Source organism: Streptomyces sp. NPDC002055, from assembly GCF_040296705.1.
Taxonomy (GTDB): domain Bacteria; phylum Actinomycetota; class Actinomycetes; order Streptomycetales; family Streptomycetaceae; genus Streptomyces.
In genome coordinates this window covers 168998-224240 of sequence record NZ_JBEOXS010000001.1, presented here as the reverse complement: position 1 = coordinate 224240, position 55243 = coordinate 168998, and the positions used below count along the sequence as shown (strand labels likewise).

Sequence of the window (55243 nt, the reverse complement as noted above, 5' to 3'; positions counted from 1 at the left end):
CTCGTTGCCGGGATCCGTTCCCGGGCGGACGGCAGGCGGACGACGACAGGACCCAGGGCAGAATGGGCCGCATGAAGAAGCCGTCCGCAGCTCCCGCCGTCACGGATCGCCACCCGTCGCCGGAGCGTCCCCGGGTGCCGGAGCGTCCCCAAGCAGCGGAGCGTCCCCAGGCGCCGGACGAAAGGGCCGCCCCGGGGCATCCTTCGGCGGCGGACTGGGAGATCGCTCCGGTGGCGCCGGATCACCCGGACGCCGTCGCCGTTCTGCACCGGTACTACGCCGACATCGTCAGCCGGTACCACGGGCGGACCGCGACCGAGGAGGAGACCGGGGCCGCGGTCGCCGAGGACGCACGGGACGGTCTCGTGCCGCCGACGGGTGTGCTGCTGCTGGCGCGGTGCGGCGGCGTGACCGTCGGCTCGGTCGGCGTGCGGCTGCTCACCCCGGACACCGCAGAGCTCACCCGGGTGTTCGTGCTCGCCGAGGCCCGCCGCCGGGGTGGTGGCGCGCGGCTGCTCGCCGCCGCCGAACGGGCCGCACGCGGTCTCGGCGCCACCGCGGTACGGCTGGACACCCGGCACGACCTCGTCGAGGCACGCGGTCTCTACGCCCGGCACGGCTATGCCGAGATCCCGGCGTACAACGACGGGCCGTACGCGGATCACTGGTTCGAGAAGGCGCTGGTCTGACGGCTCCGGACGGCCCGTCGGGGAACGGCGGTCGCGGGCGGACGGCGTTCTCCCGCCCCGCTCCGCCCGCCCCCGGAGTGCGGCGGCCGGTCACCTCTCCGTCGGCCGATCGCCCTCGGGTATCGGCCGCCCCTCCGGCGCCGCCGGCCGCCGGCCGCCACCGCCCACGGAACGGCTCACCCGGGCGCCCAGCGCGTCCAGGTACGCGATCAGCTCCGGCGGGTCGTGCACCTCGAACTCGCAGCCCAGCACGGCGAGCCGGAACGCCAGCCACTCCAGCGAACCGGCCGCGCTGTGCAGCCGGCAGGTCCGCTCGTCGACCCGCTCCAGGTCCCCGGGGCACTCCCCGAGGTGCCCGGCCACGTCCTCCAGCGGCGCGTGGAGCGTCGCCACCGCACGGTAGCTGGGGGCGAGCTTGCTGAGCTTGTCCGCCGTGTACGCCGCCGCGTCCTCCGCGGGCAGCTCGCGCGGCTCGGTGCGGACCCCGGTCGGCTGCGGATCCCGGATCCGGTCCACCCGGAACAGCCGCCAGTCCTCCCGGTCGTTGTCATAGGCGACCAGGTACCAGCGCCGTCCGGCGGCGACGAGGCGGTGCGGCTCCACCTGGCGGCGGCTCTCCGCGCCGTTGCCCGCCCGGTAGCCGAAGCGCAGCCGCTCCCGGTTGGTGACGGCCGCGGCCAGGACGGTCAGCCGCTCGGGGTCGATCGTCGGCCCGTAGCCGAAGCCGGGCAGCGGGACGGTGGCGGCGTTCAGGGAGCCCACCCGGTAGCGCAGCCGGGACGGCAGGACCTGTTCGATCTTGGTGAGGGCACGGACGGCGGCCTCCTCGATGCCGTCCACGGCGTGCCCGGCGGCGGCCCGCAGGCCGACGGAGATGGCCACCGCCTCCTCGTCGTCGAGCAGCAGCGGCGGCATGGCGGTGCCTGCGACCAGGCGGTATCCGCCCACCGATCCCCTGGTCGCCTGGACCGGATAGCCGAGCTCCCGGAGGCGGTCGATGTCCCGGCGGATGGTGCGCGGGCTGACCACCAGGCGTTCGGCGAGTTCGCTGCCCGGCCACTCGCGCGGGGTCTGGAGCAGGGAGAGCAGACGGAGCAGACGTGCCGGAGTGTCGGTCATGGGGGCAGCCTGCCACGCATAGCGGACAGATCCCGTCCTGTTTCCCGACGCACCGATGCCCCGATGCCCCGGCACCCATCACGGTCTCCCGTTCCGGACGACCCGCTCCCCAGGACAGGCCGCTCCCGTGAGCGGACCCGCGCCCGGTGGCACCCGTGCTCCGGCCACCCTGGACGAGCCCTGCCACGGGTGGGCGGCACCGGACGGGCCGCACCGGACGGGCCGCAGGCTCAGGCCGTGCCGGGCAGCGGGGTGACGGGGGACGGCAGGGCGGCACGGGGCTGGCCCATGGAGCCGGCCGAGCCGCCGTACAGATACCGCTGGAGGGCCGACTGGAGCCGCTCGACATCCGGGTACGGCCGGACGACGAGCCGCAGGAACTGACTGCTGCTGCCCAGCTTGTTGCCGCACTCGCGCACGAACAGGTTGTGCTCGCTGAGCAGATAGTCGCGCAGCTGCACACCGTCCACCCCGTCGGGCAGCTTGACCAGCAGGAAGTTGCCCTGGGAGAGGAAGACCACCATGCCGGGCAGCCCGGCGAGGGCGAGGGACATGTTGGCGCGGTCGCGGGAGAGCAGGGCCAGGCTCTGCCGGTACTCGGCTCCGTACTCCTTGAGCATGAAGACCACGGTCTCGGCGAAGGAGTTGAGGTTCCACTTCGGCAGGGCGTCGCGGACCTTGGCCGCGAGAGCGGGATTGGCCACGAGATAGCCGAATCTGATGCCGTGCAGACCGAAGTTCTTGCCCAGGCTCTTCAGGACGACCACATTCGGGCGGATCGCGGCCTCGTCTGCCACGGAGGCGGAACGTTCGGCGTCGACGAAGTCGATGAACGACTCGTCGACGATCACCAGGTCCAGGTCCACGAGTTCATCGAGGAACCACAGGATCTGCTGGCGTCTCAGGTAGCCCCCGTCGGGGTTGTTGGGGTTGCAGACCACGGCCACCCGGGAGCCGCGCCGCCGGATGAACTCGGCGTACTCCTGGAGGTCGAGGGCGAAGTCCTGCTCCTCGCGCAGCGGGAACATGTCCACCCGCTTCCCGGTCTCCAGGGGCTGGTCGGTCCAGCGTCCGAAGGTGGGGATCGGGATCGCCAGGCTCTCCTTCACCAGGAGGTGGTCGATCCAGGTGATCAGCTCCGTGGAGCCGTTGCCCATGGCGACGGTCTGCGGGTTGAGACCGAGCACCCCGCAGAGTTCGGCCGTGATCGTCCCCGCGTCGCTCGGGTAGTACTTCAGGATCGATTCCAGCGACCCCTGGAGCCGTCCGAACATGTCCGGCGTGGGGAAGTAGGGGTTGCAGGGGATGCAGAAGTCGATCCGCTCCGTCGCCTCCGGCTCCTGGTAGGCGTACGGCGTGGCGAACTCGGTCCGTTCGGGACGGTCCTGGGGGACGTCCGGTGCCAGGCGGTTGAGCATGGCCCAGGAGGGACTGTGCGCCGTGCTGCGCAGTGCCGCATCGATGGGTTGGGACACGGCTGAACTCCTTCCGGAGCGGCCGCACGGCATCCGCGGGCCGCCTCCGAGCTACCGGTGGGGGATGGTTCGTGAAGCGGTGGGCCGGGGACGGGCCCTGCCGCGCCCTGCGAGCCCGCGTGCCCTCAGAACGGCCGTCGCCGGACGACGGCGAAGACGACCGCCGCGGCGACGGCCAGGATCGCCCCGGCCACACCGGCCATCAGCGGGGAGACGGGCGTGGAGCTCGAATCGGCGGCCGCCGGCTGCGCGGGGGCGGGCTCCCGCCGGTCCGCGGCCTGCCTGGAGTCCGCTCCGTTCCCGGTACTCGCCGCGGCCCGCGAGTCCCCTCCGCCCCGGGCCCCCTCGGCGGGCCGGGAATCCGCCGCGCCCGGGGAGCCGTCGTCCGCGCCCGCGGCCTCCTCGCGGCCCTTCCCGGCTCCGGCGGCTCCGGCGGTGCCTTTGAGGACGACATCGGAGCAGGAGTAGTAGGTGTCCGGGGTGTCGGTGTTCCGCCAGACGGTGTAGAGGACATGACGACCCGTCGTCGAGGCGGGCAGCTTGCCCCTCAGGTGGTACGCATCGCCGTCGAGCTGCGGGTCCCGCGAGGTCAGAAAAGGCTTCCGCTCCAGGTCGTCCCAGGTCAGGGGCGTGGACGGGTCGTAGCCGCCCTTGGTGAGGTAGAGGCTGAAGGTCCCCTGGTGCGGGATGGTCGACCGGTAGGTGAGCGTGAAGTCGTCGCCCGCCTTCAGCGTCGTGGCGGGCCAGTCGCTCCGGGCGATGTCCAGGCCCCGGTACCCGTCGAGCCCGGCACTGCACAGCGCTCCGTCGGGAATCCTCTGCCGGTCCCGGCCGCGGACGTCGGCCACCCGCAGGTTGTCCCAGTCCTCGAACAGCCGGCCCCCGTTGGCCTTCACGGCCGCCGCGCAGGCGGCTGATCGCGCGGCCCCCTCCCCCACCGGACTGCACGCGGCCGCCCGGCTGACCGGATCGGTCGGCGCGCCGTGCGCCGCCGCCGGGCCCGCGGTCACGGCCGTCATCAGGAGCGGAACGCCGCCGACCAGGGCAGCCACAGCGGCATTGCGGTGCACAGTCATCCGCGGGAGACCTCCTTCACCGGTCCGGCGGCAGGTCCGCCTGCGGTGTTATACGGGTCGGCCCCACCGCGCGTTCACCCGGCACGCGGCGGATGATCAGCGAACCGCGGAAGCCGTTGCCGGCCCCCGGACGCTCAGCGCCCGGCGCCCCCGGCGCCGAAGCCGGTCTGTTCGGCCCACAGGTGGGTGCAGTTGGGGCACTGCAGATGGACCAGGCTTCCGGAGTTCGCGAGCAGGTAGCGCCAGTGGTCACGGCAGGTGCGGCCGGCGCGGCAGACACCGCAGTCCCGGTCGTCCCGGCAACGGGGACAGTTCACCCAGGCGCGGCGCCCGATGTCGGCACTGGGATCAAGGGGCAGCACGGCCGTCACCGTCCCGGGGCGGGAGGACACCGGCCTCCACGAGCCTGCGGTAGGTCTCCTCCTGCTGCGCGTCCAGGCCGGAGTACAGCAGCCGGTAGGCCTCCTCCTCGGCCTGCAGCGCCGCTGCCGGATCCCAGTCGTCCCCGAGCGCGGCGACGACCTCCGCCCGGCGGCGTGCCTCTTCGAGGGTGAGGTCGAGCTCGAAGACATGGTGCTCTGCGGTGCTGCGGTCGCTCATGGTGCGCTTCCTGGTCGGCTCACGGACGCGTCCGAGTTGTGTATCAAAGGCGGCCGGACCGAGGAAGCGTCAGCCCGACGGCGACCATGACAGGGAGATACCGAGCAGTCCACCCACCGCAGCCGTTAGTGCGCATAAAGGACATAAGGTGCGACGTTTGGCGAACTATGCCTGTTATGCGCGAATCGTTCCATGTGATGCACTCCACCCCGATCCGGGCCGCCCGACACCGGTCGGCGCCGTTCCGCCCCGTACAGCGGCGCTGTACGGGGCGGTATCCCTGCCGGCCGGAGCGGCGGAGCCCGGTGTCAGCCGCAGCGGCGGCCGGTGTTGATGCAGGAGACGGCCTGACGCATCAGCCGGCCCGACATCACGTTGATGAAGTCCCCGTGGTCCGTCACCGGCTGGTGCAGCTGCTCGGGGAAGCTGTCCACGGCGAAGACCGAGCCCGGCTTCACGTCGTACGTGATGCGCTGCACCAGCTGCGGAATGGCCCGGAAGCCGGCCTGGCAGGAACCGTCGGAGCGCGCGAAGGCCACATGCGTACGGTGGTTGGCGCTGTCGATGTTGCGGCCGTCCCAGCAGCTCTGGAAGTTGAAGGTCCGCACCACCCTGCTGCCCGAGGGGCAGAGGGGGTACTTGTTCTTCAGCTGGCGGTTCTCGAAGCCGGTGCAGCTCCAGGACGCGTTGGCGTTGGCCGGGCCGTTGGTGAAAGCCTTGGCGTCACCGGTGATGATGCGCAGGAAGCGGGGCATGGCCGCGACCTTGGCGCTGGGGTTTCCCTTGAACGTCAGCTTCACCGAGGCCGGCTGCAGGATCTTGCCCACATTGCCGTCCTGCCCGCCGCCGGGGGCGTTCGCGTCGGCTTCCCGCTGGCCATTGCGCAGCCGCAGCACGGGCCAGTAGTGGGTGGAGCGGTCGCCATTGCTGCAGGTGGTGCCGGCCGCGGCCAGGCCCTCGTTGCTGGAGAAGGCGTCGGTGTCCAGGTTGCCGACGTAGTCGTGCATGTGGTGGGCACCGTTGCTCACGCCGGGCGCGACGATGACGTTGTCCGGGTTGAAGTGCTTGTTCTCGTTGCGTCCGCAGCGTGAACGGAACGTGCCCACCGAGGCGTTCCCGCGGGCCCGCGGCTTCGCCACGTTCGGGCGCACCGAGCGGATGTCGACGAAGTCGGAGCGGCGCGGGCCCACGGCCTGCGCCTGCCCCTGCTGCGGTGCCTGCGACTGGCCCTGCTGCGGCGCCTGCGTCTGCCCCTGCGCCGGGTTCTGTGCCGCGCCGCCCCCGGCCTGCGCGGCAGTGGTGCTCTCCTGCTTGACCGTGCACTTCACCATGGAGTTCAGCCAGTCGGGCCGCTTCCCCACGCGGTCGACCTCGGCGACGATCCGGTCCATGGTGGTGCGCCGCTGGTCCGTCAGCGGCCGGAGCACGGAGTCGTCCACCTTCTGCTGTCCGGCCTTCGCCCCCCACGAGGCCCAGCGCTTGTAGGCGTTCGCCACCTGGGTGTCCAACTGCGCGAGCTGGGCGTCCACCACGGGACGAGCCCGCTCCGGCACCTGCGAGAGCCGCTCCGCCACATCAGGGCAGTCGATGGTGGCCAGCCGCTGGGCGGCCTGTGCCGACGGAGCGGCGTTCGCTCCGGATCCGGCGGAGGCATTGCTGGTCACCAGGAAGATGCCCCCTCCCCCCAGTGCCAGGGCGGTCACCGCGGCGACCGTCGTGCCGATGACACGAGAACGTCTGTGGCCCTTGTTCTTCACGGGGCCCCTTTCCGATGGTCGTTCCTCGCCGCGGGCAGGCCCCGATAGGCGCCCCGGCCGGATACGCAAAGGGCCCTCCGTCCGGTACCACACGCCCGGCCTGCGAGAACGGGCTGTGCGTCGTCGCGGGCGGAACGCGTTTCACCCGGAAGGAAGGCTCAACGCACAGGGGGATACGGATAGCGGCAGGGATGCGTTCAACGGCGCCGGAAAGAATTTCGGGAAGATTTCACGGAGTTGCGGCAGACAGCTCGAACCCGGCCTGTGAAGGGCCGTCATCGAGGCGCGGCACAGGGTGCGGCCATCGGCGGCGCGCGGCACGGCAGTGGGCCGCGGCGGTGGCGCGTTCGCAGGCGGCGGCCGGGGGCCGCAGGCGTCCGCGGGCGGTGCCCCGGCGGGGCCTACTCGGTGCTCTGCCGGTGGCGCTTGCCGCCCGTCCGGAAGGCGTGAATCACATGCCCCTGTTCCTGGGCGACCTGCATCGCGGACTCCCAGGACAGGGCCCGGCCGCCGACGGCGAACAGCGGCCCCTCGTCCCGGTCTCCGATGAGCTCGCCGAGCAGCCCGGCGGCCCGCTCACTGAAGTCGACCTCACCGGCCGGCTGGTTCCCGCGCGAGGAGGTGGTCACTTCGCGCTCCGCGAGACGGACGTCCCGGACGTCGAGGGCGAGCAGGTCGAGGACCCGCAGATCGCCCTCCCACAGCAGCAGCCACAGGGCCCGGTGCACCGTGGAGATGGACTCGTCGGCAAGAAGGGTTTCCAGCCGTTCGAGGGTGATTGTTTCGGCCATCAGCGTCATGCCGGAGCAGTATGCCGTCGAGTCATGGCCAGGCATAGGGCTGCACGTGAACGGTGGCCGACGTCTCGGTGCGGTGGTGGCGGCACATCTGCTCCGGTCCGGTCCGTGGGAATGCAGGGCAGCCGGGCACGGGACGGATCACGGACGGCCGTCGCCGCCCGTGATCCGTTCAGTGGTCCGTCCCGGGGGTCCGTTCGGGTCCTGCCGGGCTCGCGCACCTCGCAGGACCCGAACGAACTCGCAGGACCCGAACGAAGGGGCCTACCGGTTCCGTTCGCCCTCCGGGGCCCGGGTCACCCGGAACTCCCGGATACCGGGGTGCTGCTTCGGGCTCGCGCCGCGCACCTCGATCCGGGCATAGCGGGCCGGGGTCGGCTTCGCGAGGTCGCCCGGCTTCCCGTCGGCGAAGGCGACCGGGCGCCAGTGCCGTCCGTCCAGCGAGGTCAGCACCCGGTGCGACGCCGGCGCACGGCCCGCCCAATCGGCGGAGATCCGGGAGACCCGGGCCGGCCGGCCGAGGTCGGTGGTCAGCTCGCCGCGCGCACCGTTCGCAACCCACGCGGTGGCCGCGTTGCCGTCCACCGCGGCGTTGGCGTACTGCCCCGGCTCCTCGGAGCCGGCCTTCGCCGTCCGGCAGCGTGCCAGATTGTCCGTCGGGGTCAGATCGGGCCGCCGGGTCTTCAGGACCGCCGGCGCCCCGGCACTCACCACCTGCGAACCCTGCCTCGTCTCCACGGTGAACGGCTCACCGCGGGTCAGCCGGACGGTGGTGTGCTCCGGGCCGATGGCCACGTCGTAGGTGCGGCCCTGCCAACGCAGCCCCCGCAGGGTCACGCCGTCCGACAGCTGCGGCGGGAGCGTCGGGTCCAGGTGCACCCGGTCGGCACGCCAGCGCAGCCCCGCCAGGCCGCCGGTGAAGGTCTGGAGGAAGCCGCCCTTGCCGGTCAGGAAGTCCTGGGCGGGAGAACCCGCGAGCGGGTCCTCGGCGCCGGCCTTCTCCCCGCGCGCCTCGGAGAACAGGGAGAACGGGCCACGGACGAAGGGCTTGATGGAGCGCTTCAGATAGGTGTGGACCGAGCATCCGGGCTCACCGATGGCCGCGGCGTCGATCGCGTGCACGGAGTCGGTCATGGCGGGACCGTCGGGGTCGGTGTGCGCCGCGTAGTAGTCGAGCGTGCGGGAGGCCGCGCCCTGGGGCATCGGCCATTCGAGCGGGTACATCAGCAGCACGGTGTCGGCCTGCTTGATCTTGGAACCCCGGTATCCCGCGTACTGCCGGAAGATCTTGCGATCCTTGTCGTACGGGATGCGCAGCCCGTCGGCCACGGCGGACCAGTCGCGCGGTGCGGACCGGCCCAGCAGCCGGGCGGCCTTGCCGGCGTTCCGCAGCGCGGTGGCCGCGCCGGCGTTGGTGAACACCCCGTCGTCGACGCCGTTGCTGTACTCGTCCGGCCCGGCGACGTTCTTCAGGGAGTAGCTGCCGTCACCGTTCCTGCTCGCCCGGCCCGCCCAGAAGTCGGCGATGCCCTTCAGCATCGGCCAGCCACGGGTGCGCAGCCAGTCCCGGTCGCCGGTCTGCTGGTAGTACTGCCAGACGGCGAGGGCGATGTCGCTCTGCAGATGGATCTGTGTGCGGCAGTGCGGCGGGTCCACGCTGTGGCACTCCGACGCCAGGTCGCCCTTGCTGCCGCTGGTCCAGGCGTAGAACAGCCCCTGCTGACCGAGCTTCCGGGCGTTGGCACGGGCCCCCGGCATGGTCCGGTAGCGGTACTCCAGTACCGATTCGGCCAGTTTCGGGTGGGATGCCAGCAGGCTGGGGAACATCCAGGTCTCGGCGTCCCAGAACTTCAGCCCCGCGTAGTTGTCGCTGGTCAGCCCGGTGGGGCCGATGCTGTTCGGCGAGCCGCGGCGGACGCTGGACAGCAGTCCGTACTGGCTCGCCCGCAACCAGCGCTGGAGCCGGGGGCGGCGGGGCACCTCGATGTCACTGCGCCACAGCGCGCGCCACGCCGCGCTGTGGGCGGCGAGGAGCTGCCGCCAGCCCCGGCCGGCGGCACGGTGCGAGGCCCGCGCCGCGTCCTTCCCGGGCGCCCGGGAGGTCAGTTCGGTGTCGACACCCACGTACTTGGTGAACTCGTAGCTGCGTCCGGCGTGGAACCGGACGTCCAGGGACTGGCGGGCGGTGAGCCCCTTGCCGGTGCGGGCGCGGTCGCGGACCCGTACCCCCGGGCCGGGGCGCAGCGTGGAGACGAGCGCCCCGTCGACGCGGGTGCCGTCGGTCCGGAAGCCGACACCGATCGGCCCCCGGCCGTCCCGCCCGCCGCCGACCGGGCTTCCGGTCGCGGACATCCGCCGCGCACCGCGCCCGTCGAGCACATCCGTGACGGTGGCGTCGCCCTTCCAGTGCGGGGTGACCCGCAGCCGTACCGCTCCGACGTGGGCGTTGCGCCGGTCGGCGACGACATCCTGCACCAGGTCCATGGCACGGCCGTCCCGGGTGGTCCAGGTCAGCGAGGTGCGGACGAGGCCGCACCGGAGGAACACGGTCTGCCGGTAGTGCGAGATCCGGTCGGCCGGTGTTGAGGAGTTGAAGGTATCCCCTCCGGCCGAGACCGTCATCCCGGACCAGGTCGGAAGCGCCGCGACGGCCTGCCGGTTCTCCGCGGTCTTCTTGTTGTGGGCGTAGAGCCCCGCGACGAAGGCCCCGTCGTAGCGCGGGGTGAACAGCGGCCAGCCGGTCTTCTCGCCGGCGCCCGCGTAGCCGGTGCCGGCGGGCGGCAGGCTCTGCCCGAGGTAGCCGTTGCCCACGTAGGCGTGGTGCTTCCGGCGCGGGTCGTACCGCGAGGAGGTGAGCGACCAGCCCGGCTCCTGCCCGGCCGCGGCGGTGGCCCCGGCGGACTCGGCGCGGCTCGCGGAACCGGTCGGGGATCCGCCGCCGGCGCCGGTCCGCGCGGCGCCGCCGGCAGCGGATCCCGGTCCGGCGGCACAGGACCGCGCACCGTTCCGCGGCGGGGCGGGGCGGTCGGTCACGGCGGCGGAGACGGGCTGTACCGCTCCCAGCAGACCGCAGGTGACGAGGAGGACGGTCGGCCGGACGAAGCGGCGGCGTCCTGTGGCACGGTCGTCCCGCCCTGGTGGCTGCATCGATCGATCTCCGTTCCGGACGCGCCGGTCGTCGGGCCATGTCCAAAGGTTCAGCGACGATAAAAGAGCTGAATGGAGAGGGTCAACAGATGTAAATCCACCTTCACAAGTTGAACGATATTCAGGGTGGGTGGGGCACGGCGCGTGGGGCACGGCGCGTGGGCACGGCCGCCGGCCCCGGCGGGTGCCCCGGTGGGCTCGGCGGGTGCAGCGGCTGACTCGGCGGGTGCACCGGCGGGCCAGGGCGCTCCAGGGCGGAGACCGCCCGAGAACGGCTCGATCCGGCGGTGAACCGGCCGGTTCGCGAGGGCGTCGCGCGGCAGAATCAGGGGCAGAGAAGCGAAGGCGCCATCCGACCCGAGAGGATTCCCGTGAGTCTGTACGACATTCCGCTGCGCACCCTGGCCGGCGACCCCGTCTCCCTCGCCGACCACAAGGGGGACGTACTGCTCATCGTCAATGTGGCCTCGCAGTGCGGCCTGACCCCGCAGTACGAGGGTCTTGAGCAGTTGCAGCAGCGCTACGCCGGCCGCGGGTTCACGGTGCTGGGCTTCCCCTGCAACCAGTTCGCCGGCCAGGAGCCGGGCACCGCCGAGGAGATCCGTACCTTCTGCTCGACCACCTACGGCACGAGCTTCCCGCTGTTCGAGAAGACCGAGGTCAACGGCGAGAACCGGCACCCGCTCTACGCGCAGCTGACCCGCGCCGAGGACTCCGCCGGCGAGGCCGGGGACATCCAGTGGAACTTCGAGAAGTTCCTCGTCTCTCCGGCGGGTTCGGTCGTGGGACGGTTCCGTCCGCGGACCGAACCGGGCTCCGACGAGCTCGTGGAGTCGATCGAGGCCCATCTCCCTCGCTGACCCGCATCCGCTGACTCCGGCCCGCTGAGAAGCGCCCCGTAGCTGCTGAGATCCGGCGGGACCGCCACCCGCCGCATCCGGCGGAGTCGACCGGCACACGAGCCGGCCGGAGTGCCCGGGCGGACGACCTGCCCCCGGACACCCCGGCCGGACCCGCTCCGGACGCACTGAAGCCTCGGGCACCTTCTGCGGGTGCCCGAGGCTTCAGTGTGGGGAAGGGAGGCCGGAACCGGCCGCCCCGCTACGGCTGTTCGACGCCTGCCTCGGCACCGCCGTCGGCAGCCGCACCACCGTCGGCGGCCGCACCGCCCGCGGCGGCACCGGCGTCGCCACCGGCAGCACCTTCCTCGGCGCCGCCCGCAGCGCCGCCCTCCTCCGCGCCACCGGCGGCACCGGCGGCACCGGCACCCGCGTCGGCGCCACCCGCACCGGCGGCACCGTCATCGGCACCGCCCGCGCCGGCACCGCCGTCGGCCGCACCGCCGCCGCCCGCGCCGATCTCGGCACCGGTGGCCTCGAGCGCGTCCGTGACCGGCATGAAGAAGGTCTCGCCGCCCTGGGTGCAGTCACCGCTGCCGCCGGAGGTCAGACCCACCGCGGAGTCCTCGGAGAACATCGCGCCGCCGCTGTCGCCCGGCTCGGCGCACACATCGGTCTGGATCAGACCGTTGACGATGTCGCCGTTGCCGTAGTTCACGGTGGCGTCGAGGCCGGTGACCGTGCCGTCGCTGGTGCCGGTGGTGCTGCCGCTCCGGGTCACCTTCATGCCGACACTCGCCTCGGCGGCCTTGGTGATCTCCTGCTTGCTGCCGTTCTGCAGGTCGACGGAGCTCTCCGGCGCGGCATTCGCGTCGTCGTACTTCACCAGGGCGAAGTCGTTCTCCGGGAACTTCGAGTCCGCGACCGTTCCGAGGGCCTGCTGTCCGCCCTGGTCGGACGTCCACTTCTCCGACTCGTTGCCGCAGTGGCCCGCGGTGAGGAACGCGGGCGCGCCCTGCACCTCGACGTTGAAGCCGAGGGAGCACCGGGAGCCGCCGCCGAAGATCGCGTCACCACCCTGGAGCCCCTCACCGGCCGCCGCGCCGCCGGCGTCACCACCGGCACCACCGGCACCGCCGGCACCGGCGCCGCCCGCACCCGCATCGCCGGCGCCACCAGCACCCGCGTCACCAGCACCGCCCGCACCAGCGTCACCGGCACCACCCGCACCCGCGTCGCCGGCCCCACCGGCGCCGGCGTCACCCGCACCGCCCGCACCCGCGTCACCCGCGCCACCGGCGGCGGCACCGGGGTCGGCCGCCCCGCCCGCCCCGCCGGCCGCCGCGGGGTCCTCGCCCTCGAACTTCTTGAACTCCCCGGCGGAGCGCTTGACGCTCACCATGCCGCCCATGCCGTCCACGGCCTGGTTCAGGGTGGCCATCCTCGCGCCGGTGACCGTCCGGTCGGCGATGACCGAGACCTTGTTGGTCTTCGGGTCGATCGACCACGCGGTGCCGGGCACCGAGGCCTTGCTACCGAGGGTTTGGGTGGCGGCCTTCAGCTCCGATGTGCTGTTCTCCACGATCTTCGCCACGGCGCCCTTGGCGCGCACGCTCTCCGCGGACTCCTCGTCCAGCACGTTCATCACGAGCCGCTCGGACTTGGCGTCGAAGTACCAGCCCGCCGCGTCCTTGCCGAGGTCCGAGGCGAGCGTGGTGCCGAGCTCCGCGGCCGCCGGCCCCGCGAAGGTCCGCGGGGTCGCGCTCTTGTCCTGGCTCGCGTTGGCGTTGGGGAGCAGGATGGCAGCTGCTGCGACGGCGACCGCGCCTGCCCCGACCATGGCGCCAGTCCGCTTGCTTACACGTCGGTGGTTCAACTCACTGACCTCCAGTGGGGGCGGGCCGTCTTACGGGGACGCGGCCCGGCTCGTGCGAGAACTGGTGCGCGAGACCGCTGAAGTGGTCGTGCCGGGAGGGGACGTGTCGTGCTTCCCCGGCTTCCCAGCGTCTCGTGCCCCCACCCATACGGACGCCGACCGTCAACTCGCTCAATGGGAACCGATATTCGTTCTTCGGCCCGCAGTGCGGTCCGGCACCGGTAAGGTCCGCAGGTTGCCGTCCCGTTCCGGATCGCCTCGCCCGGGAGCAGCGGATCCCGCACCCATGACGCGGACACCGGGAAACGGCGTGACACCGGCCCGGCCAGGGGCTTCGACGCGGCAGTCGGCATCGGGCGGACCGCCCACGGCACGCAACGCAGAAGGGCCCCGGCCGGGACGGGGGGACCTGGCCGGGGCCGTATGGGATGCCGAGGGGACCTCGCCTCCCCGGAATCCGGCACCGCTCGGGGCGTCACCGGATGCACCTACGAGGAGGGGTACGCCGCACACGCGGCCGCACCCACGACAGCCATCACTAGTTTAACACTGAACTGTCCCGGGCCGGAGGTCCGGGCGCGGTCGGGCGTCCGTGTGCTGCTCGGGCTTCCGCCGCACCGCCCGCCGGCGCCCGAGATGCGGTGGCTCCGGCGGCCGGTATCAGTCGCAGTCGAGCGGGAGCGGCATCGACGCGCCCACGGCCCCGTCGTTGCGGCAGAGGCCGTAGCCCTCCTCCGTCAGGTCGTCGATGATGCCGGGCAGGGCGTCCGGGAAGTGGTAGTCGAGGTGCCCGAGGACGACCCCGCCGTACTTGTCCGCCGGGGACGCGTCCCGCACCAACGAGCGGATGCCGGTCGCGCTCCGGTAGTCCTCGCCGGTCCGCTCCCAGTCGAGGGTGTCGATCGTCCAGGTGCACATCCGGTACCCGAGGGTCTCGGCGATCGACTCCTCCCGCGCCCCGAAGTCCCCGTACGGGGGCCGCAGCACGTTGCTCCGCAGCCCGTTCTCGATCTCGTAGGCCACCTCGTCGTCCGAGAGGCCGGTCAGCTGCCGGTGCGCGTAGGAGTGGTTGGCCACCCAGTGCCCCTGCTCCCGCAGGGTGGTGACGATGTCGGGGTGGTCCCGGGCGAATTCGTTGACCAGGAAGAACGCCGCCCGCACACCGCGGTCGCGCAGGTAGGTGCCGACGCGGGTGGCCCGGTAGGGGTCGCTGTAGGACCAGTCGTCGAGGGTCAGCAGAACCCGGCCGGAAGTGTTCCCGCAGCGTGTGATGTCGTAGCCGGCGGGCGTGGCGCCTGCCGTGGCAGGCCTCGCGGCGCGCACCGATGACGGCGCGGCGCGTTCCGGTGGCGACGGCGCGGCAGCGGTCCGCAAGATCGGTGCGGCGGCTGCCGTGGTGGCCGTGATCTGGCCCAGTGCCAGCGCGAGCGCGAGCAGTCCGGCTGTCCGTATCGTCACGTCGGCTCCCCATGCTCCGGTCCGAGGCCCCGGGAGCGAACGTAGAGTCGCCCCTTCCGCCCGGCATGCCGGGCGGGCCATCGGAGTGACGGCCGCCGGGGGCGGGCGAGTGCCTCCCCCGGTCTCCCGGCAACGCGGGCCGCGGGCCGGCCCCTCCATCGGCCCAGCACAGCGCGCGCCGGGCCGTCCCCTCGACAAGACTGCTGTGCATGGCAGAGCGAGAGAAACGTACGCGAGCCGCGACGGTCGCTGCGCGGAAGCGAGGAGTGGGCGGACCGGAGGACGCGGCCACCCGGGCCGGCCAACGGCTCGCCGGTCTGATCTGCCATCCGACGGAGGGTGTCTCCGCGGTGCGCCGGACCGATGAGGGCTGGCTCGTCAGCGTGGACGTCCTGGAAGTGCCCCGCATCCCCGACACCACCAGTCTGCTCGCCACCTACGAGGTCGAGCTCGACCGGGACGGCGAAATGCTCCAGTACCGCAGGGTCCGGCGCTACCGACGCGGCGCATCCGACGACTGAACCCACGTGCTCCGCCCGTGAGAGGACTCCCCCGCCATGCAGACGACCACCACCTACACCGATGAGGTGGTCTGCGTTCCCCGCGCAGGCAACCTCTACGACGTCCTGGAACTCATACTCGACCGCGGCATGGTGATCGACGTCTTCCTCCGGGTCTCCCTGGTGGGCATCGAGATCCTCAAGGTCGACGTCCGCATCGTCGTCGCCAGTGTCGACACCTATCTGCGGTTCGCCGAGGCCTGCAACCGCCTCGATCTGGAGCACGACTCCGGCAGCAGGACCGTCCCCGAGCTGTTCGGCGTCGGCGGTGGTGGCGGCATGGCAGCCGGCATCGGCAAGAAGACCGCCAAGAAGGCCGCGAAATCCGTCGGAGAGAAGGTCCGGAAAGCCGTCGGCTCCGGCGAGGACGAGGACGGCAACGGCGAGGAGAGGGAAGCCCGGCCACGGCGCCGCAGCAGCACGGCGACCCGCACCCGGCGCCGCTCCGAGGAGGAGTAGTGACCCATGGCCGCACACGGCCTGTACGTCTACGGCATCACCCGGTCCGGCCACCCGCTGCCCGGACGGCAGCCCGGCGTGGGCGGACCCGGCGCTCCGGTGCGGCTGCTCCCCACGGGCCGGCTGACCGCTGTCGTCAGTGACGCCCCTGCGGGGCTGCGGGCCCGGCGGCGCGATCTGACCGCGCACCAGGATCTGCTGCTGGCGCTGGCGAAGGCGGGGCCCGTCCTGCCGATGCGCTTCGGCATGGTCGCGCCGGACGAAGCGTCGGTGCTCCGGCAACTGGCCGCGGAGGAGCGGACCCATCTGGCGGCGCTGGAACTCCTCGACGGGCAGCTGGAAATGAACCTCAAGGCGTTTCCGGTGGATCACTCCCTGGCCGCGCTGATCCGCGAGGACCCGCAGATCCGGCGGCTGCGCGAGCAGGCCCGGCGGCAGCCGGGCTACGAGGCCGACCTCCGGCTGGGCGAGGCCGTGGCGGCCGGGCTGACCCGCCGGGCGGCCGAGGCCGCGGCGCGGATCCTGGACGAGCTGCGGGCGGTCGCCGGCACCTGGACCCGCGGGCCCGAGGTCACCGGGTGTGTGCTCAACGCCTCGTTCCTGGTCCCCCGGTCGGAGACCGGCCGGTTCCACGACGTGGTGCACCGCGGCACGGCCGCGCTGCGGGACCGCGTCGAGCTCCGCGTCACCGGGCCGCTGCCCTGCTACAGCTTCGTCGACTGCGACCCCCGTCCACAGCCCCGTCCCGTACCGGCCGGAGCCTGACATGGGTCTGTTCACCGAACTGCTCCTGCTGCCGCTGGCCCCCGTGCGAGGGGTGCTGTGGGTGACGGAGCAGATGGCCGAGGCCGCGGACCAGGAACTGCGGGATCCCGGGGTCGTCCGGGCCCGGCTGGTGGCCCTGAACGAGGCGCTGGAAGCCGGAGAGATCGGCGTCGAGGAGTTCGAACGCGAGGAAGAGAAGCTGCTCGACCTGCTGGAGCAGCGACAGGCCGCACCACGTGCCTACGTCAACTGACCGGGGAGCACTCCTGATGAACGACAGCACAAAGGCCGCCGTGGCGGTCGCGGTCGTGGGCGGCTACGTCCTCGGCCGGACCAAGAAGGCCAAGCTCGCCTTCGCCGTCATCTCCATCGTGGCGGGCCGCAAACTGCCGCTCAACCCTCAGGAGCTGCTCACCCAGGGTCTGCGCAAGCTCGCGGACACCCCGCAGTTCGAGCGGCTGAGCGAGCAGGTGCGAGGGGAACTCCTGGAAACCGGACGCTCCGCCCTCGCCTCGGCGGCCGGGCGCAGCATCGACTCCTTGTCCGACACCCTCCATGAGCGCACCCGCCTTCTGAAGGAAGGCGAAGCGGAAGAGGAACCGGAGGAAGAAGAAGAGGAAGCGGAAGAGGAACCGGAGGAGGAGGAAGAGGAGGAAGAGGAGGAAGAGGAGGAGCCCCCGGGGCGCCGGCCGGCCCGGGCGAAGGCCCCCTCCGGACGTGGTACCGGGAAGGCCGGAGCCGCGCAGAAGACCGCGGGAAAGAAGGCCGCGAAAAAAACGCCCCCGAAGAAGGCCGCCGAGAAGCAGGGCGCCCCGGCGAAGAAGGCGGCTTCCAAGAAGACCGCTTCGTCCAAGAAGGAAGCGGCCAAGAAGTCGTCCGCCCGCCCCAGTCGCCGGAGGTGACCCGCGATGCCCACGAGCGAGAAGGACACCCCGGCGGAGAACGGATCCGGAATGGACCGGCTGCGTGCGGAAGTCAACGACTATCTGGAGGCCCGGGCACAGCGGATGGTGGAGGCGGCCGGCGCAAGGCTGACGGACCTCACCGGCCGTCTTGGTGACCTCGGTGGCGCCGGGGGACTTCTGGCGCTGGGTCAGCTCATCATGAGCGCGGAGTCACCGGGAAAGGGTGGGACCGGGCAGAAGGCGAAGGACGCCTTCGGCAAGATCAAGGACAAGCTCGGGGGCGGGGGCGGGGGCAGTGACGACGGCGGTGGCAGTGGCGGTGGCGGCGGCCGGAAGCCGTCCGACGTCAAGGTCACCAATATCGTCGAAGTCCTCGACATCGGGCAGCCACTGCGGATGGTCTACGACCACTGGACGCAGTACGAGGAATTCAGCAGTTTCATGAAGGGCGTGACCAGTGTGTCGCAGTCCGACGAGCTGGAATCGGACTGGAAACTCAAGGTCGGCCCCTCCAACCGCAGCTGGCACGCCACGGTGCTGGAGCAGGTGCCCGACGAGCGCATCCTGTGGACGTCGGAGGGCGCCAAGGCCTCGACCCGCGGTGATGTCAGCTTCCACGAACTGGCACCGCGGCTGACCCGCATCGTCGTGGTCGTCGAGTACTACCCGTCGGGCTTCTTCGAGAAGACCGGCAACCTGTGGCGGGCCCAGGGGCGCCGGCTGCGCCTGGACCTCAAGCTCTTCCAGCGGTACGTCACGCTCGCGGCCGACGAGGAGGTCGAGGGCTGGCGCGGCGAGATCCGCGACGGCGAGGTCGTCCGCAGCCACGAGGAGGCGATGGAGGACGAGGAGCGCGAGGACGAGGAGCCCGGAGCGGAAGCGGAGGACGAAGAGGAGTACGAGGAGGAGCCCGAGGACGAAGAGGAGTACGAGGAGGACGAGGAAGAGCCCGAGGACGCCTACGACGAGGAAGAAGAAGACGAGGAAGAGGAGTGAGGAGGCGCCATGACGCACTACGAGACGCAGCCGAGCCTGCCCGCCACGTACGGCCCCTCCACCACCAACCTCGCCGACATCCTGGAACGGGTTCTCGACAAGGGCATCGTCATCGCGGGTGACATCAAGATCGACCTGCTCGACATCGAGCTGCTGACCATCCGGCTGCGCCTGTACGTCTCCTCGGTCGACACCGCGAAGAAGGCGGGCATCGACTGGTGGGAGACCGACCCCGCACTCTCCTCCCGCGCCGCCCGCTCCGCCCTGACCGCGGAGAACGACGAGCTGCGGGCCCGGATCAAGGCTCTGGAGAGCCGCCCGGACCAGCCGGACCAGGGCAGCGAGAAGGAGAGGCTGGAAGCATGACGGCCGTCACCACCCGCGGCGGCGACGACACCGCGGTCTATGTGTTCGCGGTGTCCCGGGAGTGCGATCCCGCGGTGCTGGAGGGACTGGCCGGGCACGGCGAGGGCGGACCGGTCCGCTGCCTGCTCGCCGGCTCCCTGACCGCCGTCGTCCAGGACGTCCCCGCGGCGGGGTTCTCCGAGAGCGTCCTGCAGCAACGGCTCTCGGACCGGGAGGAGCTCGAACGCTGCGTCCGCGCCCACCACGGCGTGGTCACCGCGCTCGCCGCCGCCGTACCGACCGTGCCGCTCCCCCTGGCCACGCTCTACCTCGGGGAGGAGCGGGCCCGGACGGCGCTCGGTGACCGCGAACCGCGGTTCCGTGCGGCGCTGGACCGCATCACCGGCCGCGTCGAATGGGGCGTCAAGGTGTACGCGCTGCCGGAACCGGCCGCCGCCGGGCCGGGCACGGCCCCGGAGCGGTCCGCCCCCGTGGCGGTGACCGCCGCCGGGCCCGCGTCACCGTCGCCGGGCGCGGGCCGCGCCTATCTGGACCGGATCCGCGGCCGGCAGCAGGCCCGCCAGGTGCGGTACGACACGGCACTGCGCACCGCCGAGGAGGTGGACGCCGCGCTGCGCCGGCATGTGGTGGCCGGCCGGCGGCTGCGCCTGCACGGGCCGGAGACGGACGGCGAACGCCGCACCCAGGTGCTGAACTCCGCCTACCTCGCCGAGCGGGGTGCGGACCGCGAACTGGCCGCCGCCATCGAACCGTTCCGCCGTGACCCCGGCATCCGGATCGAGGTCACCGGCCCCTGGGTGCCCTACTCGTTCACCCATGAGGGTGGCGACGGGTGACGGCGGCCGGAGCGGAGTGGGGCACGGCCCCGGCGGAGGCGCTGGGGCCCCTCGGCGTGCCCCTGGTGGATCTGCTGGACCGGCTGCTCGCCACCGGTGTGGTCATCAGCGGGGACGTGGTGATCGCGATCGCGGAGGTGCCGCTGGTCCGGCTGTCCCTGCGCGCCCTGCTGTCCTCGGTGAACGAGCGGGTGCCCGCCCCCTGGCCGGATGCGGGCCCCCTGTGACCGGGAATCGGCCGGAAGCGACCGGCCGCCGGCCCGCCCGCTCCGGGAGCCGCCCCGCGGCACCCGGCCACCGCCCCGCGACACCCGGAATCCGAACCTCCGACGCCGGGGATCAGCAATCCGCACGCGGGGACCGGCCCTCCGTACCCGGGGACCGGCCCTCCGTGCCCGCGAACCGGCTCGACGTGGACGGTGACACCGTCGCCCGCGACCTGGTGGCGCTGGTGCTCACCGTGATCGAACTCCTGCGGCAGTTGATGGAACGCCAGGCGCTGCGGCAGGTCGACGAGGGCCGCCTCACCGATGACCAGGTGGAGCGCGTCGGGACGACCCTGATGCTGCTGGACGAACGCATGTCCGAGCTGCGGGATCAGTACGGGCTGCGGCCCGAGGACCTCAACCTGGATCTGGGCCCGCTGGGCACCCTGCTCCCCCGCTCCTGATCCGTACGCGCCGCCGCCCCGGTGCCGACGGCCGCCGGGAGCGGCCCCACCTCCCCGGCGGCCTCGCCCCGACCCGAGACCGCACCGCCCCCGGCGGGCGAGCGGACCGGCGCGCCGCTCGATGCCGCCCGCACGCCGCCCTCCCGGGCGTCCCGCGGTTCGAGAGTACGTTCCCGGAACGGTTGCCCAAGTGGCCTGCACGCGCCGGGACTTCACACCTGAGATGCGGCGCGGTGCGTTTATTTGTCCGCATTCATCCGGCATTCTCGCTCCATCGGCAATACGGCGACGAATGGGCACCATGACCGAATTCTCATCCGCCCTGATCGGACGGCTCTGGCGCAGCATCGCAACCGGTACCAGGTCAGCGGCGTCCACGGACCGCAGACTGCCCGGCATGGCCCCGGTGTTCATCGCCAACTTCACCTCCCGCAGCCAGTGGGTCGCGGGCAGGACCTGGGCCTACCCGAACGGAGGGCCCACCAACCGGCCGGACCACAAGCTCGACCATCTGGTCTCCGACGCCTCCCACTCCCGCACCGGGCGGTTCCTGGCGACGCGGCGCGGTGACGGCCTCTGGAACACGGGACTGCTCACCACCGAGGGCAGCTCCCGGGACTTCCGGGTGCGCACCGGGGACGTCCTGGTGACCCAGGTCCGCCTCCCCGTGCACCACGGCGCGTGGCCCGCGATCTGGACCTGGCGGGACGGCGGCAACGAGGTCGACGTCTTCGAGTACCACCCGGACAACCCGCACCTGCTGGAGCTGTCCAATCACGCGAAGAGCCCGGGGCGTTCCTACATGTCCTACCTGCACCGGTCGATCAGACCCGGCGGACGGGTGCATCTGACGGTCCACTTCGGCGCGTCGTCGCTGACCTGGTGGGTCAACGGGGTACGGGCGCACGCGGACCGGAGCGGCGTGGGCAGCAACTGGTCGGCCCACCTGATCGTGAACCTGTCGGTCTGTGACGGGGTGCGCCATCCGGCACCGGACCGCTCCGTGTCGTCCCTGTCCTTCGCGGTGGACCAACTGACGGTCTACCGGCCATGACCCGGGCCGTCCCCGCCGACCGCCGCCACCGCGCCGGCCCCGGGCGCACCCGTGACCCTCCCTCAGAGCGGCAGCACCCCAGGGCCGGTACGGCACCCGAGGACACCCGTCGGACCACCGGCCCTCCGCGGGCCGTTCGGCGCTCCGGACCACACGGAAGAACGCGCCACTTGGCGCCGCAGGAGTGCTGAAAACTGATGAGCGGTTTATGCCCCCTTTGAGTATGGAATGTGATCCTGCGCCACAAGGCGCGAGGAGTAGGAGAAGACCATGAGCAAGACCCTGAAGATGCACACCAGACGACTGGCCCTGGGGACGGGCGCCACCGCGGCGGCGATCACCCTCGGCGGGACGCTGCTCGCGGCCGGGCCCGCCCAGGCGGCTCCCGCCCAGCCGTACGGCACCGTGATCGCACAGTCCGGCGTGAACGAGCGGCAGTACCCCAGCACGGACTCCTCGATGGCCGGCTTCCTGCGGTACCGGGCCCAGGTCGGCCTGAAGTGCAAGGTCCGCGCGCAGAACATCGACGGGAACGACATCTGGTACCTGCTGCGCGACCGGCAGACCTGGGTGTCCGCCAAGTACGTCGACAACACGGGATTCGTGAAGTACTGCAAGGACGTCCAGCGCGGAAGCTACAACAACAGCGGGCACCCGTCCGCCAGGGGCTGAGCCTCGGAACGGCCGGAATGAAACGGGCCGCGGCACGGCTTCCCGCCGTGCCGCGGCCCGTTCGCTCCGGGGGCCCGGCCCCGATGACCGGGCGTCAGCCGATCAGCTGCCAGCTGACGGTGCCGTCGGCGGTGGCCAGTACCGCGAGTACGGCCAGGTCGACGACGCCCAGGGCCAGCCCGAGCAGGGCCCGGGTGCGCCGGCCGGTGCCGCGGGCCAGGGCGATGCCGCCCAGCAGGAGCGCGCACGGGCCGAGCAGCAGATTGAAGACCAGCAGACCGAGCAGCCCCAGCACGAACGAGGCGACGGCCATGCCGTCGGCGTCCCGGCCCGGCACGGCCGGGCGGGTGCGGGTCGGTACCGACAGATCCATGATTCAGCTCCCTTGATGTGATGCGCCGGATGCGGCGACGCGCCGGTCAGCGGTTCCTGTGCGCGATGCGCTCGCGGACGCCGAAGACGAGCAACCAGCCGCAGATGACGGCGGAGGCGATCAGGGTGACCGGGAGCGGAAGGTGAGCCACCGCGCCGAGGAGGATCCCGAGCAGAAGGAGGGCGGCGACGATGAAGAGCATGTCCGGCCTTTCTGTGGACCTCGAACGGAGTGTTCAGTGAACAACTGGAACAACAGTTGTTCACTGACTCCAGAGTACAGTAGCCCTCATCGGAGAACGGTTGTTTACTGAATGACATGAGCCACACCGTCGGGGTCCGCCGGGCCCAGAAACAGAAGACCCGTCAGGCCCTGCTGGACGCAGGGCTGCTGCTCCTGGAGGAGCAGAGCCTGAGCAGCCTGGGGCTGCGCGAGGTGACCCGCGCGGTGGGCGTCGCTCCGGCCGCCTTCTACCGGCACTTCCGGGACATCGGCGATCTCGGCGTCGCCCTGGTCGAGGAGTCGCTCGGCAGCCTGCACGCGATGATCCGGGCGATCCTCGCGGAGCAGGAGCGGGCCGACGGCCGGATCGCCCTCGTCGTCGAGGCCATCGCCACCCATGTGCGGGAGCACCACGCCCACATCCGGTTCATCGCCCGGGAGCGCCACGGCGGCGTCCGCGCCGTGCGTGCCGCGATCGCGGCGGAGTTGGACCGGTTCGCCGACGAGGTCGCCGCCGCCCTCGCCGCCCGCCCGGGGTACGCGGACTGGAGCCCGGACGACATGGCCATGCTGGCGCAGCTCTACGTCGACCACATGGTGACCACGGCCGCCGCGTTCCTGGAGGCGCCGCCCGACAGCCCCGAGGCCGAGGAACGCATCGCGTGTACCGCCCGCAGGCAGTTGCGGCTGATCAGCCTGGGCTGCGGTCAGTGGCGGACGGACTGACCGACGCCGCCGCCCGGGGCACCGGACTCCGCTCCGGGCCGTGCACCTTCCGGGCCCGGCGCCGGCACAGCGGCATCGGGCGGGGGCAACCGGCGGGGGCATCGGGGCGGGCGGCACCGGGGCAGGCACCGGCCCCGCGCCCGCCGGGCGCTACCAGAGCTTGTCGATCTCCCCGGGGTAGAGCTCGATACGGGCCTGCTCGAACGTTTCCGCGTACCGGACGGACCGCGGCGTGAAGAAGTCCGCCAGGGTCACCTTGTCGAACCGGTCGCTGGGGAACGGTGCCTCGGGGGTGCCGCCGACCAGCGTGGTACCGGGCAGCACCCGCCAGCCGGCCTTCTCGTAGAACCCCCGGAGCGGGGGGTCACAGGTGAAGAGCCCCAGGTCCGCTCCGCTGTTCCGGATGGCCTCGCGGGCCGCGGTCACCAGACGGTGGCCGTGTCCCCGGCCCCGCTCGGCCCGGTCGGTGACGACGGCGCTCAGCCCACTGGCGACGAAGCTCCGTCCCCGGTGCGTGAGCTCCTTGGTCAGGACGGACAGCGACGCCACCACGGTGCCCCGGTCCACGAGCACCAGCACCAGCGGGCGCAGCGCGGGATCGTGGGCGGGTCCCTCGGCGGCGCCGCCGTCCGCGGACGGCCACGCCTGCTCCTCCAGATCCCTGATCCGGTCGCGGAGTTCCGGTGGCACGGCGGCCTGCTCGTACCGTTCGATCCGCGGCACCCGGGCCGTCTCCACGGGCTCCCCCTCGCTTCTCGCGCACGTCCCCCGGAAGGCCGGTCCCGGGCGGTGGACCGAGGGTACAGAAGGCCGAGGCCGGCGGACGGTCCGGGCTGGACCTCTCAGTGCAGGGCCGGGCGCAGGGCGAGCAGCGCGATGTCGTCCCCGGTGGGCGGAGCGTGGCTGATCAGATGGCCGCAGAGCGCGGCGGCGGAGAGGTGCCGGCCCTCCGTGGCGATCCCGGCGAGCTTGCCGATGGCGTCCTCGAGGTCCTCTCCCGGGGTCTCCACCAGGCCGTCGGTGTACAGCAGCAGGGTGTCCTCCGGGTGCAGCGTGGTGCGCTGGTTCCGCCGGGGTACGGAGGGGTCGACGCCCAGCGGCGGGTCGGCTCCGTGCCGTGCCTCGCCGAGCACGTCGTACGTACCGTCCCCGTGGATGAGCAGCGGCGGCGGATGACCGGCGTTCGACCAGAGCACCTGCCAGCCGCCCGGGCCGGGGGTGAGACGTGCCTGGATGGCACTGGCGAGCTCGGTGACGGAGAGACCGTTGATGGTGACGTCGAGGTGGGCCAGCGCGCGGGCGGGGTCGGCGGGGTAGTGGCAGGCGAGGGTGCGCAGCATGCTGCGCAGCTGCCCCATCGCGGAGGCCGCCGCCAGGTCGTGCCCGACCACGTCGCCGATGGTCAGGGCGTAGGAGTGGTCGGGGAGCGGAAACGCGTCGTACCAGTCGCCGCCGACCTCGGCGGCGAGGGCGCTGGGCTGGTAGTGCACGGCGAGCTCGGCGCCGGGGATCTCGGGCGGGTCGGTGAGCATCGCCCGCTGCAGGGTGAGCGCCACCCGCTGGGCGCGCTGGAACCGGTGGGCCCGGTGGAGCGGTGCGTGGGCGTGGTCCAGGATCTCGCGCAGCAGGTTGATGGTCTCGGGCCCCAGGGAGGCCGTCGGGGCGCAGGTGAAGAGGGTGGCCAGAGCCGTGACCGAACCGCCGACGTCGATCGGCAGCAGGACGAGGCTGGTCGCCTGGACCTCCGCAAGCCAGGTCTCTATCTCCTCGGGGACGACATGGTGGGGCGGCAGCCCCGGCGGGAAGGTCAGCAGCCGCGGCCGCCCCTCGGCAAGGGTCTGCGCCGTCAGCTCGCCGATCGGGTGCTCGGTGCGCCGCGGCACCGGCAGGGAGGGCAGCCCCGCCCGCGCGATGCCGACGATCCGCGAGGCCACCGTCGGCCCGCGCCCGTGTCCGCCGAGCTCGGAGACGATGTAGATGCCGCACTCGTCGGCGAGCTCGGGGACGATGGTCCTGGCCAGGGCGGTCAGCGCCGCCTCGAGCGAGGCCGCCTCGGTGGACGCCGCCGCCGCGGCCAGCAGCCGCTCCCGCCGGGTGGCGCGCCACTCCTCCTCCACATCGGTGGTCGTGCCCACCCACTCGACCAGTTCGCCCTGGTCGAGGATGGGCACCGCGCGGGCCACGGCGTGCCGGTACTCCCCCGCGTGCGACCGCTGCCGGAAGCCGTGCTCGAAGACGGCGGGTGTGCTCCGCATCGCCGACACCCAGGCCCGCCGCAGCGATTCCTGGTCGTCGGGGTGGACGGTCTCCGCCAGCCACTCCAGCGGGTCGCGGTTCTCCAGCTCCGGGTCCATGGCGGACCACCACCGGGTGCCGTCCGCGTTGGCGAGCCAGATCCCCTCGCTCACGGTCTCCAGCAGGGCCTGGTAGCGGTTGAGCTCCCGCTGCTGCTCCTCGGAGTGCGCCCGGACCTGCTGGGTCTCGAGGACGGACTGGGTGACGTCCATCGCCACGATCAGCACCCCGTCGGTGCCGTCGGGCAGCACCGTCGGCGAGCAGTTGTAGGTGAAGAAGCGGTCCCGCGGGCCGCCCTCCGCCCACGCCGGGGCCCGCACCCCGGCGACCTGTTCGGCCTGCTTCGCGGCGTACACCCGGTCCATCAGCGCGATGAAGCCGGTGCCGACGAGTTCGGGGAAGGAGTCGCGCAGCGGCACCCGGAGCGTGCGGTCGCCGAAGACCCGGCGATAGGCGGCATTGACGTACACGAGCTCGTGCCCGGGCCCGCGCGTCATGCCGACCACGACCTGAGCCGGTTCGAAGATCTCCGGTCCGACCTGTGCCTTCTCTTCCACTACCCCGCTCCTCCCGGCCAGCGGGATATCGATCCCCCACCCCACTATCCGCCGCCGGGAGCACATGTGCCAGTGGCGTCGTCACGGCCGGACGGCCGTCGGAGCGGCGGCGCCGGCCGGACTCACGTCGCAGAGCCGAACACCCTTGTTTCACCCGTTGGTTGGAAGTCCGGCCCGGCGCGGACATTGCTTCTACGATGCTCAGCAAACCCGACATCCCGGCCGTGCCGGGAAGACAGAGAGGGGTCCGATGGGCCAGGGCAGCAAGCCATTGTCCAGCGAGGTCGACGTCACGGTTCCGAGCGTGGCCCGGATGTACGACTACTACCTGGGCGGCAAGGACAACTACGCGGTCGACCGGGAAGCCTCGGAGGAGCTGCTCAAGGTCGTTCCGAGCACCCAGGCTCTGGCGATCAACAACCGCCGCTTCCTCCAGCGCGTGGTGCGGCACCTGGCCGAGGAGTACGGGGTCCGCCAGTTCCTGGACCACGGATCCGGCCTGCCGACCCAGGACAACGTGCACCAGGTCGCGCAGCGGGTGGACGAGCAGTCCCGCGTGGTCTACATCGACAACGACCCGATCGTCCTGGCGCACGGCCGGGCACTGCTCGCGGAGAACGACAACACCTCCGTCATCCAGGCGGACATGCGGGACACCGACGGCATCCTCGGCCACCCCGAGGTCAAGCGGCTGATCGACTTCGACCGGCCCGTCGCGGCCCTCTTCGTCTCGGTGCTGCACTGCATTCCCGACAGCGACGACCCGGCCGGCCTGATCCGGCGGGTGGCGGAGCGGCTCGCCCCGGGCAGCTTCTTCGTCATCTGCCAGCTGGTCAGCGAGGACGCGAAGACCCGGCAGTTCGTCACCGACTTCATGGACAGCAGCACGCACGGCAACTGGGGCCGGGTCCGGCAGGCGCACGAGGTCCTGGAGTACTTCGACGGTCTGGAGATCCTGGAGCCCGGCCTGGTCGAGGTCTCCACCTGGCGCCCCGACTCGGATCTCGGCCCGAAGCAGCTCACCCGGGAGTGGCTGGAGTACGGCGGCGCCGCCCGGCTGCCCTGACGGACCACCGCCCTCGTACGGGCCCCGCTGTCCGCCGGGGCCCGTACGAGGGCGGAAGGACCCCGAACACGGATGAACGCGCTGGGCTCGGGCCCAGCGCGTTCATCCTGCCCCCTCCCCGGCCCCCCGGCCCAGGGCGGGCTAGCCCTCCCCGGCCCCCCCGGCCGTAGGGAAGGCTCGCCAGAAACGATGTGCGATCTCCCGGAACCCGGTGTGGGTCGGAGATGCGGTGACGTGCCGCACCGCCCAGGCCTGAGCGGCCTCGAGGTCCTCCGTGGCGCCGGAGGAGTGGCAGCACGTGGTGCACTCCAGCTCGAAGACGACCGACGGAGCCTCGGGCGCCGGCTCGCGCACCACCACCCAACCCCCTGTACTCCTGGCCGTGTACACGCTCACAGCGCTCTCCTCGACGCTCCGCCTGTCCCGGACTTCGTCCGCTGCACCTTCATCGCCACGGGGACCGGGCGGACGTCCTCCGGCGGTGCCTCCCACTCGCACCCGCCTTCCGGACGCCGCAGGAACACCCGGCCACCCTGCGCGTCCATGACGATCCCCACCCTGTCCCGCTTGGCGTCGAGCGCGAGCTCCCCGACCACGGGTAAGCCCGCCGGCCTCCGCATCCCTCTGACGGCTCTCCACTCCCTCACGGCGCGCCGGGGCCAGTTCTCCCCGCACACGGACAGTTGCCGAAGCCCCCGAATCCGGTGACCACTATCCTCGCCGACCGGCAGGTCTGCAAGTACATCTGCAAGAACACTTGCAATTGCACGCGGTGGCGGCTTGAGTGCATCACGGACACGTACAACCGGTTCCGGGTGAGGAAGAGACGACGTGTACGAGTGTGAGAACGGCATCCCGGCCACGGAACTCCACGGCGCGGTTTGGAAGAAGAGTTCGTACAGCAACCCCAGCGGGAACTGCGTCGAACTCGCTCGGCTGCCGAGCGGGGAGATCGCCATGCGCAACTCCCGGGACCCGGCGGGGCCTGCGCTGATCTACACCCGGGAGGAGATCGCCGTGTTCCTCCACGGCGCACGGAACGGTGACTTCGACGGACTGGCCGACGGCGGAATCTGAACCGTCGGAACGGCGGCGACCGCTGCGCCGCTGTACGCGGCGGCCCCGTCGATGGAACACTGAGCACTCACCTCAGCACTCAGGGGAGTCAGCATGACCGCCGCTCAGCAGAGCCGCGAGCCGTCGATAAGGCGCTATCTCGAGCAGCCGCGCGGTGGACCCACCGCGCTGCGCATCGTGCTCGGCACCCAGCTGCGCAGGCTGCGGGAAGCCCGAGGCGTCAGCACGCAGGCGGCCGCGGAAGCCATTCGGGGCTCCCACGCGAAGATCAGCCGGCTCGAGCTGGGCCGGGTGGGCTTCAAGGAACGGGACGTGGGCGACCTGCTCACCCTCTACGGCGTCACCGACGCCGCGGAGCGGGAGGACTTCCTGGCGCTCGCCCGCCAGGCCACCGCACCCGGCTGGTGGCATCAGTACTCGGACATCCTGCCCAGCTGGTTCGAGACCCACATCGGCCTGGAAGAGGCCACGTCCGTCATCCGCACCTACGAGAGCCAGTTCATCCCCGGGCTGCTGCAGACCGAGGGGTATGCCCGGGCCGTGACCAGGCTCGGGCATCCGCACGGCACGGCCCGGGACGTCGAGCGCCGGGTCACCCTGCGCCTGGCCCGGCAGGAACTGCTGCGCCGGGATGATCCGCCGCGCTTCTGGGCGGTGCTGGACGAGGCCTCGCTGCGCCGGCCGCTCGGCGGACCGGAGGTGATGCGCGAGCAGCTCCAGCACCTCATCGAGATGAGCCGGCTGCCGCATGTGACCGTCCAGGTGGCGCCGTTCACCCTGGGCGGCGTCGCCGCGGCGGGCGGACCGGTGACGATCCTGCGGTTCCTGGAGCCGGATCTGCCGGACGTGGTCTATCTCGAACAGCTCACCAGCGCCCTCTATCTGGACAAGCAGGAGGACGTGGACAACTACCTCTCCGTCATGGACCGGCTCTGCGCCGAGGCCGAACCGCCGGCCGCCACCGTGCGGTTCCTGGAGAGCGTCCTCACCGCGCTCGGGTGAGGGGCCGTGGCCCGGTGATGCCCCCGGGCCACGGACGCAGACGCGCCGCGGGGGCGCCCGTCACCCTCAGGGACGGGCGCCCCCGCGGCGCGGGGTGCGGAACGAGCCGTCAGTGCTTGAAGGCGTCCTTGGCCTTCTCCGCTGCCTGCCGCGCGTCGCCCTTCGACTGCTCGGCACGGCCCTCGGCCTCCAGCTCCTCGTTGCCGAGTGCCCGTCCGGCGACCTCCTTGGCCTTGCCCTCGGCCTGTTCGGTCTTCGCCTTCGCCTTGTTTCCGGTGCTCATGGTGATGTACTCCCTGGTCATCGGTTTCTTCGGCTGACGGTCCGTGTGCCCGAGGGATTCCGGGACAAACAGCGTGTCCCCCGATCGGCGGGGCACGGCTTCCCGCGGGCCACCACGCCGCGCCGGTCCGGTACAGGTCCGGAATCAGACCTGTCGGGCGGAATGTAGTTTGACTTTCACCGAAACCGCCCCGCCCCGGCCTCAACTGGCGTAGAACCGTTCATCCATGGCCGATTGAGCAAAATACTGAGCAGTGGGGGGCCGCTGATGACTCGGATGGATGGGGCGGAGACTGCGAGACGTCGGTCCGACACCCGCGGGGAGGCGGGTGAAGGGCGGTCGGAGGGCTCTGGTTCGGACGGCGCCGGTTCGGACGGCTCCGGCTCAGGTTCCGACTCCGCGCAGAGACCGTCGGGTCCGAAGAAGAGACGGTCGGGTCCGGAGAAGAGACGGTCGGGTCCGGAGATACGGCGCGGGCGGCGCACTCGGCGCGTGCTGTGGGGGGCGCTCGCGCTGCTGTGCGCGGGAGTGCTGATGGCGGGTGGCGCGGGCTGGTGGGCCGTGGCGCACTACACCGGACGCGTGCACCGCGTCCCGCACGCCTTCCCCACCGACGTGCCCGCCGGCGAGCAGCCCGCGGCCGGCCGGAACGGGCAGAACTTCCTGCTCGTCGGGGTCGATTCGCGTTCGGCGCTGCCCACCACCGGGACCGGCGCCGAGGCTCCGTCGTGGCGGCCGGGGGCGCAGCGCAGCGACACGATGATGCTGGTGCACCTGCCCGCCGATCACTCCGCGGGATACGTCGTCTCCCTGCCCCGGGACTCCTGGGTGAACGTCCCCGGTCACGGGAAGGCGAAGCTGAACGCGGCCTTCTCCTGGGGCGGACCACCGCTGCTGATCGACACGGTGCAACGCCTCACCCGAGTGCGGGTCGACCACCTCGCGGTGATCGACTGGAGCGGTTTCCGGAAGCTCACCGACGCTGTGGGCGGTGTCGAACTGGCCGTCGGCGGCGGGGCGCCCGAGCGGATGAACGGCGAACAGGCCCTGTCCTACGTACGGGAACGCCACGGGCTGGCGCGCGGCGACCTGGACCGGACGCACCGCCAGCAGAACTTCCTGCGGGCGGTGTTGTCCAAGACGCTGTCCGGCGACCGGCTCCGGCATCCGACGCAGGCCAAGGCGCTGCTGGACACCCTGACCGAGAGCGTGAGCGTCGACGACCGGCTCTCCGACGGCGATCTGCGCGCGCTGCTCTGGGACTCGCGGAACATCCGCCCCGCGGACCTGCGGTTCCTCAACGCCCCCGTCGCGCGCACCGGCACGATCAAAGGGCAGTCCGTGGTCCTGCTCGACGGTGGGGACTCCGCCGCGCTGTGGAAGGCGTTGCGCGGCGGCACCATGGACCGGTACGTGGCGGGCCATCCGGGCGATCGGCTGGGAGCCGTGGTGCGCTGACGTCTCGGTGGGACCGGGGCGACGCCGTTCCGTGGTGGCGGACGGCACGGAGCGCCGTGGGCACGGCCGGTGCGCACCGGCCTCCCGCGCCCGGCTCCGGTGCTCCGCACGGAGATCGGGCCGGACCCCGGGCGCCGGGCGGATCGCGGGCGCCCCGCGCTGGACGCCCTGCCGGTAGGCGGTGCGGGCCACGTCGCGGGCGAAGCCGCGGGTGGCGCGGCGCAGGGCGCTCTCCTCGCGCGGTTCGGCGCTCGCCCCGCTCCCCCGGGTGCCGGGCGGCTCCACGGGGGCGGCACGTGGGCATGCGGCGCGTCCCGAGAGAGGCACGCGTGGACCCCGCCGGCCCGGGGCAGGCGAGAAGTGGCCGGTTGGGGCCGGACCGGCGGTGCGGTCCGGCCCCAACCGGCCATCCCGTCAGTCCGTCCGCTCCTCGCCTCGGTCGCCGCCCCAGAGGGTGTGGAAGCTGCCCTCCCGGTCCGTCCGCCGGTAGGTGTGGGCACCGAAGTAGTCGCGCTGGCCCTGGGTGAGTGCGGCGGGCAGCCGGTCCGCGCGCAGGGCGTCGTAGTAGGCGAGGGCGGCGGAGAAGCCGGGGGTGGGCACCCCGTGGCCCACGGCGGTGGCGACCACGGCGCGCCATGCCTCCTGGGCGTTCCCGATCTCCTCGGCGAACTCCTTGTCGGCCAGCAGCGTCGGCAGCTGGGGGTCCGCGGCGAAGGCGGCCCGGATCCGGTCCAGGAACGCCGCCCGGATGATGCAGCCACCACGCCAGATCGCTGCCACGGCGCCCTGGTCGATACTCCAGCCGTACTCCCGGCCGGCCGCGCTGATCATGTTCCAGCCCTGGGCGTAGGACACGACCTTCGAGGCGTACAGCGCCTGTTCGACCTGGGCGGCGAAGCGCTCGGCGTCGTCCGCGCCCATCGGCTGCCCCGCGGGGCCGCGCAGCGTACGGGCGGCCTGACGCAGGTCGGCGTGGCCGGACACCGAGCGGGCGAAGACCGCCTCGGCGATGCCGGAGACCGGAACGCCGAGGTCGAGGGCGGTCTGGACGGTCCAGCGGCCGGTGCCCTTCTGTTCGGCGCGGTCGGCGACCACGTCCACGAACGGCTTGCCGGTGGCGGTGTCGGTGTGGGCGAGGACCTCGGCGGTGATCTCGATGAGGTAGGAGTCGAGCCGGCCGGTGTTCCAGGTGCGGAAGGTCTCGGCGATCCGCGCCGGGTCGTATCCGGCCACGCGGCGCAGCAGATCGTAGGCCTCGGCGATGAGCTGCATATCGGCGTACTCGATGCCGTTGTGCACCATCTTCACGAAGTGTCCGGCTCCGTCCGGACCGATGTGGGTGCAGCAGGGGGAGCCGTCGTCGGCCTTGGCGGCGATGTCCTCCAGCAGCGGGCCGAGCGCGGCGTAGGACTCGGTGGAGCCGCCGGGCATGATGCTGGGGCCGTTGAGGGCGCCCTCCTCACCACCGGAGATTCCGGTGCCGACGAAGTGGATGCCCCGCTCCCGCAGGGCGGCTTCGCGGCGGCGGGTGTCCTCGAAGTGTGCGTTGCCGCCGTCAATGATCATGTCGCCGGCTTCGAGCAGGGGCGCGAACTCGTCGATCACGGCATCCGTCGGACCGCCCGCCTTGACCATGATGACCAGCCGGCGGGGGCGCTCCAGCGAGGCGACGAAGCTCTCGGCGGTCTCGGACGGCAGGAAGGTCCCCTCGTGGCCGAACTCCTCGACGAGGGACCGGGTCCGGGCCGGGGTGCGGTTGTGGACGGCGACGGTGTGGCCGTGCCGCGCGAAGTTCCGGGCCAGGTTACGGCCCATCACCGCGAGTCCGGTGACGCCGATCTGTGCCAACGTGTCCATGCTCAACTCCAGAAGTGGTGGCGGAGCGTCCACGGTCGTCCGCCGTGGCCTCCGCTCGGGGACGTGCTCCGAAGCCCGATAGCTGCTGCGCCTCGCCCACATTCTGGCCGAAGGGCGCAGCCGCCGTTCGGACTGTGGATACGCAGGCGTGGGGCCCGGCGCTCAATCCGCTCGGAGACCGGCCGCGCAGGGCGGCTCGTTGGGGCGCACGGCGCTGCCCGAGCGCCGCAGTGGCAGGGTACGCGCCTGTTGTGCGGCCGGTGCGGGTACCCACCCGGTGCCGCTCGGCCCCGGCGCTGCACCGTCCGGCGCCACGGCTCCCACTGTCCTCGCTCGGGGCGGTCGGGGCGGTCGCGGTGGTGCAGGTGGCGGGGTGGCAGTACACGTGGCGGGGCGGCAGTGCACGTGGCGGGGCGGCGGTGCAGGTGGCGGGGCGGCAGCGCAGGTGACGGGTCGGCAGTGCAGGTGGCGGGTCGGCGGCGCCACCGGCCGCACCCGACGGGGGCCGCGGTCAGGCGCGTTCGGAGGGTTCGCCGTCGGGGACGATGTGCACCGCGGCCTCCTCGGCCGACGCCGCCGCCCCGTCGATGCCGATGTCGCTGGCGACCATGTCCTTCTCCTCGTCGGAGTGGGCGCCCTCGTCCGGCGCGACCAGCCGGCCGGCGCGCCGGTCGCCGACCTCGTCGTCCCACAACTCGCCGTCGCCGCCCGGCAGGTCCCCGATGCCGTCGCCCTCGGGCTCCGTCACGTCCGGCACTTCGTGGGCCAGCCTCTCCTCCAGCGGCTCGCCCCGGTGCTGCTCCCCCGCCGTCGTGCCCCGGCTCTCCACCGCCCACGGGCTCTCCGGGGGCGAGTACCCCTCGTCCAGAACCTCGCGCACCCCGCGGTCCTCGAGCGTGTCCTCCGGCTCCAGCAGACCCGCGTCGTCCTGGACCTCGGATCCGTCCGGTTGATAGACCTCGTCGCCCATCATGTTCTCGCTCATCGTTCCGGCCTCGCTGATGTGTGAGCGGCGCGGCCAGTCGTGTCGGACCGCACGGTCACGACGCCTGTCGGGTCCCCCGCATCCAGCATCGCGCAGACCGCGCCCCGGGTCCACACGGGTCGGACGGGGTACGGACACCGGGGCCGGCGGTCCCCTGCCGGGCAGGCGCGCCCGGTGCGTCCGAAGGGCGGAGGTGAGCGGGCTCAGCCGCCCAGGACCTCGGCGAGGTCGTAGCGGACCGGCTCCTCGAGCTGGGCGTAGGTGCACTGCCCCGGTTCGCGGTCCGGCCGCCAGCGACGGAACTGGGCCGTGTGCCGGAAGCGGTCCCCCTGCATGTGGTCGTAGGCCACCTCGACCACCCGTTCGGGGTGCAGCGGGACCCAGGAGAGGTCCTTCGTCCCGGTCCAGCGGCTGGGCGCACCGGGCATCCGGCTGTCCGCGTGGGCCTCCTCGCTGACCCAGTCCGCCCAGGGGTGCCCGTCGAGCGAGGGCATGCGCAGCGGCTCCAGCTCGGTCATCAGCTCTTCCCGGCGCCGCATGGGGAACGAGGCGCAGACGCCCACGTGCTGGAGCCGCCCCCGGTCGTCGTGGAGACCGAGGAGGAGCGAGCCGACGACGGGGCCGGACTTGTGCTGCCGGTAGCCCGCCACCACGCAGTCGGCCGTCCGCTCGTGCTTGACCTTGACCATGACGCGCTCCCCGGGGCGGTAGCCGAGCGCGGGGTCCTTGGCGATGACGCCGTCCAGGCCCGCCCCTTCGTACTGGCGGAACCACCGCTCGGCGAGCGCGACGTCGTAGGTGGCCGGAGCGGTGAAGACCGGGTCCGCCGCGGTGCGGAGCGCGTCGGTCAGCGCCTCCCTGCGCTGCCGCAGCGGGGTGTCCATGAGGGAGGCGTCCCCCAGGGCGAGCAGGTCGAAGGCGACGAATCCGGCGGGGGTGGTCTCGGCGAGGAGCCGTACCCGGGAGTCGGCGGGGTGGATGCGCTCCAGGAGGGCGTCGAAGTCGAGACGGCCCCCGCGGGCGATCACGATCTCACCGTCGGTGACGCAGCGCGGCGGCAGCTGGTCGCGGAGCGCGGTGACCAGCTCCGGGAAGTAGCGGGTGAGCGGCTTGCCCGAGCGGCTGCCGATCTCGACCTCGTCGCCGTCCCGGAAGACGATGGCCCGGAAGCCGTCCCACTTCGCCTCGTAGTGCATGCCCGGCGGGATCGTCGCCACCGACTTGGCGAGCATCGGCTTCACGGGCGGCATCACCGGGAGGTCCATGATCCCGATTGTGGGCCCGGCCGGGGCGGCCCGCCCGCCGGGAGGCGGCCCGGCGGGCCGCGGCCTAGCGTGGCCCCTATGGGAGAGTCGGTGGAGCTCAACGTGGCCGGACGGCCGGTACGGCTGTCCAACCCCGGCAAGGTGTACTTCCCCGAGCGGGGGTTCACCAAGCTCGACCTCGCCCGCTACTACATGGCGGTCGGCGACGGTGTGCTGCGCGCGCTGCGGGACCGGCCGACGACGCTGGAGCGCTACCCGGACGGGGTAGCGGGGGAATCGTTCTTCCAGAAGCGGGCTCGGAAGAATCTCCCGGAGTGGATCCCGACCGGCCGGATCTCGTTCCCCAGCGGCCGTCACGCGGACGAGATCTGCCCCACCGAGCCCGCCGCCGTGGTGTGGGCGGCGAACCTCGGCTGTCTGACCTTCCATCCGTGGCCGGTCCGCCGGGCGGACACCGAGCACCCCGACGAGCTGCGGATCGACCTCGATCCGCAGCCGGGGACGGACTACGAGGACGCGGTGCGGGCCGCCCTGGAACTGCGGGAGGTACTGCAGGAACTGGGGCTGCGCGGCTGGCCGAAGACCTCGGGCGGCCGGGGCCTGCACGTGTTCGTGCCGATCGAGCCGGAGTGGACCTTCACCCAGGTCCGGCGGGCGGCCATCGCGGTCGCGCGGGAGCTGGAGCGCCGTGCGCCGGAGCGCATCACCACCAAGTGGTGGAAGGAGGAGCGCGGCGAAAAGGTGTTCGTGGACTACAACCAGACGGCGCGGGACCGGACCATCGCCGGCGCCTACTCCGTGCGCCCGCATCCGCATGCGCCGGTGTCGGCGCCCCTGCGGTGGGACGAGGTGCCCGACGCCCGGCCGCGGGACTTCGACCTGGCCACCATGCCGGTGCGCTACGCGGATCTGGGCGACGTCCACGCGGACATGGAGCGGCACGCGTTCCGGCTCGAATCGCTGCTGGAGCTGGCCGCCCGGGACGAGCGGGACCACGGCCTCGGTGACCTGCCGTATCCGCCGGAGCATCCGAAGGCGGCCGGCGAACCGAAGCGGGTGCAGCCCAGCCGCGCCAAGCACTGAGGCACCGGCACGGGCCGGGGCACGGTGGCGGTGCGGTGACGGGCGGCGGGTGCGGCACGGAGCACCGAGTCCGTGCGGGGGCAGGCGGCGGGTGGAGAGGGGCGGACCGTGGACCCGGTGGTGGCGCTGGAGAGCATCGCGTTCCTGCTGGAGCGCGAGCAGGCGCCCACCTACCGGGTGCGGGCCTTCCGTACCGCGGCGGCGGTACTGTCCCAGCTGCCCCCGGAGGAGGTCGAACTGCGGGCGGCCGCCGGCACCCTGGAGTCACTGAAGGGGCTCGGCCCCAAGACCGCGCAGGTCGTACGGGAGGCGCTGCGGGGCACGGAGCCTGCCTACCTGGAGCGGCTGCGCTCCGAAGCCGGAGCGGGGCGGACCTCGGGCGGTGAGGACCTGCTGGCGGCGCTGCGCGGGGACTGCCACACCCACTCCGACTGGTCGGACGGCGGCAGCCCGATCGAGGTGATGGCGCGGACGGCGGCGGCGCTGGGGCACGAGTGGGCCGCCTTGACGGACCACTCGCCGCGGCTGACGGTGGCGGGCGGGCTGTCGGCGGACCGGCTGCGCGAGCAACTGGACGTGGTCGCCGAGGCGGACGCCGCACTGGCGCCCTTTCGGCTGCTGACCGGCATCGAGTGCGACATCCTCCTCGACGGTTCGCTGGACCAGGAGGAGGAGTTGCTGGACCGGCTGGACGTGGTCGTGGCGTCGGTCCACTCGAAGCTGCGGATGGCACGGGCGGAGATGACGCGGCGCATGGTGCGGGCCGTCCGGAGCCCGCTGGTCGACGTGCTGGGACACTGCACGGGGCGGCTGCTGACGGGCCGTGGCCGGCCGGAGTCCACGTTCGACGCCGACGAGGTGTTCGCGGCCTGTGCCGAGGCGGGTACGGCTGTGGAGATCAACTGTCGGCCGGAGCGGCTGGATCCGCCGCGCCGGCTGCTGCGCCGGGCCGTGGCAGCGGGCGTCTTCTTCGCGATCGACACCGACGCCCACGCGCCGGGCCAGCTCGACTGGCAGATCAACGGGTGCGCCCGGGCGGAGGAGTGCGGGGTGCCGGCCGAGCGGGTCATCAACACCTGGACGGCGGCCCAGTTGCTCGACTGGACCCGGCACCGGACCCCGCCCTCCGGGTGAACCCACCGGTCCGCGGCCCCGCCTGCGGCGAGTGGTGCCCGCCGCTGCTCCTGGCTACGTTCGGGTCCGCCCGCCCCGGCGAGGGGAACGCGACGCTTACGCCGTCCGGGTGAGGGGGCGCGGTGCCCGGGAGGGCCCGGTGCCGTGGCCGGCTTCCCGGGCCCGGCCGACGGGACTGCGGCACCCGGGTGACCGGCCCGGGCCGGACCGGCCGACGTGAGCGGGGTGTTGACGGATCCGCGGCCGTTTCTCCCGTTGCCGGGCCCGCCGGGTGGTGCAAACCTGGATGAACCTCAACTCGGGACGGTCTGCGCCGACCGCAGCAGGAGGCAGCCTTGCTCGCTCTCATGCACGGGATCGGCGCCTTCGCCGTCCGCTTCCGCTACGCCGTGGTGACCCTCTGGATCGCCGCGGCGGCGGTGTGCGTCGTCGTGTTCCCGTCGTTGACGTCGGTCGCCAACCCGGACAACAGCTCCTTCCTCCCCTCCGACACCGGCACCTCGCAGGCCCTGCGGCTCGCGGCCCCCTTCGTACCGCCCGGCCAGTCCAGCGCCACCCTCGTCGGGGCCACCTCCCAGGGCACGCTGGACGCGTCCGACCAGTCGGCGTTCCGGCAGCTCCAGACCAAGGTGGCGGGCCTGCCGCACGTCACCTCGGTGAGCGACCAGGGTCTGTCGACGGACGGCAAGGCGCAGCGGGCCCTGGTGGTGGTGGATGTCGCCGCCGGCAGCCCGGAGGCGGGCGGGATCGTGGACGACATCCGGGGGGAGATCCACTCGTCCGACCCGGGCCCGGGCGTGACCGAGCATCTGACCGGGCAGCTCGCGGCCACCGTCGACAACCAGCGGGAGCAGGCCGACGCGCAGCGGCTGACGGAGATCCTGTCGAACGTCGTGATCCTGGTGATGCTGTACATCATCCTGCGGTCGGCGCTGGCGCCGCTGGTCACGCTGGCGCCCGCGGCGCTCGTGCTCACCATGGCGAGCCCGGTGATCGCGGAGGCGTCCGAGGCCGGCATCGACATCTCCTCCGTCACCCACCCCATGCTGACGGTGCTGCTGCTGGGGGCCGGCACGGACTACGGGCTCTTCCTGGTCCTGCGGATGCGCGAGGAGATGGAGAAGGGGGCCGCCCCACGGGACGCGGTCGTCCGGGCCGTGGAGCGGGTCGGCGAGTCGATCACCTTCTCCGCGGGGACGGTCATCGGGGCCCTGCTCTGTCTGATGCTGGCCTCGTTCGGCCTGTACGCGGGCCTGGGTCCGGCGCTGGCCATCGGCGTGGCGCTCATGCTGCTGGCCGCGCTGACGCTGCTGCCCGCCCTGCTGGCCATCTCCGGCCGGGTGCTGTTCTGGCCGCGGAGGCTGCGCGAGCACGAACACGACCCGGACACCGGCTGGATGCGGGTCGTCGACCATGTGCTGACCCGTCCGAAGACCACCCTGGTGGTCGGGGTCCTGGTGTTCCTCGCCCTGGCCACGGGGGTGTTCAGCTATCAGTCCAACGGGTTCGGCGGCACCACCAACGGCCCCAGCGGCAGTGACTCCGCCGCGGGGCAGCAGCAGCTCTCCGAGCACTACCCGCCCGCCGTGGTCTCCCCCACCACCGTGCTCCTCAAGTATCCGGACTCCATCTGGAACGATCTGGCCACCGTGCAGGACGCCGAGAACCGGCTGGCGTCGGAGAAGTCGGAGTTCGCCTCGGTCAACGGGCTGTTCAACCCGAACGGCAAAGCCCTCTCCGTCCAGCAGTTGTCCACCCTGTACAGCGAGCTCGGGCCGCCCGGCAAGCTGCCCGCGACCCCGCCCGCGGGGACCCCGGTCTCGCCGGACCAGTACGCGGCGTACCGCGCGCTCTCCCAGTTCGTCAGCGGGGACGGCCGGACCGTGCAGTTCTACACCACCCTCACCGCGGGCTCGCCCGAATCGACGGCGGCCATCGACGCGGTTCCGGGCGTCCGGGACGCGGTGACCGGGGTGCAGAAGGCGACGGGGGCCTCCGAGTCGGGGGTGAACGGCCTCGCCCCCGCCTCGTACGACGTCAGCACGGTCTCGAACGACGACCTCGAGGAGATCGTGCCGATCGTGCTGGTGCTCATCGCCGTCCTGCTGGCGCTGGTGATGCGCAGTCTGATCGCGCCGCTCTACCTGGTGGTGAGCGTCGCGCTGTCCTACTTCGCGGCGCTGGGGCTCGCCGTCATCGTGTACATCGTGATCCCCGGTGCCTCCGGCATCGACTTCGTGCTGCCGTTCCTGATGTTCGTGTTCCTGATGGCCCTGGGCGAGGACTACAACATCCTGGTGATGAGCCGGATCCGGGAGGAGGCCCACCGGATGCCGCTGCGCCGGGCCGTGGCCCTGGCCATGCACGCCACCGGAACGACGGTGACCTCCGCCGGACTCATCCTCGCCGCGACCTTCGGGGTGTCGGCGCTGACCGGGGCCACGGAGGAGATCAAGCAGCTGGGCGGGTCGATCGCCATGGGCATTCTGCTGGACACGTTCCTGGTCCGGGTGCTGCTGGTGCCGGCCACCGTGATTCTGCTGGGCCGCTGGAACTGGTGGCCGTCCGCACTGTCACGACGGGGCCGTACGGAGTCGGCGGAGACCGCCGGATGAGCCGCGCCCCCGCCCGGTACGCCCCGGATCCGCAGCGCGTGTCCGCCGGGTATGCCAGTGCCCTCCCTGGGGTGCCGAGCGGCGCGGGGTACGGGCCGGCGCACGGGGAGTTTTCCGGGGGTGGCCGGTGCGCCGAGGGTGACCGGTGCGCCGGAACGTGCCTCGAGATCCATGGATCTCCGCTCCCGGGGCAGACGACGAGCAACGGAGGAGGCGACAGCGGATGGTAGTGATGGAGTCCGATGAGGCAAGCGCCGCACGGGCGCGGCATGCCACGGCCGACTTCCTGACGAAGGTCTGTCCATGGGTGGATGCCGACGCCGTGATGCTGGTGGTGTCGGAGCTGGTGAGCAATGCGGTGAAGCACACGGCCGGGTGGTGGCGTCTGCGGGTGCAGGCCTTCCAGAGTCGGCTCGTGGTCGAGATCGACGACACCAGCGAGGTGCTCCCCGCCCCGCGCACCCCGAATCTGGACGGTGGCGGCGGCATGGGATGGCACATGGTCCAGCGACTCGCCACGCGGGTCGAGGTCCGTCGGCGGGACGAGGGCAAGACCGTCTGCGCCATCTGGATGCGCGCGGAAGCGGCGCCCGGGCAGTGAGTGAGCCGGAGGGAACCGGTGGCGGGCGGATGGCGCGCCACCGGTCCCGCCGTGCCGCGGAAGCCCCGTCCGGCTGCGCCGTGCCGCAGGAGCCTGTCAGCCGTCGACCGGCGTCGCACCCGCCCGGGAGTCCACAGACCCGGGCCGGGTCCGCGGGCTCGGCGCCGGGCTGCCGCGCCTCCGGGGCCGCGGCCGGGCGCAGCACGTCCGCACCGGCCCGGCAGGACCCACAGAGGCGAAGCGGACGGCGCCCCGGCTCATGCGCCTCACTGCTGGGCGAGTGCGCCTCACTGCTGGGCGAGCAGCCCCGCGCGCAGCCGGGCCAGCACCTTCGACAGCAGCCGGGAGACATGCATCTGGGAGACGCCGAGCTCGGCACCGATCTCCGCCTGGGTCAGCTCCGCGCCGAACCGCAGTTGCAGGATCCTCCGGTCGCGCGGCGGCAGATCCTCGACCAACGGCTTGAGGGCCTGCAGGTTCTCCACGCCCTCCAGCGCGGGATCCACATCGCCCAGGCGGTCGGCGTAGGTGCCGCCCCCGCCCTCGGAGTTCTCGTCCACCGGCACGTCGAGCGAGGCGGCGGCGTAACCGTTGCTGGCCACGAGCCCTTCGACGACTTCCTCGGTGCTCAGTTCCAGGCGGTCCGCCAGCTCGGCCGTGGTCGGTGCCCGGCCCAGCGTGCGGGACATCTCGTCGGTCGCCTTGGCGAGATCCAGCCGGAGCTCCTGGAGCCGGCGCGGGACGTGCACGGACCAGCTGGTGTCACGGAAGAACCGCTTGATCTCGCCGATGATGTACGGCACCGCGAAGGTGGTGAACTCCACCTCGCGGGACAGGTCGAACCGGTCGATCGCCTTGATCAGACCGATGGTGCCGACCTGGACGATGTCCTGCATGTCCTCGGACCGGTTGCGGAACCGCGCCGCCGCATACCTGACCAGGGAGAGGTTGAGCTCGATGAGGGTGTTGCGTGCGTACTGGTACTCGTGGGTGCCTTCCTCCAGCTCGGTGAGCCGACCGAAGAAGACCTTCGAGAGTGCCCGGGCGTCCTGAGGCGCCACCGACGTCGCGTCCTCGATCCACGGCAGGCCCGCGAGCGGCGCCTCGGCTGACTGCGAGGCTTCGCTCAGCTCGAGGCCGGCCGGACCGGTGGATGCCGTGCTGTTCACTGTGCCCTCCCTGTCTGGTTGCTTCGCTGGACGCTCGGCCGTGTACCCGGAGTTGGCGACTCCATACCTGCGTTTTTCCTGCTCGTGCGGTTGCGCGGCCGGCCGCCCGGGGTCTGCTGGAGGGATCGGGGGTCAGTCCGTCGCCGCCGTCAGCGATTCGAACCCTTCCGTGCGGGCGCGGTGTTCGAGTTCGTCGAGCGCGGCACGGGCCCGTGCCGCCGCGGCGGGATCGCGCTCGGGGAGACCGCTCTCCAGGAACTCGTCCTCGTCCAGCCGCAGGATCGTTCCGCCGTCCGCCGACACCCAGAGGTCGAGGTCCAGGTCCTCCACCACGAGGGCGTCCGGTGCCACGACGGCCGGCCGGGTCACGTCGCAGTACCAGCCCTTGAGGGTGCCCCCGGGCCCGCGCACCTCCTTGACGGCGTACCAGCGGTCGCGCCAGTAGTGCTCGGTGAACACATCGCCGTGCTCGAACCGGACGAAGCCGAAGTCCTTCGTCCCCACGCCGGCCCAGGGGGCGCGGACCGTGACCCGGGTGCCGTCGTCGTGGCGGACGACAGCGGGATACCGGACGTCCGGACGCGGCCGCTTCACCAGCCGGACCGTCACCTCGCCGCCCACGGGCAGCGTTCCGGAGGTGTCGGGGGTGTTCATGGGGCTCCTCGATCTGCGTTCGGGGCCGGCGGAGCGGCCGACGGGCTCAGCCGTCGGCGACGGCGGTCACCAGCCTCACCCGGGGAGATGCACCCGGGCCACGGGTTTTTGCCGCGGCCGGGGAGCCGTCACGGGTCCACCGGGCGCGGGCCGGGGAGACGGGGCCCGGGCGACGGGGCCCGGAAGCGCGGGGACGCTCGGACGCGAAGGCTCGCGCAGCCGGCTCAACGACACTCGGGGGCCCTCGGGAGCCGGCGTATCCGAGGCGGCGCTAGGGCGTGTTTCGAAAGTCCCGCCTGGCCGGAGGTGTCTGGCACGCACGCTCGCCGCGTTGTCGGTCGTCGGCGCAGCCCGCTGCGCTCTCTCCCCCTGGGCCTGGCGGCCCGGGAGGTGCCCCCACCCTCCGCCTTGCGATCGCACGCACCGGACACCTCCGGCCCCGCCCTTCGGGCGGACGACGCTACTTTCGAAACACGCCCTAGATCGCCGAGTAGGGCGACAGGTCCAGCAGCCGGGCGCGCGCGTCTTGCAGCCGGTGGGCCAGGATCTCCGCGAAGGTGCGCATCAGCACGACGCCCAGAGCCGTGTCCCGGTCACACAGGCGGCGCACATCCATCCCGTCGAAGACGTAGGCGCGGACCGGGCTCAGCGCCTCGGCCCCGAAGTCCCACTCGTAGGGCGGGAAGAGCCACGACCAGCCGAGCAGATCGCCGGGGCCCAGCGTGGCGACGGTGGCACGGCGCCCGTTCAGCAGTGTGAGGTCGAGGGTGACCGCACCGGAGCGGATCACCCAGAATCCCTCCGCCCGCGCCCCTTCCTCGAAGATCCGGGCGTCCTGGGGGAACGCGACCTCGGCGGCCAGCTCCATCAGACAGTTGCGGTAGTCGGGCGGAAGGGCCCGCAGGAACCGGGGCGCAGTAGTCATTGCCGGGACCCTCCTCGCCTCCGAGGCCCGCCGCCCGCCGTTCACCCGGTCGGCGTACACCTGGTACCCCCATTGGACCCATGTTCGACCAGTGGCGCCATCCCTGGAGCCCGACAACCGGAATCCCGGCCGGGGTGCGGCGCGGCCACCGGAGCGGGTGGGGCCCCATAGTGCCGGTGGGGCCCACGGTGCCGGTGGGGTCAGGGAGGGCCGCCGGCCTGCAGGGCGGCCGCCGACGTCCGGGCGAGGTGGTCGAGGTAGCCGTCCGGCAGCGGGCTGCGGACCACGGCGAGACGCCAGTAGAGCGGGCCGATGACGACGTCCAGCGCCAGGCGGGCGTCGGTGCCGGCGGGCAGTTCACCGCGGGCGACGGCGTTGCGGACGATCTCCGCACCCACCTTCTCCTGGGCCTTGCCGAGGGCGGACTGGAGGGTCTGTGCGATCTCGGTGTTGCGCGCCGCCTCGGCCAGCAGATCGGGCACGATCTGCGAGGCGAGCGGATGCTGCAGGGCCTGCGCCGTCGATCCGAGCAGGATCCGCAGGTCGCCCGGGAGGCTGCCGGTGTCGGGGACGGGGGTGTCCTGGACGGCGACGTCGGACACCACACCGATGACCATCTGCAGCTTGGAGGACCAGCGGCGGTAGACCGCGGTCTTGCCGACTCCGGCGCGGCGGGCGACGGCCTCGATGGACATCCGCCCGTAGCCGACGGAGGCGAGCTCCTGGAAGACCGCCGCACGGATCGCCGCTGTCACGTCTTCCTGCAGGACGGCTGCTCCGGCGGGGACGCGGCGGGGAATCGGCTTGTCCGCTGGTGGCATGGACTCACCCTACCCGGCGTTACGACGAAACGGTTGCGTTGCGACGCACACTCGCCTACGTTGGCGACACGACGAAACGGTTTCGTCCCGTCGTGCATGAACCTCCATGGCCCCTCCATGACCGTCCTTCGCAGGAGCTCCGATGAACGAATCCCCGGCCGCGCTCGCCGCGCGGCACGGCCTGGCGGTGAGCGGCGCCAGGCCGGGCCTGCCGGAGTACGTCCGCCAGTTGTGGGACCGGCGGCACTTCGTGGTCACGCTCTCCCGGGCGCGGCTGCACGCCCAGTACAGCCAGGCGCGGCTGGGGCAGTGGTGGCAGCTGGCGACGCCGCTGCTGAACGCGGCGGTCTTCTACCTGATCTTCGGGCGGCTGATCGGCACCCGGGACGGTGTGCCCGACTTCGTGCCGTTCCTGGTGACCGGGGTCTTCGTCTTCGCGTTCACCCAGAACTCGGTGCTGTCCGGCACCCGGGCGATCTCGGGACAGCAGCGACTGGTCCAGACCCTGCACTTCCCGCGGGCCTCGCTGCCCCTGTCGGTCTGTCTTCTGCAGTTGCAGCAACTGCTGTACTCGCTGGCGGTGCTGGTCGCCATCGTGCTGGCCTGGGGCGAGCGGCCGCAGGCCGCCTGGCTGCTGGCGGTGCCGGCGCTGGCCCTGCAGTTCGTGTTCAACGCCGGGCTCACCCTGGTGACGGCCCGGCTGGGCAGCAGGGTCCCGGACATCGCCCAGCTGATGCCGTTCGCCGTGCGGACCTGGATGTACGCCTCGGGGGTCATGTACAGCACCGATCACCTCACGGCGGGCAGGCACCTGCCCCGCTTCGTAGAGTGGTTGCTGAACCTGAATCCGGCAGCGGTCCACATCGACCTGATGCGGTACGCGCTGATCGACAGCTTCCGGGACGCGCGAGCGCTGCCGCCGCACGCCTGGGCCATCGCGCTGGGCTGGGCGCTGCTCGTCGGAACCGGCGGCTTCCTGTACTTCTGGCAGGCGGAGGAGCGGTACGGCCGTGGCTGAGCAGAGCGATACCCCCGAGGCACGGGTCCCCACGGTCGTCGCGGACGACCTGCACATCGTCTACCGGGTGCACGGCGGCGGCCGGGGCCGGGGCGGAGCGACCGCCGCGCTGAGCCGGATCCTGGGCCGCAAGGGCACCCCCGGGATGAGTGAGGTGCACGCGGTGCGCGGGGTGACGTTCACCGCGTACCGGGGTGAGGCGATCGGGCTGATCGGGTCGAACGGCTCCGGGAAGTCGACCCTGCTGCGGGCCGTCGCGGGCCTGCTGCCGCCGGAGAGCGGCAAGGTCTACACCGACGGCCAGCCCTCGCTGCTGGGCGTGAACGCGGCGCTGATGAACGATCTGACCGGTGAGCGGAACGTCGTCCTCGGCGGCCTGGCGATGGGCATGACGGTCGAGGAGATCCGCGAGCGGTACCAGGGCATCGTCGACTTCTCGGGGATCAACGAGAAGGGCGACTTCATCTCGCTGCCGATGCGCACGTACTCCTCCGGCATGGCGGCCCGGCTGCGGTTCTCGATCGCGGCGGCCAAGGACCACGACGTGCTGATGATCGACGAGGCGCTGGCCACCGGCGACCGGAAGTTCCAGAAGCGCTCCGAGGCCCGCATCCGGGAGCTGCGCAAGGAGGCCGGCACGGTCTTCCTGGTCAGCCACAACAACAAGTCGATCCGGGACACCTGCGACCGCGTGCTATGGCTGGAGAAGGGGGAACTGGTCATGGACGGCCCCACCGAGGACGTCCTCAAGGAGTACGAGAAACCGGGGTCGTCGTAACGGGCGCACGGGGGCCGCGCGGGCTCACGGACGGGTGTCCGTCCCGGGGGCTCCGTGCCAGGTCCGGGACCGTTGCAGGCGCGGGACCGGGTCCGTGGCAGGTCCGGGACCGGGGCCGTGACAGGCCCGGGACCGGGGCCGTGACAGGCCCGGGACCGGGGCCGTGACAGGCCCGGGACCGGGGCCGTGACAGGCCCGGGACCGGAACGAGAGCCCGAAGGGCAGGCGGCATGGAGTGGTCCACGGATTCCGGTTACTGGCTCGGCCGGCTGGTCTTCCAGCGCGGGCTCGCCGCCCTCTATCTGGTGGCGTTCCTGGCGGCGGCCCGCCAGTTCCGCGCTCTGATCGGCGAGCGCGGGATGCTGCCGGTGCCGTACTTCGTGGCGCGGGTGCCCTTCCGGCGCTCCCCCAGCCTCTTCCACTTCCGGTACTCCGACCGTCTCTTCGCCGCGGTCTCCTGGACGGGGGCTGCGCTCGCCGCGGCCGTGGCGGCCGGTGCCGCCGACGCGGTCCCGCTCTGGGCGTCGATGGTGCTGTGGGCCGTGCTGTGGGTGCTGTATCTGTCCATCGTCAATGTGGGCCAGATCTGGTACGGCTTCGGCTGGGAATCCCTGCTGCTGGAGGCGGGCTTCCTCGCCGTGTTCCTGGGGAACGCGGACACCGCGCCGCCGGTGCTCGTGCTGTGGCTGCTGCGGTGGCTGCTCTTCCGGGTGGAGTTCGGCGCCGGACTCATCAAGCTGCGCGGCGACCGCTGCTGGCGCGATCTGACCTGCCTCCACTACCACCACGAGACACAGCCGATGCCGGGGCCGCTCAGCTGGTACTTCCACCATCTGCCGAAACCGCTGCACCGCGTCGAGGTCGCGGCCAACCATGTGGCCCAGCTGGTGCTGCCGGTGGCCCTGTTCACCCCGCAGCCGGTGGCGGGCATCGCGGCGGCAGGGATCGTCCTCACCCAGCTCTGGCTGGTGCTGTCCGGCAACTTCGCCTGGCTGAACTGGGTGACGATCCTGCTCGCGCTGCCCGCGATCGGCGGCGTCGCGGTCACCGACGCGCTGTCGCTGCCCCGGCCTCCGGCGCTGCCCCCGGCACCGGCGTGGTTCGACGGCATGGTGATCGCCGCCACCGTCCTGGTCGTGGTGCTCAGTTACTGGCCCGCGCGGAACCTGCTCTCCCGCCGGCAGGAGATGAACCGCTCGTTCAACCCCCTGCACCTGGTCAACACCTACGGCGCGTTCGGCACCATCAGCCGGACCCGGCGGGAAGTGGTCGTCGAGGGCACGGACGAGCCCGAGGTCACCCGGGACACCGTGTGGCGGGAGTACGAGTTCCGGGGCAAGCCCGGTGACCCGGCCCGGCTGCCGCCCCAGTTCGCGCCCTATCACCTGCGGCTGGACTGGCTGATGTGGTTCGCGGCGCTGTCCTCCGCCTACTCCCGCTCCTGGTTCCTGCCGTTCGTCGAACGTCTCCTGGTGAACGACCCGGCCACCCTGCGGCTGCTGCGCCGCAACCCGTTCCCGGACACCCCGCCCACCCATGTGCGCGCCCGGCTCTACGCGTACCGGTTCACCACCCGCCGGGAGCGCCGCGAGACCCGGGCGTGGTGGACCCGCACCCTGATCGGTGAGCACCTCCCGCCGGTCGCGCTGGACGAGCCGGACGGTGCCGCGCGCCCGGCCGGACCGCCGTGACCAACGGCCGGCTTCCCCGACCGGCCGTCAGGGCCGAGGGGGCCGTGCGCCCGCCGCCGGGCCCGGGGGCCGTCGCCGTACCCGCCCGGCACCCGATACGGCCGCCCGGCTGAACCCCGGGGACAGGCGCGTGCGGGCCGGACCCACCGGGTACCGCCAGCAAGCACGGCGATCCCCCCGGTGGCGTTTCCTCCCCTGTACGGAGAAGGGCGGCTGTACCGACATGGCTGAGTTTCTGACCGACATCCGGACCATCCGGGAACGGGCGCGCAGGGAGATCGACAAGGGACCGGTGACCGACGCCTACGGCGCCGACCTGAGCCGGGTCGTCCTGGTCCTCAACGAGGCTCTGGCCACCGAGATCGTCTGCACACTGCGCTACAAGCGGCACTACTACACGGCGACCGGGCTGTACTCCGAGCCCGTCGCGGCGGAGTTCCTCCAGCACGCCCAGGAGGAGGAACAGCACGCCGACAAGCTCGCGCAGCGCATCGTCCAGCTCGGCGGGGAGCCGGACTTCAACCCGGACACCCTCACCCGGCGGGCGCACGCCGAGTACGACGCCAGCGCCGATCTGATCGAGATGATCAAGGAGAACCTGGTGGCCGAGCGCGTCGCCATCGCCGCCTACACCGAGATCGCCCAGTGGATCGGCGCCGGTGACCCGACCACCCGCCGGATCTTCGAGGAGCTGCTGGCCCAGGAGGAGGAGCACGCGGACGACATGCGGGGCCTGCTGGAGCGGATCCCGCGGGACCAGCAGGGCGTCTGAAACGCCGACCGGGGAACGGCCGGGGCGGCGGGACCGCGGTCCCGGTGCCCCGGAACGGCCATCGCCGTCGGATTCCCGGGCACCGGCCCGCCGCACAGGGCCCTGCCGGGGCGGCGCACACCCGGCCGGGGCGGCGCCGTAACGCCCGTCAGTACTCCCGGCTCCCGAGGGAGCGGCGGCGGGCGTAGAGGGTCCAGGCCGTGCTGCCGACGACCAGGGTGCCGGCCACGGAGACGTACCAGGCCGTCGGGGGGCGGTCGCGGGGCACGGTGGCCGCCGACGCCTGGCCGACCGCGGTCGCGGGGTCGTCGTGGACCGGACCGTGCACGGCGCGGGCCGCGGCAGCGGCCCGGTCGCGGTGCAGGGTGCCGACGGCGGAGACCTTGCCCGAGGCCTTGAATCCCCAGTCGAGCAGGGACTTCGCCTCGTGGTAGACGGCGTTGTAGCTGCCCGACTGCGGGTTCATGACCGTCGCCAGCAGGGTCCGCCCGCCGCGGCGCGCGGCGACCACCAGGGTGTTCCCGGCGTGGCTGGTGTAGCCGTTCTTGACGCCGATCAGGCCGCGGTAGCGGGCGAGTCCGGACGCGCCGACGAGCAGCCGGTTGGTGTTCTGGATGGCGAAGGTTCCGTTCGCCCTGCCGTCCGCCTTCCTCCCGGTGGGGAAGCGGGCGTAGCGAGTCGAGGCGTAGCGGACGAAGTCCGGCCGGGCCAGACCGGCGCGGGCGATCAGGGTCAGGTCGTAGGCCGAGGAGACCTGGCCCGGGGCGTCGTAGCCGTCGGCCGAGACCACCCGGGTGTCGTACGCCCCGAGCGAGCGTGCCCTGGCCCGCATCTGCGCGATCGTGGTCCGCATCGATCCGTTCATGGCGGCCAGGGCGTGCACGGCGTCGTTGCCGGAGCTGAGGAACACGCCCCGCCAGAGGTCCGCGACGGTGTAGGAGTGGCCCGCCTGCACGCCGACGCGGCTGCTGCCCGCGCCGACTTCCGCGAGGTCGGCCTCGCTCACCTTGCGGAGCACCTGCTGCGGAAGCCGGGGCAGCACGGTGACCGCGAAGAGGGTCTTCAGGGTGCTCGCCGGGGGCAGTCGCCGGTGCGCGTCCTTCGAGGCCAGCACCTGGCCGGTGCCCGCGTCGGCCACCACCCACGACAGGCCCGAGAGGTTCGGGGGGAGGTGCGGCGCCCGGGCCGTGGGCCGTACCTGCACCCCGGGCCGGCTCAGCCGTGGCCCGCCCACCGCGGCGGGCCCGCCGTGGCGTTGGCCCTCGTCGTCCGCGTGCGCCGGCGCCGCCGGGCAGGCGAGGGCCAGGCTCGCGGCGACGACCGCCATCGCGGCGATCCGCGTCTTCAGTCCCGACTTCGTTCCCATGACTGCACCGTAAAAACGCTGTGGCCGGCCTGCCGCGCGTTCCTGCTCCATCCGGGGGCGACGAACCGACGCGCCGTCAGAAGCAGGGGAACGCGGACAGGATGACAGGGTGGCGATGGACCGGATCACATCGGCGCGAGCAGCTGCTGCTCGCCGGAGGGCATGGAGTCGGCGAGGCACCGTACGGCGCCTTGGAGCACCGAGGCCTGCGGCGTGTCGACCAGGTGGACCGACATGCCCACCAGCCGGCTCAGCTGCTCGGGCAGACCGCCCAGCAGCGCCCCTCCCCCGGTGAGCACCAGCCCCCGTTCGATGATGTCGTCGGCGACGCTCGCGGGGCAGTGCCCGACGACGGAGGCGACGGCCTCGCCGATCCGTTTGATCTCCGGCACGGAAACCAGCAGCAGCTCGCCCACGGACAGCGTCGCGGACTTGGGCAGGTCGGTGACCCTGTCCCGGCCGCGCACCTCCAGGGAGGTGTTCTGCCGGGCGGCGGCGGCCAGGCTGAGGCCGATCTTGACCTCCTCGGCGGCCTCGGCGCTCAGCGTCAGGGCGTGCTCCCGCTGCAGATAGCCGATCAGGGCGGCCCCGAAGGAGTCACCGGCGGTGTGGATCGACTCCGCCGCCACCATGGTGCCGAAGGCGAAGGCCGCCACCTCGGTCGTCCCCGCGCCCACGTCGACGATCATGGTGCCGGTCGCGTCCCAGACCGGTACGCCGGCTCCGATCGCCGCCAGGGTGGACTTGGGGATGAGCCGGACCGAGCGCGCCCCGGCGATCTCGAAGGCCTCCTGAACGGCACGTTTCTGCACCTCGGTGGCCTGGGCCGGTACGCCCGCCACCACCCGGGGCGGCAGCCAGGAGCGCAGCCGGCCGCGGCGCTGCTGCCCGATGGCGTGCCACAGCAGCCGGGTGGTCGCGTCGAAGTCGGTGATCACGCCCCGGCGGATGGGCGCGACCGTCTCGATGGCCGGTGGCGTGCGGCCCGCCATGCCCTTGGCGGCGTCGCCGACCGCCACGATCTTCCCGGTGCGGGTGTCGACCGCGAGGACCGAAGCGCCGCGGAACGAGGTGCCCCGCGGCCCGTGCACCCGGGTGCAGGACGTTCCTAGGTCGACGGCCAGCTGGGTGGCCCCGAGAGCCTGGGACAGAGCCATGGAGAGTCCTTTCGCCCTGGTGTCCGGTTCGGTGTCCACACTCGGCCCCGGACCGCCGGGATCAGTCGCACCACCCGCCGCACTCCCTCGAAAGGGTGCGACGAACGGGTAGTCATATCCGCCGTCCAGCGGTGACGGACGTATCGCGGCGAGGTGCCTGCGGAGCGCCCCCGGAGGGCGGCGCAAGGGGTGGCTCAGGCGCGGCGGCCGGTGCCCGCACCGGCCCGGTTCCCGCGGCGCTCCGGGGCCGGCCGCGGGCCTGGCAGTGCGGCAACCGGCCCTGCCGCCGGACGCGGCGTTTCGGCGGCGCGTGCCCTGACCCGCCGCGCCCGGGCACCGACCGGCGCCGCGGGCGGGCCCGGCGCGGGGCGGCCGCCGACGGAGAACCGGCCGACGGCGTGGGAGAGGCACCCTCCGCCAACGGCGGGACTGCGGTTGCCCCCCGGTGGCGGGCACTGAAACATCCTCATATGAACGCGATGCGTGCACTGATGTCCCTCGCGGCCGCGGGCGGCGTCCTCGGGGCGGCGCTCGGCGCCGCCCAGGTCACGGCCCCCGCCGACGCCGGGACACCCGTGCACGGTCCCGCGCCCGCCCCCGCGCCGCCGGCCGCCCCGCCCGTGGCCTCGTTCGACTACGGCGCCGGGGCGCTCACCGAGTCCCTGGCCGCGCCCCGGGCCGGGATCTGCTACTCGCTCGGCGGCACCCGGTCCGCGACCGCCTTCCGCAACGGCAGCGAGCTGCGGGCCGAGCTCTTCCCCGAGCCCGGCTGCGCCGGACGGCCGAGCCCGGTGCTGTCTCCCGGGCGGTCGGCCACCGGTGTCGCGCCGCGGTCGAGTGTGGTCTTCGTCGTGGGCGGGCGGGACCGGCCGGCCACGGGAGGCTGACGGCCGGTCCGACCGTTCGTCAGCCCGGCCCGGCGCCCGGCGCGCCGGCCGCTCCCCGGCGCGCCCGCCCGTCCGGTGCACCGGATGGGCCGCGCGTGCCACCGGCGCCGTGCCGGGCGACCGGACTCCGGTGCACCGGCACGCCGGTCCGTGTGCTCACTGCGGCCGGGCCCGGCCGCCCGGGGGCGTACGGCGCGTCGGCGCCCCACCGGGCCGGTCCCGGGCGGACGATCGGGCTGACGGTCATCCGCACACCCAGGGTCATCCGCACACAGGAGGATTTCATCGTGGCCACGACGCGCACCGCCCACACCGAGTGGGAAGGCGAACTGATCAAGGGGACCGGCGAGGTCACCCTCGACTCCTCGGGGGTCGGGCACTTCCCCGTGACCTGGGCCTCCCGTGCCGAGGAGCCGGCCGGGAGGACGAGTCCGGAGGAGCTGATCGCGGCCGCTCACTCCAGTTGCTTCTCGATGGCTCTGGCCAACGGACTCACCAAGGCCGGTACGCCGCCGACGACACTGCGCACGCAGGCCGAGGTCACCTTCCAGCCGGGCACCGGGATCACCGGGGTGCACCTCACGACGACCGGCCGGGTGCCGGGGGCGGACGAGGCCGCGTTCCAGGCGGCGGCCGAGGACGCCAAGGCGAACTGCCCGGTGAGTCAGGCCCTCACGGGGACCTCCATCACCCTCACCGCGAACCTGTCCGCCTGAGCGCGGCGGTGCCGCCACCCCGTGACCGGGGGCGGCGGCACCGTCACGGCCTCGCACGGAGGCCGGCGGGATTCGGCGGAATCCGCGTGAATCCCGTGGTCAGAGCAGTATCCCCTTCGCCTCCAGATAGGCCGCGGGGTCGAGGTCGGAGCCGTAGGCGGTGGAGGTCCGCACCTCGAAGTGCAGGTGCGGACCGGTGGAGTTGCCGGTGTTGCCGGACTGCCCGAGCAGGGTTCCGGCCTCCACCCGCTGCCCCTCGTGGACCGCGACCTCGGAGAGGTGGGCGTAGAGCACATAGTGCCCGTCGTCCAGCTTCACCATCACCATCAGGCCGTAGTCGCCGGCCCAGTCGGCCTGGGTGACGACGCCGGTCCCGACGGAGTGCACCGAGGTGCCCACCGGGACGGCGAGGTCGACACCCGTGTGATGGCCGGCGATCCACTCACCGGGGATGCCGTACTCGGCCGACACGGCGCCGACGGCGACCGGCCTGACCCAGCCCCGCAGGTCGTCCTCCCCGGTGTCCACCTGCCACTGCGACTCCTGTGCCGCCTCCTCCGACGCCTCCGACGCCTCCGCCAACTCCTCGACGACCTGCTCGGACTGCTCGGACTGCGCCTCCTGGGGATCGTCGTCGCCCGGCTCGGCGTCGTCACGGCCGGTGCCGGCGGCGTACGCCACGCGGTCGGCCCCCGGCCGGTGGGCCGATGCCGGGTGTTCCGTCGCCGCCCAGGCCGTGCCCGACGTCGGGACGATGCAGAGCGCGCCGAGCAGGGAACCGCATATCAGGTGCCGGACCAGGGGAGATGGCGGCGGGGGATGCGGGGCCCGGTGCTGGTCTTCCGTGCTCACGGGGGTGTCCTCTCTGTCTTACGTACCAGGGGTGCTGTCTCGGTTTCGGGATCCGTCGGCGGCTGGACACGCCGCGGGCCCCGTATCCCGGCCGACCGCCGTGCGGCCATGCCGGGATACGGGGCCCGCGGTGGTGGTCATGCCCGACGGGAGGTCAGGCGCCGTTCCGGTTCCGCTTGCGGGTGATGAGGACCGTGGCCGCACCACCGGCCACCAGCAACGCCGCACCCCCGGCGATCCCCATTCCGTTCACTCCGGCGATGCTGCCGCCCTCACCGGCGTCGGAGCCGCCCGTCGCGCCCCGGCGCACCGTGAAACTCGCCTCCGCCGACGACCCGCCGCGCTCACAGCGCGTCCGTACGTGGTAGGTCTCCCCCACCCGGGCCCGGGGCGAGACGCGAGCCGTCCCGACGAAGTTGCTCCCGCCCTTGTCGCGCAGGGTCACCGACCGCACGAACCCCTCGGACGACGCGACCACCGAACGCTCCCGGCAGCCGCCCCGCTGCACCAGCGTCACCTCACCCCCGGGCGCGGGGAACCTCGGGGAGACCGACAGCGTCCCGCGCCCCTCCCCACGGCCTCCGTCCTCGGCAGCGGCGCCCACCGCCGAGCCGCCCACCGCCACAACACCCAACAGCGCGACCCCCACACACCGACGCACAACCGCACCCATCACCCAACACCTCCGGAACGCCCGCATGCGGAACCTCGCCGTCCGCACAGGACCATCACGCACCCCATGCCACCCCCACGGACCGTCAAGCGCACACGCCGGGCCGCCGTCCCCCTCCCACCAACGGCCCACCGAGCGGCCGTTCCCCACGTCAAAACCCCAGGCCACACAGGCCCGCACCGCTCCGCGCACAACCACCCGACCCCCACGCCCCAATGAGTGACCACCCCCTCCGGACCGGTGACGCACCGGCGGGGTCCGCGGGGTGTGATGCTGGAGGGGTGTACGAGGAACGGTTCTCCCGGACGGCCGGCGCGACGCTGTGGACCCGGACGGCGGACGGCACGCCGCAGCGGGTCCTGCCCGACGGCTGCACCGACCTCATCGTGATCGGCGGAGAACTGGTGGTGGCGGGCCCGGACACCCGGGCCCATCTGGCCACGGGCCTGCCCGGCACCCGGTACCTCGGCCTCCGGTTCCCTCCCGGGCGGGGGCCCGCGCTGCTGGGGGTGCCGGCGGACGAGCTGCGGGACCGGCGGGTACCGCTGGGCGCTCTCTGGTCCGGCCGGGAGGCCCGGGTCCTGGCGGAGCAGGTCGTCGAGGCGGACGATCCGGCGGAGGTACTCGCGCGGATCGCGGCGGACCGGCAACGGACGAGTCCGCCGCCCGACCCCCTGGTCACCGCGCTCGTTCCGGCGCTGCGGGCGGGGGAGCCGGTCGCGGCGGTCGCCGCGGCGGCGGGACTCGGTGAGCGGCAGCTGCGACGCCGCTGCCTGACGGCCTTCGGATACGGCCCGAAGACCTTGGCCCGGGTGCTGCGGATGAACCGGGCACTGCGGCTGGCGCGCGACGGCGTTCCGTACGCCACCGTCGCGGCCGCCACGGGCTATGCGGACCAGGCGCACCTGGCGCGCGAGGTGAAGGCCCTGGCCGGGGTGCCGCTGAGCGAGCTGCCGGTCCGCTGAGCGAGTTGCCGGTCCGCTGAGCGAGCTGCGGGTCCGCTGAGCCGACGACAGGCCGGCGGGCAGGCGGCCGTCCGTGGCGGACCG

Annotated in this window: 57 protein-coding genes; 30 read left to right on the top strand and 27 right to left on the bottom strand. The window is 72.6% G+C overall.

Annotated elements, in window-relative coordinates; genetic code table 11:
• The first annotated feature begins 71 nt into the window (after window positions 1-71).
• Complete coding sequence (locus ABT112_RS01035; RefSeq protein WP_351504094.1) at window positions 72-689, top strand: GNAT family N-acetyltransferase; 618 nt, start codon at window positions 72-74, stop codon at window positions 687-689.
• A gap of 90 nt (window positions 690-779) precedes the next feature.
• Here the strand turns inward: ABT112_RS01035 and ABT112_RS01030 are convergent, their stop codons facing one another.
• From ABT112_RS01030 to ABT112_RS00995, 8 genes are all read right to left on the bottom strand, one after another.
• The gene (locus ABT112_RS01030; RefSeq protein WP_351504092.1) at window positions 780-1808 is read right to left on the bottom strand and encodes a helix-turn-helix transcriptional regulator; all 1029 of its coding nucleotides are present in this window, start codon (window positions 1806-1808) and stop codon (window positions 780-782) included.
• 230 nt (window positions 1809-2038) lie between these two features.
• Window positions 2039-3283 carry a pyridoxal phosphate-dependent aminotransferase gene (locus tag ABT112_RS01025; protein WP_351504090.1) on the bottom strand — a complete coding sequence of 415 codons (1245 nt, stop codon included), beginning with the start codon at window positions 3281-3283 and terminating at the stop codon, window positions 2039-2041.
• Between the two features lie 125 nt (window positions 3284-3408).
• On the bottom strand, window positions 3409-4359 hold the full coding sequence (locus tag ABT112_RS01020; protein WP_351504088.1) for a lytic polysaccharide monooxygenase: 951 nt from the start codon (window positions 4357-4359) through the stop codon (window positions 3409-3411).
• A gap of 134 nt (window positions 4360-4493) precedes the next feature.
• Window positions 4494-4721 (bottom strand): hypothetical protein, encoded by a 228-nt coding sequence (locus tag ABT112_RS01015; protein ID WP_351504086.1) that lies wholly within the window; start codon window positions 4719-4721, stop codon window positions 4494-4496.
• Complete coding sequence (locus tag ABT112_RS01010; protein WP_351504084.1) at window positions 4708-4959, bottom strand: DUF6400 family protein; 252 nt, start codon at window positions 4957-4959, stop codon at window positions 4708-4710. Before ABT112_RS01010 ends, ABT112_RS01015 begins: the two co-directional genes overlap by 14 nt.
• Window positions 4960-5267: 308 nt before the next feature.
• On the bottom strand, window positions 5268-6716 hold the full coding sequence (locus ABT112_RS01005) for a DUF1996 domain-containing protein (protein ID WP_351504082.1): 1449 nt from the start codon (window positions 6714-6716) through the stop codon (window positions 5268-5270).
• A 401-nt stretch (window positions 6717-7117) separates the two neighbouring features.
• Entirely contained in the window at window positions 7118-7516 is a 399-nt protein-coding gene (locus ABT112_RS01000; RefSeq protein ID WP_351504081.1) for a site-specific integrase, read from the bottom strand.
• 261 nt (window positions 7517-7777) lie between these two features.
• Complete coding sequence (locus ABT112_RS00995) at window positions 7778-10660, bottom strand: discoidin domain-containing protein (RefSeq protein ID WP_351504079.1); 2883 nt, start codon at window positions 10658-10660, stop codon at window positions 7778-7780.
• Between the two features lie 371 nt (window positions 10661-11031).
• Between ABT112_RS00995 and ABT112_RS00990 the strand changes: the two genes are divergently transcribed.
• A complete protein-coding gene (locus ABT112_RS00990) occupies window positions 11032-11520 on the top strand; it encodes a glutathione peroxidase (protein WP_351504077.1) in 489 nt (162 codons plus the stop codon).
• A 241-nt stretch (window positions 11521-11761) separates the two neighbouring features.
• Here ABT112_RS00990 and ABT112_RS00985 read toward each other — a convergent pair whose 3' ends face one another.
• Both ABT112_RS00985 and ABT112_RS00980 read right to left on the bottom strand, forming a co-directional pair.
• The gene (locus ABT112_RS00985) at window positions 11762-13339 is read right to left on the bottom strand and encodes a S1 family peptidase (RefSeq protein ID WP_351504075.1); all 1578 of its coding nucleotides are present in this window, start codon (window positions 13337-13339) and stop codon (window positions 11762-11764) included.
• Between the two features lie 696 nt (window positions 13340-14035).
• The gene (locus ABT112_RS00980; protein ID WP_351504073.1) at window positions 14036-14833 is read right to left on the bottom strand and encodes a polysaccharide deacetylase family protein; all 798 of its coding nucleotides are present in this window, start codon (window positions 14831-14833) and stop codon (window positions 14036-14038) included.
• A gap of 209 nt (window positions 14834-15042) precedes the next feature.
• Between ABT112_RS00980 and gvpO the strand changes: the two genes are divergently transcribed.
• The 12 genes from gvpO to ABT112_RS00920 all read left to right on the top strand — a co-directional run bounded on the left by gvpO (window position 15043) and on the right by ABT112_RS00920 (window position 22116).
• Window positions 15043-15354: a gas vesicle protein GvpO gene (gene gvpO, locus ABT112_RS00975; protein WP_351504071.1), complete on the top strand. Its 312-nt coding sequence runs from the start codon at window positions 15043-15045 to the stop codon at window positions 15352-15354.
• Window positions 15355-15390: 36 nt separating this feature from the next.
• Window positions 15391-15852, top strand: coding sequence for a gas vesicle protein GvpJ (gene gvpJ, locus ABT112_RS00970; protein ID WP_351504069.1), 462 nt, complete (start codon window positions 15391-15393; stop codon window positions 15850-15852).
• Between the two features lie 6 nt (window positions 15853-15858).
• Window positions 15859-16617, top strand: coding sequence for a GvpL/GvpF family gas vesicle protein (locus ABT112_RS00965; RefSeq protein WP_351504067.1), 759 nt, complete (start codon window positions 15859-15861; stop codon window positions 16615-16617).
• 1 nt (window position 16618) lies between these two features.
• Window positions 16619-16870: a gas vesicle protein GvpG gene (locus tag ABT112_RS00960; RefSeq protein WP_351504066.1), complete on the top strand. Its 252-nt coding sequence runs from the start codon at window positions 16619-16621 to the stop codon at window positions 16868-16870.
• A 16-nt stretch (window positions 16871-16886) separates the two neighbouring features.
• A complete protein-coding gene (locus ABT112_RS00955) occupies window positions 16887-17519 on the top strand; it encodes a hypothetical protein (RefSeq protein ID WP_351504064.1) in 633 nt (210 codons plus the stop codon).
• 6 nt (window positions 17520-17525) lie between these two features.
• Complete coding sequence (locus ABT112_RS00950) at window positions 17526-18518, top strand: SRPBCC family protein (protein ID WP_351504062.1); 993 nt, start codon at window positions 17526-17528, stop codon at window positions 18516-18518.
• Between the two features lie 9 nt (window positions 18519-18527).
• Complete coding sequence (locus ABT112_RS00945) at window positions 18528-18884, top strand: gas vesicle protein (protein WP_351504060.1); 357 nt, start codon at window positions 18528-18530, stop codon at window positions 18882-18884.
• On the top strand, window positions 18881-19720 hold the full coding sequence (locus tag ABT112_RS00940) for a GvpL/GvpF family gas vesicle protein (protein ID WP_351504058.1): 840 nt from the start codon (window positions 18881-18883) through the stop codon (window positions 19718-19720). Before ABT112_RS00945 ends, ABT112_RS00940 begins: the two co-directional genes overlap by 4 nt.
• Window positions 19717-19947: a gas vesicle protein gene (locus ABT112_RS00935; protein WP_351504056.1), complete on the top strand. Its 231-nt coding sequence runs from the start codon at window positions 19717-19719 to the stop codon at window positions 19945-19947. The genes ABT112_RS00940 and ABT112_RS00935 overlap by 4 nt, the downstream gene beginning before the upstream one ends.
• Before the next feature lie 164 nt (window positions 19948-20111).
• On the top strand, window positions 20112-20390 hold the full coding sequence (locus tag ABT112_RS00930) for a gas vesicle protein K (RefSeq protein WP_351504054.1): 279 nt from the start codon (window positions 20112-20114) through the stop codon (window positions 20388-20390).
• A gap of 301 nt (window positions 20391-20691) precedes the next feature.
• The gene (locus tag ABT112_RS00925; protein WP_502975206.1) at window positions 20692-21444 is read left to right on the top strand and encodes a LamG domain-containing protein; all 753 of its coding nucleotides are present in this window, start codon (window positions 20692-20694) and stop codon (window positions 21442-21444) included.
• A 270-nt stretch (window positions 21445-21714) separates the two neighbouring features.
• Window positions 21715-22116 (top strand): SH3 domain-containing protein, encoded by a 402-nt coding sequence (locus ABT112_RS00920; RefSeq protein ID WP_351504052.1) that lies wholly within the window; start codon window positions 21715-21717, stop codon window positions 22114-22116.
• A gap of 94 nt (window positions 22117-22210) precedes the next feature.
• On the opposite strand, the gene ABT112_RS00915 is transcribed toward ABT112_RS00920, so the two are convergent.
• A complete protein-coding gene (locus tag ABT112_RS00915; protein WP_351504050.1) occupies window positions 22211-22489 on the bottom strand; it encodes a DUF4190 domain-containing protein in 279 nt (92 codons plus the stop codon).
• Window positions 22490-22535: 46 nt separating this feature from the next.
• Complete coding sequence (locus ABT112_RS00910; protein WP_351504049.1) at window positions 22536-22691, bottom strand: hypothetical protein; 156 nt, start codon at window positions 22689-22691, stop codon at window positions 22536-22538.
• A 116-nt stretch (window positions 22692-22807) separates the two neighbouring features.
• Between ABT112_RS00910 and ABT112_RS00905 the strand changes: the two genes are divergently transcribed.
• Window positions 22808-23437: a TetR family transcriptional regulator gene (locus ABT112_RS00905; RefSeq protein ID WP_351504047.1), complete on the top strand. Its 630-nt coding sequence runs from the start codon at window positions 22808-22810 to the stop codon at window positions 23435-23437.
• A 150-nt stretch (window positions 23438-23587) separates the two neighbouring features.
• Here ABT112_RS00905 and ABT112_RS00900 read toward each other — a convergent pair whose 3' ends face one another.
• Window positions 23588-24175: a GNAT family N-acetyltransferase gene (locus ABT112_RS00900; protein ID WP_351504045.1), complete on the bottom strand. Its 588-nt coding sequence runs from the start codon at window positions 24173-24175 to the stop codon at window positions 23588-23590.
• A gap of 104 nt (window positions 24176-24279) precedes the next feature.
• On the bottom strand, window positions 24280-26289 hold the full coding sequence (locus ABT112_RS00895) for a SpoIIE family protein phosphatase (protein ID WP_351504043.1): 2010 nt from the start codon (window positions 26287-26289) through the stop codon (window positions 24280-24282).
• 250 nt (window positions 26290-26539) lie between these two features.
• Between ABT112_RS00895 and ABT112_RS00890 the strand changes: the two genes are divergently transcribed.
• The gene (locus ABT112_RS00890) at window positions 26540-27355 is read left to right on the top strand and encodes an SAM-dependent methyltransferase (RefSeq protein WP_351504041.1); all 816 of its coding nucleotides are present in this window, start codon (window positions 26540-26542) and stop codon (window positions 27353-27355) included.
• Window positions 27356-27496: 141 nt separating this feature from the next.
• Here the strand turns inward: ABT112_RS00890 and ABT112_RS00885 are convergent, their stop codons facing one another.
• A complete protein-coding gene (locus tag ABT112_RS00885) occupies window positions 27497-27751 on the bottom strand; it encodes a DUF7848 domain-containing protein (protein ID WP_351504039.1) in 255 nt (84 codons plus the stop codon).
• A 435-nt stretch (window positions 27752-28186) separates the two neighbouring features.
• Here ABT112_RS00885 and ABT112_RS00880 point away from each other — a divergent pair, with 435 nt between their 5' ends.
• Window positions 28187-28432 (top strand): DUF397 domain-containing protein, encoded by a 246-nt coding sequence (locus ABT112_RS00880; RefSeq protein ID WP_351504038.1) that lies wholly within the window; start codon window positions 28187-28189, stop codon window positions 28430-28432.
• Window positions 28433-28525: 93 nt separating this feature from the next.
• Window positions 28526-29434 (top strand): Sco1979 family transcriptional regulator, encoded by a 909-nt coding sequence (locus tag ABT112_RS00875; protein ID WP_351504036.1) that lies wholly within the window; start codon window positions 28526-28528, stop codon window positions 29432-29434.
• Window positions 29435-29543: 109 nt separating this feature from the next.
• Here the strand turns inward: ABT112_RS00875 and ABT112_RS00870 are convergent, their stop codons facing one another.
• On the bottom strand, window positions 29544-29717 hold the full coding sequence (locus tag ABT112_RS00870; protein WP_351504034.1) for a CsbD family protein: 174 nt from the start codon (window positions 29715-29717) through the stop codon (window positions 29544-29546).
• A 492-nt stretch (window positions 29718-30209) separates the two neighbouring features.
• On the opposite strand from ABT112_RS00870, the gene ABT112_RS00865 reads away from it, so the two are divergent.
• Window positions 30210-31175, top strand: a complete 966-nt coding sequence (locus ABT112_RS00865; RefSeq protein WP_351504032.1) for an LCP family protein — start codon at window positions 30210-30212, stop codon at window positions 31173-31175.
• 414 nt (window positions 31176-31589) lie between these two features.
• Here ABT112_RS00865 and gnd read toward each other — a convergent pair whose 3' ends face one another.
• The 3 genes from gnd to ABT112_RS00850 all read right to left on the bottom strand — a co-directional run bounded on the left by gnd (window position 31590) and on the right by ABT112_RS00850 (window position 35282).
• Window positions 31590-33032: an NADP-dependent phosphogluconate dehydrogenase gene (gene gnd, locus ABT112_RS00860; RefSeq protein ID WP_351504030.1), complete on the bottom strand. Its 1443-nt coding sequence runs from the start codon at window positions 33030-33032 to the stop codon at window positions 31590-31592.
• Window positions 33033-33543: 511 nt separating this feature from the next.
• On the bottom strand, window positions 33544-34017 hold the full coding sequence (locus ABT112_RS00855; RefSeq protein ID WP_351504028.1) for a DUF5709 domain-containing protein: 474 nt from the start codon (window positions 34015-34017) through the stop codon (window positions 33544-33546).
• 203 nt (window positions 34018-34220) lie between these two features.
• Window positions 34221-35282, bottom strand: a complete 1062-nt coding sequence (locus ABT112_RS00850; protein WP_351504027.1) for an ATP-dependent DNA ligase — start codon at window positions 35280-35282, stop codon at window positions 34221-34223.
• 78 nt (window positions 35283-35360) lie between these two features.
• On the opposite strand from ABT112_RS00850, the gene ligD reads away from it, so the two are divergent.
• From ligD to ABT112_RS00830, 4 genes are all read left to right on the top strand, one after another.
• Window positions 35361-36365, top strand: a complete 1005-nt coding sequence (gene ligD / locus ABT112_RS00845; protein WP_351504025.1) for a non-homologous end-joining DNA ligase — start codon at window positions 35361-35363, stop codon at window positions 36363-36365.
• A 108-nt stretch (window positions 36366-36473) separates the two neighbouring features.
• On the top strand, window positions 36474-37499 hold the full coding sequence (locus tag ABT112_RS00840) for a PHP domain-containing protein (RefSeq protein WP_351504023.1): 1026 nt from the start codon (window positions 36474-36476) through the stop codon (window positions 37497-37499).
• A gap of 335 nt (window positions 37500-37834) precedes the next feature.
• A complete protein-coding gene (locus tag ABT112_RS00835) occupies window positions 37835-40114 on the top strand; it encodes an MMPL family transporter (RefSeq protein WP_351504021.1) in 2280 nt (759 codons plus the stop codon).
• Window positions 40115-40346: 232 nt separating this feature from the next.
• Window positions 40347-40715, top strand: coding sequence for an ATP-binding protein (locus ABT112_RS00830; RefSeq protein WP_351504019.1), 369 nt, complete (start codon window positions 40347-40349; stop codon window positions 40713-40715).
• Window positions 40716-41002: 287 nt separating this feature from the next.
• Here ABT112_RS00830 and ABT112_RS00825 read toward each other — a convergent pair whose 3' ends face one another.
• The 4 genes from ABT112_RS00825 to ABT112_RS00810 all read right to left on the bottom strand — a co-directional run bounded on the left by ABT112_RS00825 (window position 41003) and on the right by ABT112_RS00810 (window position 44284).
• Complete coding sequence (locus ABT112_RS00825; RefSeq protein WP_502975204.1) at window positions 41003-41884, bottom strand: RNA polymerase sigma factor SigF; 882 nt, start codon at window positions 41882-41884, stop codon at window positions 41003-41005.
• 132 nt (window positions 41885-42016) lie between these two features.
• Window positions 42017-42538: a ribonuclease FAU-1 family protein gene (locus ABT112_RS00820; protein WP_351504018.1), complete on the bottom strand. Its 522-nt coding sequence runs from the start codon at window positions 42536-42538 to the stop codon at window positions 42017-42019.
• Window positions 42539-43016: 478 nt separating this feature from the next.
• A complete protein-coding gene (locus tag ABT112_RS00815; protein ID WP_351504017.1) occupies window positions 43017-43463 on the bottom strand; it encodes a Crp/Fnr family transcriptional regulator in 447 nt (148 codons plus the stop codon).
• 200 nt (window positions 43464-43663) lie between these two features.
• Complete coding sequence (locus ABT112_RS00810) at window positions 43664-44284, bottom strand: TetR/AcrR family transcriptional regulator (protein ID WP_351504015.1); 621 nt, start codon at window positions 44282-44284, stop codon at window positions 43664-43666.
• Between the two features lie 142 nt (window positions 44285-44426).
• Here ABT112_RS00810 and ABT112_RS00805 point away from each other — a divergent pair, with 142 nt between their 5' ends.
• The 4 genes from ABT112_RS00805 (at window position 44427) to ABT112_RS00790 (ending at window position 48543) form a co-directional block, all read left to right on the top strand.
• Window positions 44427-45302: an ABC transporter permease gene (locus ABT112_RS00805; RefSeq protein WP_351504013.1), complete on the top strand. Its 876-nt coding sequence runs from the start codon at window positions 44427-44429 to the stop codon at window positions 45300-45302.
• Complete coding sequence (locus ABT112_RS00800; RefSeq protein WP_351504011.1) at window positions 45295-46080, top strand: ABC transporter ATP-binding protein; 786 nt, start codon at window positions 45295-45297, stop codon at window positions 46078-46080. The genes ABT112_RS00805 and ABT112_RS00800 overlap by 8 nt, the downstream gene beginning before the upstream one ends.
• A 230-nt stretch (window positions 46081-46310) precedes the next feature.
• The gene (locus tag ABT112_RS00795; protein ID WP_351504009.1) at window positions 46311-47771 is read left to right on the top strand and encodes a lipase maturation factor family protein; all 1461 of its coding nucleotides are present in this window, start codon (window positions 46311-46313) and stop codon (window positions 47769-47771) included.
• Between the two features lie 223 nt (window positions 47772-47994).
• Window positions 47995-48543, top strand: coding sequence for a ferritin-like domain-containing protein (locus tag ABT112_RS00790; protein ID WP_351504007.1), 549 nt, complete (start codon window positions 47995-47997; stop codon window positions 48541-48543).
• Window positions 48544-48691: 148 nt separating this feature from the next.
• Here the strand turns inward: ABT112_RS00790 and ABT112_RS00785 are convergent, their stop codons facing one another.
• Window positions 48692-49909, bottom strand: coding sequence for a D-alanyl-D-alanine carboxypeptidase family protein (locus tag ABT112_RS00785; RefSeq protein WP_351504005.1), 1218 nt, complete (start codon window positions 49907-49909; stop codon window positions 48692-48694).
• A 125-nt stretch (window positions 49910-50034) separates the two neighbouring features.
• The gene (locus ABT112_RS00780) at window positions 50035-51066 is read right to left on the bottom strand and encodes a rod shape-determining protein (protein ID WP_351504003.1); all 1032 of its coding nucleotides are present in this window, start codon (window positions 51064-51066) and stop codon (window positions 50035-50037) included.
• 470 nt (window positions 51067-51536) lie between these two features.
• On the opposite strand from ABT112_RS00780, the gene ABT112_RS00775 reads away from it, so the two are divergent.
• Window positions 51537-51953, top strand: coding sequence for a hypothetical protein (locus ABT112_RS00775; protein WP_351504001.1), 417 nt, complete (start codon window positions 51537-51539; stop codon window positions 51951-51953).
• 287 nt (window positions 51954-52240) lie between these two features.
• Entirely contained in the window at window positions 52241-52669 is a 429-nt protein-coding gene (locus ABT112_RS00770; RefSeq protein ID WP_351504000.1) for an OsmC family peroxiredoxin, read from the top strand.
• Between the two features lie 99 nt (window positions 52670-52768).
• On the opposite strand, the gene ABT112_RS00765 is transcribed toward ABT112_RS00770, so the two are convergent.
• Together ABT112_RS00765 and ABT112_RS00760 are read right to left on the bottom strand one after the other, a co-directional pair.
• Window positions 52769-53521: a M23 family metallopeptidase gene (locus ABT112_RS00765; protein ID WP_351503998.1), complete on the bottom strand. Its 753-nt coding sequence runs from the start codon at window positions 53519-53521 to the stop codon at window positions 52769-52771.
• Between the two features lie 154 nt (window positions 53522-53675).
• Window positions 53676-54194 carry a hypothetical protein gene (locus ABT112_RS00760; protein WP_351503996.1) on the bottom strand — a complete coding sequence of 173 codons (519 nt, stop codon included), beginning with the start codon at window positions 54192-54194 and terminating at the stop codon, window positions 53676-53678.
• A 281-nt stretch (window positions 54195-54475) separates the two neighbouring features.
• On the opposite strand from ABT112_RS00760, the gene ABT112_RS00755 reads away from it, so the two are divergent.
• On the top strand, window positions 54476-55159 hold the full coding sequence (locus ABT112_RS00755) for a helix-turn-helix domain-containing protein (protein ID WP_351503994.1): 684 nt from the start codon (window positions 54476-54478) through the stop codon (window positions 55157-55159).
• Window positions 55160-55243 lie beyond the last annotated feature (84 nt).

What these genes read in the sequence shown, in the direction of transcription:
- ABT112_RS01035 (WP_351504094.1), top strand. Translation starts at nt 72, where the DNA reads ATGAAGAAGCCGTCCGCAGCTCCCGCCGTCACGGATCGCCACCCGTCG.
- ABT112_RS01030 (WP_351504092.1), bottom strand. Translation starts at nt 1,808, where the DNA reads ATGACCGACACTCCGGCACGTCTGCTCCGTCTGCTCTCCCTGCTCCAG.
- ABT112_RS01020 (WP_351504088.1), bottom strand. Translation starts at nt 4,359, where the DNA reads ATGACTGTGCACCGCAATGCCGCTGTGGCTGCCCTGGTCGGCGGCGTT.
- ABT112_RS01010 (WP_351504084.1), bottom strand. Translation starts at nt 4,959, where the DNA reads ATGAGCGACCGCAGCACCGCAGAGCACCATGTCTTCGAGCTCGACCTC.
- ABT112_RS01000 (WP_351504081.1), bottom strand. Translation starts at nt 7,516, where the DNA reads ATGACGCTGATGGCCGAAACAATCACCCTCGAACGGCTGGAAACCCTT.
- ABT112_RS00995 (WP_351504079.1), bottom strand. Translation starts at nt 10,660, where the DNA reads ATGCAGCCACCAGGGCGGGACGACCGTGCCACAGGACGCCGCCGCTTC.
- ABT112_RS00985 (WP_351504075.1), bottom strand. Translation starts at nt 13,339, where the DNA reads ATGGTCGGGGCAGGCGCGGTCGCCGTCGCAGCAGCTGCCATCCTGCTC.
- gvpO (WP_351504071.1), top strand. Translation starts at nt 15,043, where the DNA reads ATGGCAGAGCGAGAGAAACGTACGCGAGCCGCGACGGTCGCTGCGCGG.
- gvpJ (WP_351504069.1), top strand. Translation starts at nt 15,391, where the DNA reads ATGCAGACGACCACCACCTACACCGATGAGGTGGTCTGCGTTCCCCGC.
- ABT112_RS00965 (WP_351504067.1), top strand. Translation starts at nt 15,859, where the DNA reads ATGGCCGCACACGGCCTGTACGTCTACGGCATCACCCGGTCCGGCCAC.
- ABT112_RS00960 (WP_351504066.1), top strand. Translation starts at nt 16,619, where the DNA reads ATGGGTCTGTTCACCGAACTGCTCCTGCTGCCGCTGGCCCCCGTGCGA.
- ABT112_RS00955 (WP_351504064.1), top strand. Translation starts at nt 16,887, where the DNA reads ATGAACGACAGCACAAAGGCCGCCGTGGCGGTCGCGGTCGTGGGCGGC.
- ABT112_RS00950 (WP_351504062.1), top strand. Translation starts at nt 17,526, where the DNA reads ATGCCCACGAGCGAGAAGGACACCCCGGCGGAGAACGGATCCGGAATG.
- ABT112_RS00945 (WP_351504060.1), top strand. Translation starts at nt 18,528, where the DNA reads ATGACGCACTACGAGACGCAGCCGAGCCTGCCCGCCACGTACGGCCCC.
- ABT112_RS00940 (WP_351504058.1), top strand. Translation starts at nt 18,881, where the DNA reads ATGACGGCCGTCACCACCCGCGGCGGCGACGACACCGCGGTCTATGTG.
- ABT112_RS00925 (WP_502975206.1), top strand. Translation starts at nt 20,692, where the DNA reads ATGACCGAATTCTCATCCGCCCTGATCGGACGGCTCTGGCGCAGCATC.
- ABT112_RS00920 (WP_351504052.1), top strand. Translation starts at nt 21,715, where the DNA reads ATGAGCAAGACCCTGAAGATGCACACCAGACGACTGGCCCTGGGGACG.
- ABT112_RS00915 (WP_351504050.1), bottom strand. Translation starts at nt 22,489, where the DNA reads ATGGATCTGTCGGTACCGACCCGCACCCGCCCGGCCGTGCCGGGCCGG.
- ABT112_RS00910 (WP_351504049.1), bottom strand. Translation starts at nt 22,691, where the DNA reads ATGCTCTTCATCGTCGCCGCCCTCCTTCTGCTCGGGATCCTCCTCGGC.
- ABT112_RS00905 (WP_351504047.1), top strand. Translation starts at nt 22,808, where the DNA reads ATGAGCCACACCGTCGGGGTCCGCCGGGCCCAGAAACAGAAGACCCGT.
- ABT112_RS00890 (WP_351504041.1), top strand. Translation starts at nt 26,540, where the DNA reads ATGGGCCAGGGCAGCAAGCCATTGTCCAGCGAGGTCGACGTCACGGTT.
- ABT112_RS00875 (WP_351504036.1), top strand. Translation starts at nt 28,526, where the DNA reads ATGACCGCCGCTCAGCAGAGCCGCGAGCCGTCGATAAGGCGCTATCTC.
- ABT112_RS00870 (WP_351504034.1), bottom strand. Translation starts at nt 29,717, where the DNA reads ATGAGCACCGGAAACAAGGCGAAGGCGAAGACCGAACAGGCCGAGGGC.
- gnd (WP_351504030.1), bottom strand. Translation starts at nt 33,032, where the DNA reads ATGGACACGTTGGCACAGATCGGCGTCACCGGACTCGCGGTGATGGGC.
- ABT112_RS00855 (WP_351504028.1), bottom strand. Translation starts at nt 34,017, where the DNA reads ATGAGCGAGAACATGATGGGCGACGAGGTCTATCAACCGGACGGATCC.
- ABT112_RS00850 (WP_351504027.1), bottom strand. Translation starts at nt 35,282, where the DNA reads ATGGACCTCCCGGTGATGCCGCCCGTGAAGCCGATGCTCGCCAAGTCG.
- ligD (WP_351504025.1), top strand. Translation starts at nt 35,361, where the DNA reads ATGGGAGAGTCGGTGGAGCTCAACGTGGCCGGACGGCCGGTACGGCTG.
- ABT112_RS00830 (WP_351504019.1), top strand. Translation starts at nt 40,347, where the DNA reads ATGGAGTCCGATGAGGCAAGCGCCGCACGGGCGCGGCATGCCACGGCC.
- ABT112_RS00820 (WP_351504018.1), bottom strand. Translation starts at nt 42,538, where the DNA reads ATGAACACCCCCGACACCTCCGGAACGCTGCCCGTGGGCGGCGAGGTG.
- ABT112_RS00815 (WP_351504017.1), bottom strand. Translation starts at nt 43,463, where the DNA reads ATGACTACTGCGCCCCGGTTCCTGCGGGCCCTTCCGCCCGACTACCGC.
- ABT112_RS00810 (WP_351504015.1), bottom strand. Translation starts at nt 44,284, where the DNA reads ATGCCACCAGCGGACAAGCCGATTCCCCGCCGCGTCCCCGCCGGAGCA.
- ABT112_RS00805 (WP_351504013.1), top strand. Translation starts at nt 44,427, where the DNA reads ATGAACGAATCCCCGGCCGCGCTCGCCGCGCGGCACGGCCTGGCGGTG.
- ABT112_RS00795 (WP_351504009.1), top strand. Translation starts at nt 46,311, where the DNA reads ATGGAGTGGTCCACGGATTCCGGTTACTGGCTCGGCCGGCTGGTCTTC.
- ABT112_RS00790 (WP_351504007.1), top strand. Translation starts at nt 47,995, where the DNA reads ATGGCTGAGTTTCTGACCGACATCCGGACCATCCGGGAACGGGCGCGC.
- ABT112_RS00785 (WP_351504005.1), bottom strand. Translation starts at nt 49,909, where the DNA reads ATGGGAACGAAGTCGGGACTGAAGACGCGGATCGCCGCGATGGCGGTC.
- ABT112_RS00780 (WP_351504003.1), bottom strand. Translation starts at nt 51,066, where the DNA reads ATGGCTCTGTCCCAGGCTCTCGGGGCCACCCAGCTGGCCGTCGACCTA.
- ABT112_RS00775 (WP_351504001.1), top strand. Translation starts at nt 51,537, where the DNA reads ATGAACGCGATGCGTGCACTGATGTCCCTCGCGGCCGCGGGCGGCGTC.
- ABT112_RS00760 (WP_351503996.1), bottom strand. Translation starts at nt 54,194, where the DNA reads ATGGGTGCGGTTGTGCGTCGGTGTGTGGGGGTCGCGCTGTTGGGTGTT.